Origin of the sequence: Bradyrhizobium hereditatis (assembly GCF_020329435.1) — a bacterium.
GTDB lineage: Bacteria > Pseudomonadota > Alphaproteobacteria > Rhizobiales > Xanthobacteraceae > Bradyrhizobium > Bradyrhizobium hereditatis.
The window spans coordinates 457432-512319 of sequence record NZ_JAGKJK010000002.1; the positions used below are offsets into that span (position 1 = coordinate 457432).

The window sequence follows — 54888 nt, forward strand, 5'->3', positions numbered from 1 at the left end:
CAATCGCAAAATGTTGGGAGAAGAGGGGTACCGGTGTGTCGCGTGTTCAGTTCAGTAAAGGTTCAGGTAAATCAGCTCGATACCCCTCGAGAGGGTTCAGTCAGCAAAACCCACCTCCAGATTGTGTCCAATTGGAGCGCCGTGCCAGCGGTTTATTTTTCGATTTGTGTGAGCAGTTTCACTGACACAGCATGATCCGGAAAAGTGGGTGCCGGTTTTCCCTCGCGACAAACGCGGAACGCGTTTGCGCGGAGATCATGCTCAAATCAAAGAGATAGAGCGTGATGACCATTCGAAGAAAGTCATCACGCTCTAGGAGCGATGTCGAACTCTTTGCGCAGCTCTGCGTCGGTGTAGAAGCACACGCCGCCATCGAGATCGCGCACCAGCCACTCCTGCAAATACACGATCTGTGTCCCGCTTTGCCTTTCATGTCGGAGCTCGAGGTGCCCATCCTCGCTTCGCTGCAGCGAGCAACTGGATTGTACCCAGCTTGGCCATTCATGCAGCGGCTGTCCGGTGAACTGCCAGGCGATCAACGCCACATTAGCTGGGCGTGGCTTCAACTTCAGTGTGTCCACAATCGTCTCCGACGGAATGATTCCTGCAGTCTGACAACGCCCTCGCCCGGCAAAAGTTGGGCGTGATGCGGCGATTCTCGCCGCGATTCGCCGATATTGCCTATGCATTTTTGGGATGGATATCCGGGAATGCGCGTGAATCCCCAGCCTATCGCGCCGGAAAAGCGGACCAGGCAAGCCAGGTCCGCGTCTCCATGGGTGCCCTACCGCACCACCGCCGCGGTCTGGCCGAACAGGATCCTGCGCTCCTCCTCGGTGCGGTTGACCGGCTGGCCGAAGTTCGGATTGACCTCTTTCGCCTTGGCATAGGCGCGCTCGGTGGCGGGGCGAGCGCGGATGGTCTCCAGCCATCGCTTCAGATGCGGAAAATCCTCGATGTTCTGACTCTGGTTCTTCCACGGTACGACCCAGGGATAGCTCGCCATGTCGGCGATCGAATAATCACCGGCGATGAATTCGCGGTCGGAGAGACGCTTGTTGAGCACGCCATAGAGGCGGTTGGTCTCGTTCACATAGCGGTCGATCGCGTATTTGATCTTTTCCTGCGCATAGACATTGAAGTGGTGGTTCTGCCCGGCCATCGGCCCGAGATTGCCCATCTGCCAGAACGTCCACTGGATCGCGTCATAGCGGCCGTAGAGATCGGAAGGCAGAAACTTGCCTGTCTTCTCGGCGAGATACAAAAGCATCGCGCCGGATTCGAAGATCGAGATCGGCTTTCCACCGCCCTTCGGTTCGTGATCGACCATCGCGGGAATGCGGTTGTTCGGCGCAATCGCCAGGAACTCCGGCTTGAACTGCTCGCCCTTGCCGATGTTCACCGGGAAGATCTTGTACGGCAGCCCGGTCTCTTCGAGGAACATCGTGATCTTGTGGCCGTTCGGCGTGGTCCAGTAGTGAAGGTCGATCATGGGGCGATTCCTGCTGGTTGAAATCCGTGCATCACCAGAAAGATGCGATTGCATGAATTTGGTCGGAGGGATGCCCTAAGTCAATGCGGGCTGACGGCGTAGCGCGGAAATGTGATGACGACAGGAACTGAAGCTCAGCGGACCGGAGCGCCGATGCGACCGTGCTCGCGCAGCAATTTTTCGCCGGCTTCAGTGACAGTCACGATCAATCCGGTTCCTTCAATCGTTTCGCGCACGACATAGCCGCGGTCGGACGCGTCTTCCCAGATCGTCAGGCGCGGACAGGAAGTGCGCCAGGTCGCTACCACTTCGGCATAAAACCGCGGCTCACGGGCGATCCATTCGACAAAGTCGAGCACCAGTGGATCCGCTGCATCCGCCATCGCGCCTCTCCTTTCAGAAGGAAGCAACCGAGCCGCGAACCACCAGCAGCCAGCTTCCATAAAGGATGTAGTAGCCCGCGACCGTCGTGATCAGGCGGTTCGCCCAGGTACGAAACTGCGCATCGCTCATCGCTTCCAGAATCCGCCGCGCCAGCGTGGTGCCGAGCATCGACGCGATGACGGCGACTGCCGCCAGCACCGGGTCGAGCGTCGCCGCCTGATCGATGATGCCGCCGAAATAGACCAGCTTGGTGAGATGGCTGGCGACCTGGCAGGTCGCCTTGGTGGCAACCACCTCGCGGCGGCCGAAATTGCCGCCGAGAAAGAAGGTGTCCATCAAGGGACCGGAGACGCCGGTCATCAGCATCAGCCCCATGCAGATGAAGCCGTAGAATGAGCCCTGCCAGATGCTGTCCGGATTCGGCTTGAGATTCTTCGGCATCAGCCGCGCCATGAACGGCGTTACGCCAAGCAACAGCAATGCAATCGGCTTGTCCGGCACGTAGCGGGTCAGCGACCATAGACCGAGCGCCAGCGCGCAGCCGATCAGATAGACGAAGACCGGCCGCCAGCGGATATGCGCCCGCCACAGAAAGGCGCGCCAGCCGTTCGAGGCCATCTGCGTGATCGCGTGCAGCACCATCGCGGTCGGCAGCGGCATCAGCATCAAGAGCACGCCGATCAGGATCATGCCGCCGGCCATGCCGAACAGGCCCGACAGGAAAGCCGTCGCGATCATGAGGGCACCTAGCGCTGCGATCATCAACGGCGTCACGAAACGTCTCCTGCGTAAGCGCTCAGTTGAAAGAGGGCGCGCCCTACTCCCTCTCCCCGTCCTTTACGGGGAGAGGGTCGGGGTGAGGGGCTGCTTCCGCGAATTCGCTGGTAGTCGGACTCGCGGAAGCTCCCCTCACCCGGCGCCGCACCGACCTCTCCCCGCGAAGAGCGGGGCGAGATTGAAAAGCGGCCGCACCGATTCAACCAACGGGTATCACGCTAATGTTGTGCCTCGCTTGGATGCCGTGTGCAAACTGAGTTATCTTGTCGTGGCACAAGTTTTCCTGATGGTAAGGTGATCCTTGGCGGCGACTCCTTGACGCATGAAGGATGTGCGGTGACGACGGCGGCGCCCAATTGCCTCAAGCGATTCAAATATTAGGTGAGCAGAATGGAATCGCCGACAGTGAGATCCGCACTCGAAGCTCACGCTCGTCGCGGGTTGTTCGCGTCGACCTTCTGAAGCCGATGCCCGCAATACAAACCTAGGCGCGAGGAAAACCATGACCATTGGAGAAAATAAGAACGAAGCCGCAATCCGAAAGTTGATAGAGGAGTTTGCAAAAGCGTTAGGCGCCAAAGACGTCGACGGATGCATGTCGGTGTTTGCCCCGGAAATCGTTTCGTTCGATATCCTTCCTCCGCTGCAAGCGGTGGGCGCCGACGCATTTGTTAGACACTGGCACGAGTTTTTCGAGTCCTATCAAGGACCACTCCACGTCGAGTTTCCCAATGTGAGCGTTAGTGCAGACGACAACGTGGCATTCAGCTATTGCCTGCACCGGATCGCTGGGACGTTGAAGAATGGTCATAAGACCGATTTTTGGCTGCGCTGGACCGCTGGTTGGCACAAAACCAATGGTCGATGGCTGATCGTCCACGAACAGGTTTCAGTTCCTGCCGACCTGGCAAGCGGCCGGGCCCTTTTGGATCTGAAGCCGTAACGCTCGATCACGCAGCGCGATGACGGGCGCGCCACCAGTGAACGGTCGTGGCGAGGCTTGCTTGTGAATGCCCCGCAAATCGAGCTATCTTGCATGACATCAGTTTTCCTGAGGGTCACGTGCGGCGGCTGCTCTTTCTCAATGGCATCAAGGCGTTCGAAGCGGCGGCGCGGACCGGCAGCTTCGCCGCCGCCGGGTCGGAGCTCAACGTCTCCGCCGCCGCGGTCAGCCGGATGGTCCACCTTCTGGAGGAGCGGCTCGGGGTGGCGCTGTTCGAGCGCAAGGCCAACCGCCTCGTCACCACGTCTGCGGGGCGCGCCTATCAGAGCGGGCTGACCCCGATCTTCGACGCGCTGGCGAGCCTGACCGCGCAGGTCACCGCGCCCGCCAGCGTGCGCGTGCTGACCATCGGCGTAGGTCCCACCTTTGCGATGAAATGGCTGATCCCGCGGCTGGCCGATTTTCGCAAGGAAGAACCGGACATCGACGTCCGCATCACCACCGGCGGCGCGGCGGTGCCGTTCGGCGAGGACTGGAGCTGCGGCATCAAGCTCGGCGGCGGTGAATGGCCCGGCCTGATCGCCGAGCCGCTGTTCGCCGCTGATCTGCTTCCTGTCTGCGCGCCGCGCCTCGCCAACCAGCTCAAGCGACCGTCCGACCTGAAAGGACCGACCTTGCTCCGGGTGGCGCATTCGCCCGATGACTGGCCGTTATGGCTCGAGGCCGCCGGCGCGGCCCGCATCACCGCCCGCGGGCCGGAATTCGAATTTTACGGCCAGGCACTGCAGGCTGCGATCGACGGCCTCGGCATCGCCATGGGCATCCGCCCCTATATCGACGACGATGTCGCCGCCGGCCGATTGATCGCCCCCTTCGCGTTAAGCGTTCCGAAGGGCATGCGCTGGTACTTGGTGTATCGCGGCTTCAGCACCGCCCAGCGCGACTTCACCGCCTTCCGGCGCTGGATCATCCGCGCTGCGGCGGAGCCTGCCCTCCGTCGCAAGAGTCAACGCCATGCCGGATGAAAAAATCGAAACGCTCGTGATCGGCGGCGGCCAGGCCGGCCTCACGATGAGCCACCGGCTGAAGCAGCACGGCCTGCCGCATCTGGTGTTGGAGCGCCACCGCATCGGCGAACGCTGGCGCAGCGAGCGCTGGGACGGGCTGAGATTCCAGTTTCCGAACTGGTCGGTGCGGCTGCCGGACTTTCCGTTTCCGCACAGCGATCCCGACGCGTTTTCGGACACCGACACCATCATCAGATACATCGAGGCCTATGCCGAATTCGTCGCGCCGCCGATCCGCTGCGGCGTCGAGGTCTCAAGGCTCTCGCAGCGCGACGGCGGCTTTATCGCCGAAACGACCAATGGCACGATCACAGCCAAAAACGTCGTCGTCGCCACCGGCCCCTATCAACGCAACATCGTTCCCGACGTGCTGCACGAACATCCCGTGTTTCAGGTTCATGCCGCCGACTACAAGAACCCCGCGCAGCTTCCGCCGGGCGCAGTGCTGGTCGCTGGCGCCGGCGCGTCCGGTACGCAGATTGCCGAGGAATTGCAGCACGCCGGCCGCCGCGTTTACCTCTCGATCGGGCGGCACCGCCGCCTGCCGCGCCGCTACCGCGGCCGCGACCTGATCTGGTGGCTTGCCGAAATGCGGCTCGACCAGATGACTCCGGAGGAGCGCGGATCGGCGCGATTGGGCCCGGTCATTTCCGGGGCCTATGGCGGCCGCACCATCGACTTCCGCAATTTCGCCGCCGACGGCATGGTCCTCGTCGGTCGCATCGAAGCGGCGCAGAACGGCGTCATCGAGCTTGCACCGGGTCTTGCCGAAAGCCTTGTCGACGGCGACCTCGTCTACAGCACCTTCCTCGATACGGTGGACGCTTATGTGAAACGGCGCGGCCTGGAGATGCCCGAGGATCCCGACGCCCGCACGACGGTGGTCGACCCGCCTTGCGTCACCGCGCCACTGACGCGCCTCGACCTCGCCACTGAGGGCATCTCATCGGTGATCTGGGCTACCGGCTATGGCGTCGATTTCGGCTGGATCGATCTTCCCGTGATCGACGAACGCGGCGACGCCGTCCACCGCAACGGCATCTCGGCCGTGCCCGGGCTCTATTTCCTCGGCCTGCAATGGCTGTCGAAAATGAACTCCTCGTTCCTGTCAGGCGTCGGCGACGACGCCGCGGTGCTCGCGGACCATATTCGCGCGCGGCGCTGATCCTAGGCCGTTCTCCGCTCGCGAGATCGTCATACCCCGCGCAGGCGGGGTATCCAGTACGCCGAGGCTTCTCGATTCGGTCAGCGCTGCCTCTGGGACACTGGATCGCCCGCCTTCGCGGGGCGATGGCGGCCTTTGGCTTAAAAAATCCGCAACATGTGAAGCCGTTCACATCTCTCCTCGCCGCGCCGTGCTGTTGTCGCCGCATGGGTAAACCCGGGGGATGCGCCATGATCTATGGCGGCTTTGAAATTCAGTCGTTCGAAGCAGGGAGAGGGCTGTGGCACGCGAGGATTCAACGGACCGATCAGGCCCCGGTGATGATCGACGGCATGGCGTTCCCGACGCTCGAAGTCGGTTTCGCGTGGTCGAATCCGGAAGCAGCGATCGCGGACGCGAAAGCCCATATCGACCGCTTCAGCCCGCGGTTCACCACCCCCTAGCCGGCGCGCGGCCTGGCCGCCTGTCGCTGGCGCAGCCCGAACAGACTGTGCAGGCAACGCCGGTGCTCTCGGCCTGCCCGGATTGCAGCGCCGCGCTCTCGGTGCTCCGAATCATCCCCGGCCGCGCCGGCGCCGAATACTGGACCATGCGCTGCACGCGCTGCGGCGGTATTCATCTGGATATCATCAAGCCTTCGTGCGTCGGAGCGGACGACCTCCACGCCTAGGAGCGCGCTGGTTCCAAAACACTCTTGCTGACACCTGCTGACATGATAGCTGCGGGCATCGCGCGTGAAGGCATTTGCCCTTTTCTCGCTGGCTGACTCGTCCCATATTCGCCGCATGGCGAAGAAACCCGACACTCCCAAGAAATCAGGCAAAGCCCCGAAATCAAAAGCGCATCGGCCAGACGTTCAGCCGATCGGGCCTGCGCTTGCGGAACTGCTCAATCCCGCGATCAACCGCGGCGATGCCGGCACGGGCTCGGGCACCGGCCTGCAGCCGCCGCCGGACAATTCCTGGGACCGCCGCGCCGGCGGCGAGGCCGCAGCGCATCGTGCGCGCGCGTCGACGAAGGGAACGAGCGCAACTGTCGCGAAGCGCGATACGTCTGGCAGCGCCGAAAATGAATCCGAGAACGGGCCACCTGCGCCCCCTCTCCCGCTTGCGGGGGAGGGTCAGGGTGGGGGTCTGTCCACACGGCATGAACTAGACGAAGCCCCCCAAGCCCACTATGGCACCTCGGCCACCGTCCCGACGCTCGACCCCGAGCTCGCGCGCCAGCTTGGCCTGCCGACGGCGGAAGACGACGAGGAAGCCCTCGCGCGCCCGCCGCGCAGCAAGATGGAATCGCTCGGCGTCAAGGCGACCGCCGAGGCACTGGAGAACCTGATCCGCGAGGGCCGTCCCGAATTCCGCAAAGAGGACGGCTCGATGAAGGTGTGGACGCCACACCGGCCGCCGCGCCCGGAAAAATCCGAAGGCGGCGTGCGCTTCGAGATCAAATCGGACTACGAACCCAAGGGCGACCAGCCGACCGCGATCGCCGAACTGGTCGAGGGCATCAACCGCAACGATCGCACGCAGGTGCTGCTCGGCGTCACCGGCTCCGGCAAAACCTACACCATGGCCAAGGTGATCGAGGCGACGCAGCGCCCTGCCCTGATCCTCGCGCCGAACAAGACGCTGGCCGCTCAGCTCTATGGCGAGTTCAAGAATTTCTTCCCCGACAACGCGGTGGAGTATTTCGTCTCCTACTACGACTACTACCAACCGGAAGCCTATGTGCCGCGCACCGACACCTACATAGAAAAGGACTCGTCCATCAACGAGCAGATCGACCGCATGCGCCATGCGGCGACGCGCGCGCTGCTCGAACGCGACGACGTCATCATCGTGGCGTCGGTGTCCTGCATCTATGGTATCGGATCGGTCGAGACCTACACGGCGATGACCTTTGCGCTGAAGAAGGGCGAGCGCATTGACCAGCGTCAGTTGATCGCCGATCTCGTGGCGCTGCAGTACAAGCGCACCCAGGCCGATTTCACCCGCGGCACCTTCCGCGTCCGCGGCGACGTCATCGACATCTTCCCGGCGCACTATGAGGACCGCGCCTGGCGCGTGAACCTGTTCGGCGACACCGTGGAAAATATCGAGGAGTTCGATCCGCTCACCGGTCACAAGCAGGACGATCTCGAATTCATCAAGATCTACGCCAACTCGCACTATGTGACGCCGCGTCCGACGCTGGTGCAGGCGATCAAGTCGATTAAATCGGAACTGAAGCTGCGGCTCGATGAACTCAACAATCAGGGCCGTCTCCTGGAAGCGCAGCGGCTGGAGCAGCGCACCACCTTCGATCTCGAAATGATGGAGGCGACGGGAAGCTGCGCCGGCATCGAAAACTATTCGCGCTATCTCACGGGCCGCCGCCCCGGCGAGCCGCCGCCGACGCTGTTCGAATATGTGCCCGACAACGCGCTGGTGTTTTGCGACGAAAGCCACGTCAGCATTCCGCAGATCGGCGCCATGTTCCGCGGCGACTTCCGCCGCAAGGCGACGCTCGCCGAATACGGCTTCCGCCTGCCCTCCTGCATGGACAACCGGCCGCTGCGGTTCGAGGAATGGGACATGATGCGGCCGCAGACGGTTGCGGTGTCGGCGACGCCGAGCGGCTGGGAGCTGAACGAAAGCGGCGGCGTGTTCGTCGAGCAGGTCATCCGCCCGACCGGGCTGATCGATCCGCCGGTCGATATCCGCCCCGCCCGCACGCAGGTCGACGATCTCGTCGGCGAAGTCCGCGCCACCGCCGCGGCCGGCTACCGCTCGCTGATCACTGTGCTCACAAAACGGATGGCGGAGGACCTCACCGAATATCTGCACGAGCAGGGTATTCGTGTCCGCTACATGCACTCTGATATCGACACCATCGAGCGCATCGAGATCATCCGCGACCTCCGCCTCGGCGCGTTCGACGCGCTGGTCGGCATCAACCTGCTCCGCGAAGGCCTCGACATTCCCGAATGCGCGCTGGTCGCTATCCTCGACGCCGACAAGGAAGGTTTTCTGCGCAGCGAGACGTCGCTGATCCAGACCATCGGCCGCGCCGCGCGCAACGTCGACGGCAAGGTAATCCTCTACGCCGACAGCATGACCGGCTCGATGGAGCGCGCCATCGCCGAGACCAACCGCCGCCGCGAGAAGCAGGTCGAATACAACAACGCCAACGGCATCACGCCGGAGAGCGTGAAGAAATCGATCGGCGATATCCTCAACTCCGTTTACGAGCGCGACCACGTCTTGGTCGAGATCGGCGATGGCGGCATGGCGGACGATGTGATCTCGATCGGCCACAATTTCGAGGCCGTGCTGAACGACCTCGAAACCAGAATGCGCGAAGCCGCCGCCGATCTGAATTTCGAGGAAGCGGCAAGGCTGCGCGACGAGGTGAAACGTCTCCGCGCCACGGAGATGGCCGTCGTCGACGATCCCACTGCGAAACAGCGCGCCGTGCAGAAGCAGGCCGGCGCCTACGCCGGCACCAAGAAATACGGTGAGTCCGCCAACCTGCCGGTCAGCGCGATGAAAAAACGCGCAGCCGCTTTATCCTCCCCTGGGGCAGGATCGACCGCCGCAGGTGGTCGAGGCGGGGTGAGCCGCAGCGGCAGTCCCTCCAAAGTCCACAAACCCCACCTCGACGAAATGCACGGCCCGGAATCCCTGCCCTACCGGCCCGGCGGCGCCAAACCGCGCAAGCCCGAGTTCGGCAGCGGCAGCAAAATCTTCCAGCCGACAAACTCGCGCGAGTCGGGACCGGAGTTCGGGCCGGCGCCGCGATCGAGCGGAGGATTGCCGGGGCGACGGGGCGGGTGGAAGAAGAGGTAATCCATCAGCGATCGTGGTTCGTGATGGACAGGGTCCTCGCGATTTAAACTGCGCGGATAAGCTGAGGTTGGCACATCCCGGATTCAGCCCCAAACGCTCACTCAGCGCCAGCGGTCTACGATCGTCTCCATTCTGAATTAAAAGCCGACGCGGGCCGTTGAACAACGGCACGCCGCGAAGACTCGGCAGTTGTTACCAGCAGCATCCTATGACACCATTTAAATACCGAGTTGTCATAACTTCTGGATGCCTATGCCACGCCGGAAATATGCTTGGGAGAAGCTGTCGGATGAGCAGTTGCTCAAACTACGCCTCAGTAGTTTGAGGGTCGCGGTCGAGGACACTTGGCTCGAGGATTGTCTCAGCACTCTCTATGAGGAGCTCGAAGAGCGGAACATCCGGCTGCGGCCACACGCATGGATATCGAGCGAATGGTTCAGTCCGGCACATGTGCCCGGCATTGCGATTCCATTCTATCTCGCCCATCCCCGTCTGATGAAGATCGAGAAGAAAATGATGCTCGATGTCGAAGGCGGCACCTGGTCCGAGTGCATGGCCATTCTTCGTCATGAGGCAGGCCATGCCGTGCAGCACGCCTACCAGCTGCAACGTCGCCGGCGTTGGCAGCAGCTGTTCGGCCCGTCCTCGAAGCACTATCCGCGCTACTACCGGCCCAATCCGGCCAGCCGGCGTTATGTCCAGCATCTTCGGCTCTGGTATGCGCAGAGCCATCCGGACGAGGATTTCGCCGAAACGTTTGCGGTGTGGCTGCGGCCGCGTTCGAACTGGCGGACGCGTTATGCCGGTTGGCCAGCGCTGAAGAAGCTCGAATATGTCGACGAGCTGATGAGTGAAATCGCCGGCAAGCGGCCGCTGATCACGACGCGGGAGCGTGTCGATCCGCTGCATGAGCTCAGCCAAACCCTTGGCGAACACTACCAGAAAAAGCAGGCGTTCTACGCCTTCAAGCCACCGAAGACTTACGACCGCGATCTCTCCCGGCTCTTTTCCGCCGATCCACGGCACCGCCGGGAGCAACCGGCTTCGGTCTTCATCAGGCGGCACCGCGCTCAAATCAGGCAGCTGGTTGCACGGTGGACGGGCGAGAACCAGCTCACGCTTGATGCTGTGCTTGACGACATGATCTCGCGCTGCCGCGAGCTCAATCTGCGCGCGCCCGGCTCTGAACGGAAGCTTGTGCTGAACTTCACCATCCTGTTGACCGCCAAAACCATGCACGCGCTGTTCGGCCCTTCGCAGCGCAAATGGATCGCGCTATGAGACGGCTGCGCATTCTGGCGCTGATGCATCCGGACTTCGTGCCTCCGGACTCTACCGACGGCTATACGGCGCGGCAAATCAATGAATGGAAAACAGAATTCGACGTCGTGAGCACCTTGCGTGGGGCCGGTCATGAAGTTCGCCCGCTCGGCGTGCAGGAGGAAATCAAGCCGGTGCGCGACGAGATCGAACGCTTCAAGCCGCATGTGGTATTCAACTTGCTCGAGCAGTTTCACCATGAGCCCGTGTATGACCAGCACATTCCAAGCTATCTCGAGCTGATGCAGGTCCCATACACCGGGTGCAATCCGCGTGGACTGATCCTGGCGCGCGGCAAGGATCTATCCAAGATGCTGGTGCACCATCGCCGGATCGCGGTGCCGGTCTTCGCTGTGTTTCCAATGCGCCGCAAGGTCATGCGGCCAGCTCGGCTTGCGCTGCCGCTGATCGTCAAGAGCCTGAGCGAGGATGGATCGCGGGGTATTTCGCAAGCGTCCATCGTCGATACGGACGAGAAGCTCGCAGAGCGCGTCGCCTTCATTCACGAGCGGGTCGGAACAGCAGCCATCGCCGAGCAATATATCGAGGGACGTGAGCTCTATGTCGGCGTGCTCGGCAACAATCGGCTGCGAGTTCTGCCGGTTTGGGAACTGAAATTCGGCAGCATGGGCGGTCACGGAGCTCGGCTTATAGCCACCGAGAAGGTCAAACACGATCCCAGCTATCAGGAACGGGTCGGAATTGAAGATGGGCCGGCCAACAACCTTGCGCCTGAGCTACACGCCCGCATTCAGCGAATAGCGAAACGCATCTACCGAACGCTGGGCCTCGATGGATACGCGCGCATAGACTTTCGCCTCTCTGCCGACGGCACTCCGTATTTCATTGAAGCAAACCCCAATCCCGAAATCGCAAAGAGCCAAGAGTTCGCTACGGCGGCTCGGCATGACGGGCTCGATTACCCGGACCTGCTGCAACGCATTCTCGCTCTCGGAATGAGCCGGGCAAAGGCGGGCGTATCCGTGGGCTGAAAGACAACGCGAGACGGGGATGCATATCGCCGCTCGCCCACAACAGCCGTGGCTGGCGGTGCCGTGCGCTCGCTCCGGCTCGACGGATCACCCGATGACAGCTGTTGGTTTGCTGGTGACGGTTGGTGGCTATCGACAGCGGATGCCTGACAGCAAACGCAGAGCAGCGTCTGCCAGTGACCCCGACATGGCAGTGCCGGTGTATGCCCCTTAGCGGAATAGCGACGGTTTTGGCCGACCTTTCGCAAACGGCCCAACACACACCAGCTCCGGAATGCTCCGATAGAACCTTCCTAGCTTTGTCGTTTAGGAGACTGCAGTCGTTAGCCCGACTTTTCTCCGGCGCGCCAAGGGCATGGATCAGAGGCCCTTGGCGCCGCGTGTCTGATCAGCACGATCGATACATCCCCTGCAGTGGCTTTCCGCTCAGAAAGATAGTGTGAGGTGTCAGACCGCCCCTGCGAGCAATCCAGCGGCGCACCGGCGTCGGATAGGTCGAGTACAGCATGAAGGTTGCTTCAGGATCAGTGAAGGCTCGACCGTTGGGGCCGTAATTCCAGGCCGCATGAAAGCCGAGCGTCGCGCGCGAAGTTACACAGATTCTGTCGCGCGGGAGCGCGCTGAGAACCATGGTGCACGCCGAGGCACACAGTCCATCGATGATCACGGTTTCGCCCGATGAGGCCAGGCGCTGATATTTAACGATGTAAGCTCCGATCAGACCGCCTCGATCGTTCGTGATGCGTACCGCAGAACTTGCCTCTGATACATTTAGGATTAGCAGGATTGCCACGAGGAATCCCGTCACATACTTCATGTCCCACCCCTGGGTTCGAGCAAATCGATTTGGATCGCTTTGCGTGATGCGCGAAGTTGCGACAGGCTTGTGGAGATTCGTGGCATTGTCTGGGCGCAGACAACAGCGGCGACCGGTTCCCTGGCTGCAACTCGTGAAAACAGCCGGAGGTGAAACAAAAGGCCTAGATTGTCCTCGCGACCGAAGGGATCGGATGTGGCTATAGTCACTCTGCAGGGAATAGGAGCCCCGAGAGCCGCATGCGCGAATCGCGTCGTTCAGGACAAACGCATGGCCGGCCAGCTGCGCGATATTGGCCTCTGCTCGGTGATTTAGCGGCGTTGGCCGTGGCAGTCAGCGCGATCTCAACTTGCGCTTCATCTCGGGCGATGCAGCCTTCGCTGGGTCGTGGGTGGCCGTAGCCTTCTCGGCTGGGGACTTGATGGTGTGGACCGGATTGTTAACGGCGCTCGCAGCCGCTGCACTAGTAGGCGATAGAGCGGTCGTGAAGGCAACCGGTTTGGCCACGGGGGCCCGCGGCTGCGCGACCGCCGCGACTGGCGCATTAACGGGATTGCTGTGGCGGCCTATCGTGTAAGCCCCTAGCGCAGTGGTACCCAGCAGAACGAGTAGCGCTTTCGCCCGCATACTCGCACCCGCTACCTTTAGCCGGTCTTTCGAGCATTCATGGCAGCTCAACCTCGTCGGCTAGTTGATCCAGATGCCGCGCAAGCCGTCGAACATTTCGCGCTTCGCTTTGTCGGTAGCCAAGCCCCTGACAGGCGCGCATTCGGCCGCGTCTTTGCGCAGCTTCTCCAGATGGGTTTGATAATCCTTTATCGTCCCCTGCCCGTCTTAATTTTCCGTGACGGTGGCAGCAAGGACAGGGAGCAGAACTAACAATATTAAGTCGGAACTAAAGATCGGAAATACTGCTGTTACCCGCCCCCAAAACGCCGAGTGGGATAAGCGCGATTTTCAGCTTCTCGATTTATCCGAACCCAAAGGCGCGTCTAACTTGCGCGCATATCCACGGGAGCATCGATCGGCGGCATCTGCGAGCGTGTGTAGAAGCCTTCCCGCATAACCGCGCGGCTTATCTCGGCACTAACAGTGCGCGCCGCCCGCTTTTTCCTCCAGCCGCCTGCTAGTCCCGCGGGCAGTGGCGCTCCTCGTCGGACCACGAGAAGCTGGCCGTTTCCACGAACGTATATGTCGAACATGCCGATTGCCCCCCAACGTTCGTTATAGGCACAGCGTGCTGAAATGAGGTGGCAAAAACGCAACAGCTCGGCGTCAAACCTTTGATTAGAAATACCGCTGCAGTGCGGGGTGTCGTGCGTTGGAGAGTTAAAGTCATGGCTCCGAAACGGACTTTGGCCGATCAAACGCAGTGTCCACTGCCGCCGCTGACGGATGATCTGAGTTAGCCGTCATTCCGGAACGACCGCATCGCGGTGCGCGGAATGACGGCTTGTCACCACTTATCGGCGGCTACTCCCTAAAAGTAATAATGCCGGTTCGATCCGTCATAGCCGCCAGATTTCATGCAGCAGGCTTTGAAACGTGCGCCCTGAACCGCACGGACATAGATCGTTGCGGCCGAGCTTTTCAATCAGCTCGACATCGCCATGGACGACACGCCGTCCTCGCTTGACATGGGTCTCCGAAGGGAAGGACTTCCGCCGCTTACGCGTGATGCTGAAAGCTGGGGAGGTTTTCGAGATCGCGATGCTTGCGCATGACACACCTCCATAGGTTTGAAGAGCGGCTCATTGCCGCGCGGCGTAGCTAGCATGGACCGGCGCGATTGCAAGGGTTCGTCGTCGGAAGCCGTCTTCTTTGCGAGCTTGATCACGCTGACCCGAGACATCGGAGCGCGTGGCGAGAGCCCCTCACCCGGCGCTATCCCAAGCCAAGCTTTGGTCGAACAGCGCTAATGAAAATCCGCGGTTGGATCAGAGCCAGTTTCGGCCAGTCCGCCAGTGGACTTGTCTCGGAAGAGCAGGATACAGCCTTATACAAGGGACCCTCGTAACCTTCAATCAGTCGGAACGAACGCGGTTGCTTGCACGATCGCTTTCCATCGTTCCGATTGCGATACGATCAGCCGGGCAAAGTCTCCCATCGAGATTGCGTCAAGTTCGACTGCTAATTTTGCCATGCCGGACTTTACCTCGTCAGTGCGCAGGGCTCCTTGGATGGCAGCATTTAGCTTTTCGACGATATTCGCAGGCGTCTTCGCTGGAACGAAAATACCGTACCAAGTGAGGTCCTCAAGCAACGAATATCCAGCTTCTCCCACCGTTGGCACAGCGGGAAGGAAGGGACTGCGGTGCGGTCCGGTAGTTGCCAGCGCACGAAGATCTCCTGATCGGACGAGTCCCAGAGAGCTGCCGACTGGCATGATGGCTGATGCAATCTCTCCTTTGAGTAAATCCTGGATCGAGCCATTGCCTTGATACGGCACGTGAAGGAAATCGAAGCCCGCGGTGCGACCCAACATCGCACCGAGGAAGTGCAGCGTGGTGCCGGCACCCGCCGTGCCGTAGGTGGCCTGCTTTAGGTTGGCCCGGCACCAAGCGACGAAATCTGCAAGCGTCCCTACGTCACCCGGCACCTTCGGCCCCACCGTCAGCAAGGTCGGGGTTGAGGCAACAGTCGACACCGCGGTGAAATCCCGCGGCTCGTATCTGAGTGTCTTGTAGACATGTGGAAAGAGCATCATGAATCCAAGCGGCGCGAGCAGCATAACCGTTCCGTCAGCGTCAGCAGTCTTCACGGCCTCGACCGCAATACGGCCGGCTGCACCGGGCCGGGTCTCGACCACGATCGTCTCAGCATAGTCTTTCATCTGACCGGCAATGAGCCTTGCCAGGGCATCCTGCAATCCGGGCGTGAAGCCCGTCAGTATATGGGCAGTTCTTGTGAGCGGTTGTGCGATAGATCTCTGCACAAGATCCGTGGCGGAGAACACGACACCGGCCGCCGACACGGCCAATAAGTCACGACGTGTGATCATCAACTGTCTCCCCGACTCGTCTCATTTTCTCAGCGCAGCTCTACCTTCGGATGTACCATGGCAAGTATGGACATACTTACTCACCAGCTTACTTTTTCCTTACCGACAGCTTATTATTGCGCTCAGACACCGGGACCTTCGACGGTTGGACCGCCGTGCAGGGAAGTGCCTTGCGCTATTTCTTTGATGATTTTTCATTCGATACCGCCCGGCGCGAGCTGCGTCGAGGGACGGATGTCGTCGCCGTCGCGCCGCGAGTGTTCGACTTACTGAATTATCTGATCGGCAACCGGGAACGCGTCGTCAGCAAGGACGAACTCATAAGAGCCATTTGGGAAGGTCGCGTTGTCTCGGATGCAGCTCTCGATACCCGCCTAAATGCGGCGCGGAAGGCAATCGGTGATTCCGGAGATGAGCAACGCCTCATCAAGACCTTTCGGCGCAAGGGCGTCCGTTTTATCGGCGCGGTGCACGAAACGCGGGTGCCAACGGCAGTGACCGTCACGACCGACTCGCCGCCCCCCGCTTTTGCCGCTCCAGGTAAACCCTCGCTCGTCGTTTTGCCGTTCGCCAATCTTAGCCCTGATCCCGAACAGGAATATTTCGTCGACGGCGTGACCGAGAGCCTTACCACAGATTTGTCGCGCATGGTTGGCATCTTCGTGATCGGCCGAAACACCGCTTTCACTTACAAGAGAAAGCATGTCGATTCGAAGCAAATCGGTCGAGAACTCGGCGTTCGCTATATCCTTGAGGGATCCGTGCAGCGTGGGCAAGGCCGCATACGCGTCAACGTCCAGCTCATCGATGCCGAAAGCGGCAATCATCTGTGGGCCGAGCGATTCGACAAGCCAATCGCGGATTTCCTCGATATGCAGGATGAAATTGGCGCGCGTCTTGCCAATCAGCTCGGAACGGAGTTGGTCACTGCCGAGGCGCGACGCGCGGCGCAAGCACCACATCCGGACTCGATGGATCTATATTTCCAGGGCATGGCGAGTGTGCATCGGGGATCGGACCCCGCAAACCTATTGCAGGCGCGTAAGTTCTTCGAGCAGGCCATCTGCCTTGACGCGGGCAACGCTGAAGCAATGGTTGGCATGGCGTTCGTCGATGCCGTGCGAGGAACTTCCATGCAGACCGGTGATCGGACTGCGCGCCTCCTGGCGGCCGAAATATCTCTGGCCAAGGTCCTTGCTCACCTGCCGAACCATGCCTTGGCGCATTGCCTCCTTGGCGTCGTCCAGATCTTTACCAAACGTGCCGCTCAAGGTATCGCCGAATGTGGGCGTGCATTGGCGCTAGATCGAAATCTAGCCACCGCTTACGCGTGGATTGGGCTCGGCAAATGCTACCTGGGTCGAGCCGAGGAAACCGAAGCTTGCGTCATGCAGGCGTTTCAACTTTCACCCCGCGACAACAGGGCGTTCACCTGGATGATTAACGTCGGCGTCGCGCAGTCGTATCTTGCGGTTGATGAAGCTGCCGTCTACTGGTTCAAGCGGGCCATCGAGACCAATCCGAATGTCGCCGCATTCGTTCACATCTACCTTGCCGCTGCGTTGGCTCATCTCGGGCGGATCGATGAAGCGCGGGCGTCGATACAGACAGGACTGGCCTGGCCATCGACCCCAATTTCACTCTCACCCACTTCCACGCCAGTTCGCCAACGGACAACCCGACCTGTCTCGCACAGAGGGTGCGGATTGCCGAGGGCATGCGCAATGCAGGCCTACCGGAAAAGTGATTGGTGAGCCAGCATGGACCAGGTTCGTGAGCCCCTCGCTCGGCGCTTGGCACCGACCTCTCCCGCAAGGGTGGCGCGAGGTGACTTTTGGTGTGCTTCGCGCCCGCCAAACCTGACGCGTCGGGGACGGCGTCGCGATATGACTACTCGGCGATATGACCACTAGAGATTGCGTCGCCTGCGAGGCAAATCAGGCATGGCTTGGTCCAGTGCTGCCGCGAAAAATAAACCGCTTCGCGATTAGCCCAAATCACTCGTAAAACTCCGGCCATCCCGCACCCACAGGAGGGGCGTATCGCGATCGTCACGGACGTTGGGCGCGGGAAGCGGTGGACGCGGCAGCGTCGGGCGCGTGCGTGGTTGCAGGGCGGGTCTTGGCTCGTGAGCGATCGAACGGCGCGCAGACGACCGGCGCTTAAACGCCTCTACCGGAATTTGGGCGTGACAGCACATGGGTCTGCTGAAACATTCCGGTCGAGGAAGCCGCGGACGGCCAAGCCGCGTGGTCCTGGCACCCGTTGCTGGTGTCAAGCTGGCGGAGATTGATCCGGCCCGACCGGGCCGCGATCGATCGTCAATCCGCCCGCGACGGAGGCCAGAGGAATTCGGCTCCGGGGAGATCGCGGTATACGCGTTAAAACCATCGTGCAGGGAAAGCCGGGTGTTCCGGCGCACCTGCGGTCCGCCGTGTGCACCAATGTGCGCACGACTGCGGGTGCTTAGGGCACCCGGCTTTCCCTGCGCCCTCTTCTCTGGGCGAAAGATGGATGCAATCCTCGGGCGCACGGCGTCGCGGGGCCGCGAAGGCATGTCTTGTAGGATCGGTAGAGCGAAGCGAAACTCATCGAGCGTCGCGTCCATCACGATTGATGGGTATCGCTTCGCTCCACCCGTCCTACGGTTCAGAAGGCTGTTTGACATTCGAATCCGAAAGCATCCGCGCCGCCCTCCCCGCGCATTGTCGCCGGCGCCAAGCAATAGGCCATGCGGCCGGCGGCTTTGAACCTTTCTGGCGCTGGCGGTGTCAGAGTAGTTTCAGAAAACTTTAAGTCCTTTTGCTGATTGATAGTGCTGCCGTCCCGTTCTCAATGGATCCGGCCGCCGGCCGGCTCGAACATAAAGGTGGGCGAATGACCGAGGGATCAAATCGCGAGCGCGTGCTGGATTTCCTCAACGTCCTTTATTCCGGCGATGTCGAGGGCGCGCTGGAGCGCTGCACCGACGACGTCGAGTCGCTTGCCAACGCGCCGATCGACATCCTGCCGCATATGGGCCATCGGCGCGGCAAGGCCGAGCTGCGCGAGATGTGGAATGCGGTGCGCGCCCGCTATTCCGAGCTGCGCTGCGAGGTGCCGATTCTGGTTACCGAGGACGACAAGGCCGCCGCCTTCATCCGCGTGTTCTTCCGCAAGAGCATCAATCAGCGCATGGTGCAGTTCGACATCGCCGGCTTCTACACGCTGCGCGACGGCAAGATCAGCCATATCAGGGAAATCATCGATACCTTCGATCTGGTCCAGCAACTGCTTGAACGCGACGTCGCCGCGATCCTGACCGGAAGAAGGCCCGACCCGATCTAGCGTTCGTGTTGGGTCGTCATTTTCTGGGCCACGTCATTGCACATCCGATCAGCAAGCCTGCACACTGCCTATTTTTCCCGCGGCCATTGAACCTGATCGCGCCGGCCGTGACACACCACAAGGCTGTTTGCGGACAAGACGAACGTATGAAGATCGCATTGCTGGCTTTGCTTGGTCTGGCATTGGGGGCGCTGGGCGGCGCGGCGCTTGGCATCGGGGCCGGCATCGCCTGGGTAGAAATCTTCAAAACCACGAGTTTTGAAGGCTATAACGGGATGCTGGTGTTCTTCACCTTCATGCCGATGGGAGCCGCGATCGGCGGGATCGGCGGCGCTTTGCTGTTCGGCATCCTCGCCATTCGCGACGCCGAAATCGCCATCGAGCGCCAGCCGGTACGGCGCCAAGACCGTTGATTTCGGCAGTGTCAGCTGCATTTGTGCAATGCAAATGCGACTGTTGTGTTTTGTCCGAACTGCTCTATTTCTGGCTGCAACAGTGAATGTCGGCATGGCCTCCCGGCGTCGATGATGACGCCCGGTTTGGCGCGATCGCCGTTTTTGAAATCCAGTTTTCCAAGGACCACGTCAAAATGACAGAGCATAGTCTCTGGCGTTTTTCGCGCGCATTGCATCGCGCGGTCAACGAACGCCAGCCCGCCGACGTCGAAGCCCTGATCGACGAGGACGTCGACTGGGCAATCTATGGACCGATCGACCTCTGCCCGTTTTTCGGTTCGCGCCGCGGCAAGGCGGCCGTGATGGATGTGATCAGGCAGATCGCAGACAATTTCCGCGTCCACCGTTTCGACCGGGAATCGATCATGCTGGGCGTGGATTCGGCTTCCTCGATGATGCGCTATTCGCTGACGGCGCTCGATTCGAACAAGCCGATCAGTCTGCGCATCGCCCATTTCGCGCAGTTCAAGGCCGGCCGCCTGACTAATCTGCGCGTGCTGGTCGACACCTTCGATCTCGTCGAGCAGACTGTCGGCTATCCGATCCACCTGCCGCGGATAGCGGTGTAACGCTCCAATCGAGCTTCGCGTCTTCGTCATGCCCAGGCTTGATCCCGGGCATCCACGTCCGTTGTTCGCCAGCCCCAACAACGTGGATGGCCGGTTAAAGCCCGGCCATGACGGCCACCTCGAATGAAGAATGCGCACGGTCATAATTTCGCACTAAAACAAACGCAATCTAGGCGCGACTTGGAATTCGGGCGGGGCAATGATTCCGAAAATGCGACGTGGCTGGGCGCGGCTGCCAATGCTGGCGGCCGGCGTGAGTTTGGCTTCGATACTGGCGGCAGCGGCGCAAACGCCGCCGGCGAGCGAAGAGCCGGAGATGCAAGAAGCTCCGGAGATGCTGCAGGCCGAGGACGCAGAGGCGGCTCCCAGCGTCAACGACGCAGACGTCATGAAGGACATCGACGTCAGCAAGCTCGACTGGAGCCTGCTCAACGTCGACGCGTCGACCCTCGGCGAATTGGCGGCGAAGGGCGGCGCCGGGTCGAAAGGCCCTGCCAGCGCGGAAGCCTCCTGGTCCGCCAATGAACGGGCGAACGGCACCGCCGCGGTGTCGGTTAAGCAATCGATCTCGCCGTTCTGGGATGCGCGCATCGGCGCCGACATGACGGTGGCAAGGCAAGGCACCGCGACAACATCCGAGCAGCTCTCGGAAAAGCTCGCCAATGGCGGCAGCCTGCCGCAATCATCAGGCACTGCCTGGGCGGCAATCACCGCGCCCGGCGTCGCCTCGATCTGGGACCAAACCGCGGTCGAGGCCCGTGTCGATCCCGGGTCCGAGCAGAGCAAGCTCGGCACCTCCTTGAGCAAGTCGCTGCCGATCAGCGAGCAATATTCGCTGACGCTGAAGAACGACTACAATCTGATCCAGCAGGGCATCGTCCCGGTGCCCGGCATCGTCGGCCATCCGGCGCGCAGCTACGAGACTGACCAGACGGCGCGGCTCAGCATTGCCGATACCGGTACCAGCTTCATCGCCGGCCAGACCCTGTCGACATCAGACGACAAATGGCTGCGCAAGGTTGGCGCCGAGCAGAAGCTGTTCGACGGCGTCATCATCTCCGGCTCGATCGGCGAGACGCCCTCGGGGGCCGCCAACAAGAGCCTCAGCGCGGGTTTCAAGCGGAGCTGGTAGGGCAAAATGTCTTGATTTGGCACGTTTTTCCGGCGCCAAAGCGTCGGCACGCGATAATGAACGACCATTGCCGCAGATTGGCCCAGATGCGGTCAAAATCGGCAGGACAGATGGGAACGCTCCACGTCGTCGTGCGGGGGACGTCCACGATCGCCAGAAAAGCGAAACAGAGGAATAGCCGATGAACGCCATCAATCGTTCCGAACAGGAATCAAACACAGAGGTCGACAACGATCTGGCCGCCGTATCCGAAGTCGAGGCTGGCATCCGCGATTTCGTTCGCAACGACATCGCCTATCTGCGCCGGCCCGCAGTGGCTCCGGACAGCGTGCCGCTCGACGCCAACGCAGAAGCGACCGTCAATAATGTCAATTCGCTGATCCAGCGCGTTGCCGGCACTTCGCTGGCGGAAATCGAGAAGCTGATTTCCGAACTCGAGAGCCTCCGCGATCTCCTGCATGCCGAAGGCCAGCGCGTTCAGCGCGAGATCTCGGGCTATGCGCAGCTCAGCCAGGCGGCGATGAAGTCGACGCGCATGATCGCCGACAACGTCACGCAGTGGAAGCGCGCTGCCGACGGCCTCCGCAACGGCTAATTCGATCGTTGCAAAAATCTAACACTCCGCCGCGTTCCGCATGGGAGCGCGGCGGTTTTGTTTGGCTGTGCTCTGTCTGAATTCTATAAGCACGATGCGTCCAAGGACGGATGTCGTCACGTGGCGCCAGTCACCTTTCTCAAGACACACCGGCGATGCAAAACGTTCAGAACGTTCAGCCAGACAATCTGGATTCAATGCCGCTGCGGCAATCGTCGCGCAGCGTTGGCACCATCGCGATCCGCTTCGTCGGACTTTTGACGCTTGCGGTCGTGGCCATGACGCTGATCTGGAGCCGCTGACTCTTATTTGGATTCAGCGCCTGTGTTTTACGCGATCCAGAACTACTGGCGGACGAACGCGGTGTCTTCGATCGTGTAGACACCATCCGCGTAGGATTTCACCACCATGCCGGCGGTCAGCATCACCGCAAGCGTGACGGTTGCGAAGACAAAGCCGACGAATTTCAGGCCACTGCGATCTGCCATGTTCATCCCCTCGGTACTTCCCCTGAGACGCTTATGGCAGGCAGAAAGTTCAAAATGCGTTAGCAAATATTCGGTTTCGCGGAGGCATGGATTACGAAACACTAACGAAACAATTCGGTAACCATCTCATTCCGCTTTCCGTCGCGGCACGAAGGCGGTGGCGAGAAACGAGAACACCACCTCGCCGCGCTGGTTGGTGCCGGTATTGCGGGCCTGCAGAATGCCCCACTGGGGACGCTTCTCCGACGTCCGCTTGGTTTCGACCCGGTTGGTAAAGCTGATGGTATCGCCGGCCAGCACCGGCCTGATCCAGCGCAGTTCGCGAAAGCCTGGCGAGGGCCCCCAAACCGCAACCTCCTCGCCGCGCGCGAGCGCCTCGGCCGTCAAACGCTTGCCGTCGGCGACCAGAAGCTTCATGCAGACCGCCGCGACATGCCAGCCCGATGCAGCCAGTCCCCCGAACAGGGATTTGCGTCCCTCCTCCTCATCGAGGTGAAAGCGCTGCGGATCGAACTGCGCCGCAAACCTCTTGATGTCGTCGGCCGTGAAGGTGAACGAGCCAAACTCACGCTGGCTGCCGATCTCGATGTCCTCGAAGAAACGCATTGCTAGTCCACCCCCGCCCCGGCGCGCCGGCGCACGATGATCGGCGATTCCATCTCGCACAGCACCACGCCGGCCGCATTGCGGATCGTACCCTTGAAGGTCACGATGCCGGTCTCGGGACGACTCTTCGAAATCCTGGCCTCCGCCACCTCGACATCCAGCGTCAGATCGTCGCCCGGTCGCAGCGGCGACAGCCACCGCATCTCATTGACTCCGGGCGAGCCGAGCGAGGCGGTGCGGCCGATAAAGCCGTCGAACAGCATTCGCATCATGATCGAGCCGAGGTGCCAGCCTGAACCGGACAGCCCCTTGAGCATCGATGCGTTGGCGGCGGCGTCATCCAGATGCATCGGCTGCGGATCGTATTCGGCGGCAAACGCCAGAATCTCCTCGCGAGTGACGTGGCGCGGTCCGAACGTGCCGAAATGGCCGGGCGTGAAGTCTTCGAAGGTCAGCGTTGTCATGGATTGAGGATTGTGGTGGGGAAGCCCGATTGTGGCCGTTATTTGCGGCAATCTCAACCCGCCCACCCGCATGGCTCGTTCGCCACGGGCGAGTACCGCCCGAGGGCGCTCGCCCCCGGCTTGCCCGAAGCAGTTTTCGGAGCTAGCGGTGTGCCGTCTGGAATCAGGTTTGTGACTCGCCGGAGAACCATCGATGTTCGATTTTCAGGATCTGTTTCAGTGGGACCGATTTATCACTCCCACGATCATCAAGACATTCTACTGGCTTGTCATCGGCTTGATCGTGCTGTTTGGGCTTTCTGGAATCTTTTCGGCGCTTGCCGCGATGGCCATCAGCCCGTTCGGCGGATTCATCCTGCTGTTGGCCTCGATCGCCAGCGTCGTGGTCGGCGTGGTGTTTTCGCGCATTGCCGCGGAATTCATCCTGATCGTCTTCCGCATCAACGAGCATCTCGGCGCGATCCGCGACCAGGGCGGGATGCGGTAGGTTTTTCCACCTCATTGCGAGCCAACGGGTCGCGCGAATGCGCGCCCGATGACAGGCTCCGCGAAGCAATCCATCTATCCCCGCGCTGCGGCATGGATGGCTTCGTCGCTTTGCTCCTCGCACTGACGGCGGCAAGCGTCAGGTATTAAACCTGAAATGCATCACGTCGCCGTCGGCGACGACATATTCCTTGCCTTCGAGCCGGAGCTTACCGGCATCGCGGGCGCCGGCTTCGCCATTCAGCGCGACGTAATCGGCATAGGCGATGGTCTCGGCCCGGATGAAGCCCTTTTCGAAGTCGGTATGGATGACGCCGGCGGCGGCAGGCGCCTTGGTGCCGCGGTGGATGGTCCAGGCGCGGGCTTCCTTCGGCCCGACGGTGAAATAGGTGATGAGGTCGAGCAGCTGATAGCCGGCGCGGATCAGGCGGTCGAGGCCGGCCTCTTCCAAACCGAGGGTTTCGAGAAATTCGGCGCGCTCCTCGCGTGACAGGGTCGCGATCTCGGATTCGATCTTGGCCGAGATGACAACCGCGACCGCGCCTTCCTTCTTGGCGTGCTCGAATACCTGCTTCGAAAAGCTGTTGCCTTCCTTGGCCGAGCCCTCTTCCACGTTGCAGACATAGAGCACCGGCTTCGACGTCAGGAGGCCGAGCATGTCGAAGGCGCGCTCTTCCTCCACCTTGCGCTCAAGCATCCGCGCCGGTTTGCCCTCGCGCAGCAGCACCAGCGTGCGGTTGACAAGGTCGAGCTGCTCCTTGGCGTCCTTGTCGTTACCCTTGGCCTTCTTGGTGAGGTTGTCGACCCGCTTCTCGAGGCTGTCGAGGTCGGCGAGCATCAGTTCGGTTTCGATGGTCTCGATGTCGGCGAGCGGCGCGATCTTGCCTTCGACATGGGTGATGTCGGAATCCTCAAAGCACCGCACGACATGCGCGACCGCGTCGACTTCGCGGATGGTGGCGAGAAACTGGTTGCCGAGGCCTTCGCCCTTCGACGCGCCGCGCACCAGGCCTGCGATATCGACGAAGGTCAGTCGCGTCGGGATGATCTGCGCGGACTTTGCGATAGCCGCCAGCTTGTCTAGGCGCGGATCGGGCACCGCCACTTCGCCGACATTCGGCTCGATCGTGCAGAACGGATAATTCGCCGCCTGCGCCGCCGCCGTCTCGGTCAGCGCGTTGAACAGCGTCGACTTGCCGACATTGGGCAGGCCGACGATACCGCATTTGAATCCCATTTCGTCCTCAACGATTTCTCTTCGTCATGGCCGGGCTGCTGCCGGCATGGCGGCGGAGAGCCAGCACGAGAAGTCAGCTCTGCTTCCCGTCGTCTCCCTTGTCGAAAATTCCCTTGGCCTGCAGTGCCAGATGCACCTTGTTCTGGAACGAGGAATCGTGCCCCGCCGCCAGCAAGCCGGCATTGTCAGCCACCGCCGCGCACAAGGCCTCCACCCAAGGGCGGTCGCTCTTGGCGAAATCCGACAGCACGTGGCCGTGCACCAGCTCCTTGACCCCCGGATGACCGATGCCGAGCCGCACCCGGCGATAATCGTTGCCGATATGCGAGGAGATCGAGCGCAGCCCGTTGTGGCCGGCGATACCGCCACCGATCTTCACCCGTACTTTCGCCGGGGGCAGTTCGAGTTCGTCCTGGAACACGGTGACGTCGGATGCGCTGAGCTTGAAGAAGTTCGCGGCTTCCTGAACCGCGCGCCCGGATTCGTTCATGTAGGTGGTCGGCCGCAGCAGAACGACCCTTTCGCGATCGAGCGTGCCTTCGGATGTCTCGCCCTGAAAACGGCGACGCCACGGTGCGAAACCGTGGCGTCGCGCAATCTCATCGACGGCCATGAACCCGATGTTGTGCCGGTTGTTCGCGTATCTCGAACCGGGGTTACCGAGGCCAACAAACAGGCGCATGACGCGGCATCCTGCCGCTGGTTACTTCTTCTTGTCGCCGCCCGCCGGCGCCTTTGCGGCAGCCGCCGGAGCAGCGGCACCCGCCGCAGGCGCGGCAGCAGCAGCCGGAGCCGCAGCACCCGCCGCCGGAGCAGGCGCGCCGGCAGCCGCAGCAGCTGCAGCAGCCTTCTGCTCTTCGGCGTAGCCGGACGGCGGCACGATGGTCACGAGGGTTGCGTCCTCTCGCGACAGCGCCTTCACGCCCTTCGGCAACTTGATGTCGGACAGATGCAGCGAGTAGCTGATTTCCAGCGCGCCAGCGTCGGCCTCGATGTACTGCGGAATGTTATCGACCGAGCATTCGAGCTCGATGGTGTGGGTGACGATGTTGATGGTGCCGCCGCGCTTGACGCCAGGCGAGGTTTCGCCATTCACGACGTGCAGCGGCACGCTGACGCGGATGGTCGCGCCTTCGCCCAGCCGCAGGAAGTCGACATGGAGCGGGAAATCCTTCACCGGATCGAGCTGGAAGTCGCGCGGAATCACGCGATGCTTTTTGCCATCGAGCTCGATGTCGAACAGCGTGGTCAGGAAGCGGCCGGCCAGGATGCGCTGGCGCAGTTCCCGATCGTCGACCGAAATGGTCACGGGGGGCTGGTTGTTGCCGTAGATCACTCCGGGCACTCTCCCGGCGCGACGCTCTGCCCGGGCGGCCCCCTTGCCGCCGTTCGGACGCGCGGTCGCCTTCAATTCCTTGACGGTCGCCATCGTGCTAAGTCCTTGTTTTCTAAAAAGTTAAAGGCCGCATCGCGGCCCGTCGGCGTCGCACAGCAAGCCTCCAGGGGTGCGGGGGCTGCGGACGTGGCGGGCTTTTAGCCCCAAAGGGGCGAAATGACAAGGAAATGAAGGGATTTTTCTGCGATTTTGCGCCCGTCACCTCCGAGCCGTCATGCCCGGTCTTGGACCGGGCGTCCACGTCCTTGCCGCCGCGACGAAGAACATGAACGGCCGGGGGATGTGCGAAGCTAGCTTCGCGCCTTAGCCCGGCCATGACGATTGGTGATCAAAACCCCTATCCATCCGCCAGCGGGCTGGCGGCATCCGGCACAGCCGGTGCAATCCCGAGCTTGGCCTCCAGAACGGCGATCCGGTTCTTGAGCGCCTCGTTTTCTTCGCGCGCCAGACGGGCCATGTCCTTGACCGCGTCGAACTCCTCGCGCTGGACGACGTCGAGATCGCGCAGGATCCGTTCGGCTTGGTTGCGCATGACGGTGTCGACCTCGCGCTTGACGCCTTGGGCGGCACCGGCGGCGTCGTTCATCAAACGGCCGATCTCGTCGAAAAACCGATTGCTGGTCTGGGTCATCTGGAACGCTCCGGTCGCCAATTGTTCGTCACGACAACACAATGGCAATCCCAAGAGAAACGTTCAAGTGTGAGGTTCAAGGCCGCCGTAACAGCCCTTTGCCTTGTCATACTCCCCTTTCCTTGCAATCGTATCGAGTATCCAGCCCGACTGCAGAATCACAAACAACAAGAAGCGCCCATGATCGACCAGCAGATCGACATTCCGACCAAGGACGGCAAGACCACGACCTTCATCACCCATCCCGAGCGCGGCGGCCCCTTCCCCGTCATCATTTTTTACATGGACGCACCCGCCATTCGCGAGGAACTGCGCGATATGGCGCGGCGGCTCGGCACGTCAGGCTATTACGTGATGCTGCCAAATATGTATTACCGCTCCGGCGTCATGGAGCTGGGCCCGATCCCGCCGGATCCCGAGGCGCCCGAGCGCAAGCGGATGTTCGGCTTCATGAACTCCATCAACATTCCCATGGTGATGGAGGACACCAAGGCGCTCCTCGCTTATGCAGAGACGCAAGCCGCCGCGAATACAAGGATCGTCGGCACCGTCGGCTATTGCATGAGCGGCCGTTACGCGGTCAACGCAGCAACGCATTTTCCGGATCGCGTGAAGGCGGCGGCCTCCATTTACGGGACACATCTCGCAACCGACGAGCCAGACAGCCCGCATCTTGCTGCAGGCAAGACCAAGGCCGAACTCTATTTCGCTTGCGCCGAGACCGACATCTATGCGCCGCAGGAGATCATCGACAAAGTCATCGCCGGCATGCAGGGATCGAACAACGAGGTCGAGATCTATCCCGGCACCCATCACGGCTTCGCCTTCCCGAAGCGCCCGGTTTACAACCGCGACGCTGCCGAGCGGCACTGGGAGCGGCTATTGGCGCTCTATCGCCGCAACCTCGCGTCCTAGCTGTCGCCCCGATGCCCTTTCTCACCATCGCCTTTCCGGAAATCGATCCGGTCGCCATCTCGATCGGACCGTTCGCGATCCGATGGTATGCACTGGCCTATATCGCCGGCATCGTGCTCGGATGGTTATATGCGCGCGCGCTGATCAAGCGTGAGAAATTATGGGGCGGTCCGGCACCGATCTCGACACCGCAACTCGACGACTTCATTCTCTGGGTCACCCTCGGCATCATCGTCGGCGGCCGCACCGGCTACGTGCTCTTCTACAACGCCGCCTTTTTCATCCAGAACCCGACCGCCATTTTCAAACTCTGGGAAGGCGGCATGTCCTTCCATGGCGGCTTTCTCGGCTGCGTCGCCGCGGTGATGCTGTTTGCGCGCACGAACAATATCTCCATCCTGTCGCTCGGCGACATCACGACCGCGGTCGCTCCGATCGGAATATTCCTCGGGCGGCTTGCCAATTTCATCAAGGGCGAATTGTGGGGGCGCGAGGCGGACGCCAGCGTACCCTGGAGAATGGTCTTTCCCGATGACCCGCTTCAACTTTTCCGCCACCCTAGCCAGCTCTACGAAGCGGCGCTCGAGGGCATCCTGCTGTTCGTTGTCCTGGCGGTGATGGTCCGGATGGGCGCCCTCAAACGGCCCGGCCTGATCCTAGGCAGCTTCATTGCAATCTACGCCCTTGCGCGCATCACCAGCGAATTCTTCCGTGAACCGGACCCCCAGCTCGGATTTTTGTGGGATCCCCAGCTCGGGCTGACCATGGGAATGCTGCTGTCGGTACCGATGATCATTGCCGGAGCTATACTGATCGTGATGGCATGGCGCCGCAAGGTGCCGGATCATAGAGAGAAGTCGATTTAAGGCAGGCCGTGACCGAATACTCGCCGTTGCTGTCGGAGATCCACAAGCTGATCAAATCGTCAGGACCGATGCCGGTCTGGCGGTACATGGAGCTGTGCCTGATGCATCCGCAGCACGGCTACTACGTCTCGCGCGATCCATTGGGCCGCGAGGGCGATTTCACCACCGCGCCCGAGGTCAGCCAGATGTTCGGCGAACTGCTCGGCCTGTGGACTGCGTCGGTATGGAAGTCGATCGGCTCACCGCCGATGCTGAGGCTGGTCGAACTCGGCCCCGGCCGCGGGACCATGATGGCTGACGCGCTCCGCGCTGTCAGGGTGTTGCCGCCGCTCTATCAAACGCTCCACATCCATCTCGTCGAGATCAATCCAGTGCTGCGCGAGAAGCAGCAGGCGACGCTGTCAGGCGCCCGCAACATCACCTGGCATGATAACATCGACGACGTGCCCGACGGCCCCGCGGTCATTCTCGCCAATGAATATTTCGACGTGCTGCCGATCCATCAGGTCGTCAAGCGCGAGACCGGCTGGCACGAGCGTGTCGTCAATCTCGACGCCGATGGCAAGCTGGTGTTCGCCGCCGCGGACGAGCCGCTGCCGCGGTTTGAGGTGCTGCTGCCGCCGCTGGTGCGCGCGGCCCCTATCGGCGCCGTGTTCGAATGGCGGCCGGACACCGAAATGATGAAGATTGCGGCAAGGGTGCGCGACCAGGATGGCGCGGCGCTGATCATCGATTACGGCCATCTGCGCAGCGACGCCGGCGACACTTTCCAGGCGATCGCCCGCCACAGCTTTGCTGATCCCCTGAAAAATCCTGGACAGGCCGACGTCACCGCCCATGTCGATTTCCAGGCGCTGGCGCGCGCGGCGGAAGATGTCGGCACGCGCGTTCACGGCCCGGTGACGCAGGGCGAATTCCTCAAGCGGCTCGGCATCGAAACGCGGGCCGCCACACTGATGGCCAAAACCACGCCGGAAGTGTCCGCCGATATTTCCGCCGCGCTGAAGCGGCTGACCGACAGCGGCCGCGGCGGCATGGGTTCGATGTTCAAGGTGCTCGCGATCACCAGACCAGATCTCACCATGGTCGCAGGCCTCAGCGACGAACCGCCGGAGCCGGAAGAGGAAACAGCATGACGTTCGGATCGTCGCTGCTCGCAGCCATTCCCGGGCTGCGTCACGCCTTCTTCTCCCGAGAGGGCGGGGTGTCCTGTGGAATCTATGAAGGCCTCAATGGCGGACTTGGATCCAACGACGATCCGGCCAATGTCGCAGAGAACCGCCGCCGGATGGCCGAAGAGATGGGCGTCGCGCCCGAACATCTTCTCAGCGTGCACCAGATCCATTCACCCGATGCCGTGGTGGCGACCGGACCATGGCAAGGCGACAAACCGTGCGCCGACGCGCTGGTCACCCGCACCGAAGGCATCGCGATCGGCGTCACTGCCGCCGATTGCGGCCCGATCCTGTTCGCTGACCCCGCCGCGCGCGTGATAGGCGCCGCCCATGCCGGCTGGAAGGGCGCACTGACCGGCGTGCTGGAATCTACCATCGATGTAATGGAGAAGCTGGGCGCCGACCGCACCCGTATCGTCACCGCAATTGGGCCCTTAATCCGCCAACACTCCTACGAAGTGGGCGGCGAATTCGTCGAGCGCTTCATGGATGCCGATGCGGAGAATGGCGTGTTCTTCATTCCCTCGGTACGAGCCGGCCATGCCATGTTCGATCTTGCCGGCTTCATTCGCATGCGGCTGGAGAATGCCGGCATCCTGATGATCGACGACATCGGGGTCGACACCTATTCCGACGAGCGCTTCTACAGCTACCGTCGCTCGGTGCACCGGAAAGAACCGGACTATGGCCGTCATGTGCACGCCATCGCGCTGGCGAGCGAGTAAGCGTCTTATTTCACCTTCGCCAGCTTGCCCCGCGCCCGGCCGGTCCCGAGGTGGCTGAGCGTCGCTGGCAACTGCTGGCGCGCTCACCCGCCGACAGCACCACGCCGTTCGCGTCGAAGCCAAACAAAGGCTCGCATAGCTCAATCCTGCGGAGCTTAAGAATTCTGGCGACAACAAGGTACGGCGACACAATTTTTTTGGTGAGCCGGCGTACTCCCTGCCCTAGACCTTAACACGTTTTAACGATATCGCACGGAACCATGACGAACACCCTGTTTGCTTCGTGCCTGCGAGCTTACCGCGCCACAATTGCCGCTGCGCTGCTTGCCGTTTTTTCCTGTGCGCTCGCCGGCTGCGCGAGCAATGGCGCAACGGGCAGCGGATCGTACGCCATGGCTACGAGCGCTGGCGGCCCGACCGTGGCGTTCGAATCGATCGACGGTCCGCCGCCGCAGGTGTTCGACCGCATGGTCGGCGTGCTCGACAGCGAATCCAAGCTGCGCAACCTGTCGATCGTCTCCCGCGAGGGCGGCGCATCCTACCGCGTGCGCAGCTACCTCTCGGCGCAGGTGGTTCGTGGCAAGACGGTGATCGCGTGGGTCTGGGACGTCTACGACAACAACCAGCAGCGTGCGCTGCGGCTTTCCGGCGAGGAGCCCGCTGGCAAAGCTGGACGTGACGCCTGGGCAGCGGCCGACGACCTCGTTTTGAGGAAAATTGCGCAAGCCGGCCTCAGCGGTCTTTCAGGCATGATTAACGGAACGCCGGATACCGCGCCTGCGCCGACACCGGAGCGCCGCGGGCCCGCGGTCGCGAGTGCGGAAGAAATGGTACCCGCGCAGGATGCGGCCGGCATCACCGCACTGAGTTTCGGCGCCCAATAAACCGCCCTGTTAAAGTCCCGTAATGGCCGATTTTTAACCGGGAAAACGACGTGAACGGGTTGCCAGCCGAGCCACCCGCCTGATATCTCCTCGCTCATCAAAAAGCGCCGGTTCCCGAGGATTTCTCGACATGCTGAACGTCGTATCCAAGGCGCGAGGAGAAGGATTGATGGCGGCCAAGAACGGCTCGATCAAGCTGGTCGCCGGCAATTCCAACCCCGCGCTGGCCCAGGAAATCGCGAACTGGCTGCACCTGCCGCTCACGAAGGCTGTGGTCCGGCGCTTCGCCGACATGGAAATCTTCGTCGAAGTTCAGGAAAACGTCCGCGGTTCCGACGTCTTCATCATCCAGTCGACGTCGTTTCCGGCCAACGACCACCTGATGGAACTCCTGATCATCACGGACGCGCTGCGCCGGGCCTCCGCGCGCCGCATCACGGCGGTGATCCCCTATTTCGGCTATGCCCGGCAGGACCGCAAAGTCGGCTCGCGCTCGCCGATTTCGGCCAAGCTCGTCGCCAACCTGATCACCCATGCCGGCGTCGACCGCGTGATGACGCTCGACCTGCACGCCGGGCAGATCCAGGGCTTCTTCGACATCCCAACCGACAATCTCTACGCCTCGCCGCTGATGGTGCGCGACATCAGGGAACGCTTTGACCTGACCAACGTCATGGTGGTCTCGCCCGACGTCGGCGGCGTGGTGCGCGCCCGCGGCCTCTCCAAGCGGATCAACGCGCCGCTCGCAATCATCGACAAGCGTCGCGAACGTGCCGGCGAGTCCGAAGTGATGAACGTGATCGGCGATCCCGCCGGCTATACCTGTATCCTGATCGACGACATCGTCGATTCCGGCGGCACACTGGTGAACGCGGCCGACGCCCTGATCGCCAACGGTGCCAAGGAAGTCTACGCCTATATCAGCCACGGCGTGCTCTCGGGCGGTGCAGCCGCGCGCATCGCTTCGTCGAAGCTGAAAGAGCTCGTCATCACCGATTCGATCCTGCCGACGGAAGCAGTCAACAAGGCTGCGAACATCCGCACGCTATCGATCGCCGCACTGATCGGCGAAGCCATCGGCCGCACCGCGGCGGAAGAGTCGGTGTCGAGCCTGTTCGACTGACGTTGAACTGTAGCTTCGTAGCACCTCACTCAAATCCCGGCCGCGGCACCAGGTTCATCAGCATATTGGCATAGCCGCCATCGACCATGATCTCCTCGCCATTGATGTAGGACGCGCGGTCGCTGGCAAGGAACAGGATTGCATCAGCCATATCGTTGGGCATGCCGACCCGGCGCAGCGGCACCACGGCGGAGCGCCGCTCGGTGACCCCAGGCGTATCGTAAAAGGCTTGGCTCATCGGCGTGATCACCATGCCGGGACTGACGACGTTGCTGCGGATGCCGTGCGGTCCCCACTCGTTCGCCAGCTGCCGCGACAGCATGATCACGCCGGCCTTGCTGACGCTGTAGGCCCCGCTCTGCCCCTGCGCGTTGCTGCCGGCGATCGAAGCCACGTGAACCAGGCTGCCGCGGCCAAGCGCGCGCATCTGCCGGCCGAAAACCTGTGCACAGACGAAATAGCCCGTCAGGTTCACAGAGAGAACGGCGTTCCATTCGGCGAGCGTCAGGGTATCGAGCGCACCCGGGCGCAGCACGGCCGCGGTGTTGACCAGCACGTCGCATGTCCCAAGCGACTTCTCGATGGTCTCGGATGCAGCGGTGACGCTCGCGACATCAGAGGTGTCGCAGCGGGCGATGACATGATCAGCGCCGAGTTTGTCGAGTTCAGCGCGCGTCGCCTCAAGGCCACGTTCATCAAGATCGATGGCGGCGACGCGGGCGCCGACTTGAGCGAAGCTGAGAGCCGTGGCACGGCCGATCCCGCCTCCTCCACCCGTTACCACGCAGACGCGGCCTGACAGGCCAAGCCAGTCGGAAGAGTCCTGTTCGGTTTTTGCCATCGATGACTCCCATCCTGCATCAGTCATTGCGAGGAGCGAAGCGACGAAGCAATCCATCTTTCCCCGAATCGAGGCATGGATTGCTTCGCTTCGCTCGCAATGACGTTACCCCACAATCCCGGCTGCCACCTGGCCGCGCAGTCTTTCAAGACTGTGCAGCGTGTTGGCGCAGGCTTCCGCGACCTCGATGCCCTTGATGACGAAATGTTTGCGGAAGAATTCGTGATGCACCGCGCTGTCGTGGAATTGCTGCGGCGTCAGCACCGCCGAGAATACTGGCACTTCGGTTCGCAGTTGCACGTCCATCAACGCCTTGATCACGGTATCGGCGACGAATTCGTGGCGGTAGATGCCGCCGTCGACCACGAGGCCTGCGGCCACGATCGCGGTATAGCGCCGCGTCTTGGCGAGCAGTTGCGCATGCAGCGGTATCTCGAACGAGCCCGGCACCTCGAACAGATCGAGCTGTGCGCGCGTGATATGGCGCGCCTCAATCTCGGCGAGGAAGGCGATGCGGCATTCCTCGACGACGTCACGGTGCCAGGATGACTGCACGAAGGCGACGCGCTGCGGCTTGACGAAGCGAGGATGCACCGGCGCCGGTGGACGCTCGGGCACGTCAGGAGCGACAATCGTTTCGGCTGTCTGGGGTTGGGATTGGACTTGGGGTTCTAGCAAGGTCTGATTCATGGCTTTCCTCTTTCAGGACCAGAATCAGGGCATACGGAACGACGTCAGCCCACGCGCAAATCTGCGAGGCCGCCGCAAACCGTTCTCTTTCATCCGGACTGTAACCGTCGGCTTCGGATTCACACCGAATCTGCTGACCCTTCTTCTCGGGAGAGAAGAAAGCGCTCGCGGGCTTGGGCTACGTCACCCTTACCGCCGGTGGGGATTTTCACCCCGCCCTGAGAACATCGGCCGCCCGGAATGGACGACCTGCCTCAAGGATATGACCAAGGCCGGGCCGTCAGCAAGCGCCTTTGGCATGGGGAATCGGCATGTCCCCATGCCGCCGAAACAGGGCGCGTGAAAGTGGAGCGCGGGCGTTTTACGTAAGCCGCGGCAATTAGGATGGTTCTCCGCAAACAGCGGGACGCTCAACATGAAACTTCTTCGCCGGGACTTTCTCGGGATTGCCGGTGCGAGAAAGCTGCGCGACGCCAGCGAATGGCGTTAACGCGCGATTTGCGAACGGTCTTTCGGCTATCGATGCCGGCCGAAACATTCACGAATCCTTAAAGCCGGCGCTCTACAGGTGACTATTACCCAACTCCAGATCGCCCGGGCGACGCACATGGAGCAAGCGTGACAAACGCCGCTGACGTTGCCGGCATGGATGCGGGAAAGCCCACGGATCGGGCTTGGCCGATGCCCATTCTTCGAACCAGCGTCCTGGCGCCGATCGCGATCGCGCTCGGATCGTTGCTGGCCGGCGCGATCTACACCTGGTTTGTCGGCGAAGACGTCAACTGGGACTGGCAGAACTATCACGAGTACAATGTCTGGGCCGTCATCACCGGCCGCTATGGCCTCGATGCCCTGCCCGCCGGCTTCCAGACCTATTTCAATCCAATCGTCTATTTTCCGGTTTACTACCTGCGCCACCTGCTGCCGCTGCCCTACGGGCTGATGATCATCGGCGCGGTGCACGGTCTCAATCTGCTGCTGATCTATTTCCTGATCCGCGTGCTGCTGCGGGAAGCGGCGACGGCGACCGCAATCGGGGCATCGATCCTGATCGCCGCGGTCGGGCCGATGACGCTTTCGGAAGTAGGCACTAGCTTCTCCGATATTCTCACCGCGCTTCCCATCGTTGCTGGCTGCATCCTGATCCTGTCGGCGGATGGATCGCGTTCTGGACGCTACGTTCTCGCCGGGCTCTTGATCGGGGCCGCCGTCGGGCTGAAGCTGACCAATGTCGTCTATGCGCTCGGCGCCGCGGCCGCCGTGCTCGCCGCAGGCCGGCCATTGGCGGCCACGCTGTGCCTCGGGGTCGGCGGCGCCGCGGGCGCGCTCGCAATGGGCGGCGCGTGGAGCCTGATGCTCTGGCGCGAGATGGGCAATCCGATCTTCCCGCTCTTTAACGGCGTGTTCCAGTCCCGGGAATTGGTCCCGATGAACATCATGGACTGGCAATTTCTGCCGAAGAGTTTCCTCGACGCGCTCGCCTATCCGTTCTATTGGCTCGTCGGCGACAACAGAAGCTCCGAGCATCCATTCCGCGATGCACGATTTGCAGTGGCGACGCTGCTGCTTCTGTTCGGCGTCGGCAGATCGCTCGTCGCCCGCGCTACGATCTTCACGCAACGCGATGTCCAGTTCCTGTTGTTCTTCATCGTCTCCTATGCGGCTTGGCTCGCGGTGTTTTCAATTCACCGCTACGCCATCGTGTTGGAGCTACTCTGCGCGCCGCTGGTGGTTCTGTTAATCGTCCGCTGTCTGGCCGGCCAGCCGGGATCGTCCTTCGCGGGTGCAACGTCACTGCGTTTGAATGCCCTGATGGCGGCGACGGCCCTGCTGATCGCATTGTGGTCGCAACCGGGCGACTGGTTCCGCCGCCCCTGGTCCAACCCATTCAATCCCGTCATCCCCCTGCAGCTTCAGCAGCCGGCGGTCTACCTTCTTGTCGACAAGCCGGTCGCCTACATCGCCCCGCGGCTCGCGCCACAGTCGCGGTTCTACCAGATCGCCGACATTGCCCTGCCGATCATGCCTGATGGCACGTTCGACCGCCGCATTCGCGCCGGACTGAACTCGCCGCTACCGGGCGGCGTATGGGAATTGCACATGCGCGGCAAACCGGTCCGCGAACAGTTGCTCGAGCGATACGGTTTGCGCGTCGATCCTTCCAGGCCGTGCGTTGATATCGAGGGCGCGCAGCTCGGAACCTCGATCGAGGCGTGTCCATTGGCTGCGCGCGAGAAGTAGGCGGCGGGTTTTGAACCGCCATCCGGCAAGAAGCTACCTCGCTCTCGAAGGCTGGGCGTTCCAAGCGCCGGCGAACGCGAAAAGGCCTTAACCATCCGTTAACCATTATGGCGGCAGGATTCGTTTGTTCCAGAATCCGATTCCGGTTTGTTCTCGTGTGACCCCGAACAGCTGTGGACGACGTCGCTTTGGCCTGTGGACGGACTCAGGGGTGAGTTGCGCGGATTCCGCAAATCACATCACTTGAGTTCGGCAGGCCCCGAGGACGAGCAGCGATCGGGGATTGCAGTCGGCGGCGCCCCTTGAGTTCGACGCGCGCCGTGCTCCGCGTGCGTATCAAAAGAATTCAAGAACAGGGTCGAGACGGCATGTCCCTCCTCGAAGGCATTATTGATTCCCAGAACAATCCGCTGGCGGTGGTCGAAGACATTGCCGCCAGCAACAACTGGGCGTTCGAGCGTTCCGGCGAAGACGAAGTCACCATCGTCTCCAAGGGCAACTGGACCGACTATCAGCTCTCCTTCACCTGGATGGCGGAGATCGAGGCGCTGCATCTGGCCTCAGCCTTCGACATGAAGATTCCGCCGGCGCGGCGCGCGGAAGTGCGGCGGCTGATCGCTGCGATAAACGAGCAATTATGGGTCGGCCATTTCGATATCTGGAACCACACCGGCATGATCATGTACCGGCAGGCGCTGGTGCTGCCGGGCGGGCTCACCGCCTCGACCGCGCAATGCGAGGTCATGCTGGCCGGCGCCATCCATGCCTGCGAGCGCTATTTCCCCGCATTCCAGTTCGTGGTCTGGGCCGGCAAAAGCGCGACCGAGGCCATGGCCGCGGCGATGTTCGATACCGAGGGCGAGGCCTGACTTCTCGGCTTGCTAAACTGTCATGCCCGGGCTTGACCCGGGCATCCATCACGAAAAAAGCACTTCTCTTGAGTCCGATGGATTGCCGGGTCTAGCCCGGCAATGACGGCTTTGTGCTTGTAGCGCTTCCCTGGCTTCACTAGAACCGGCTGCGGTTATGGGTCTCCGCGTCGGCGGGGACGACGCCTATACTTAGTGATGACGCCCATGAATACCACCAACGCACTTCAGAACCTTCACGGCACCATCGCGCTCGCCGGCGCCGGCAAGATGGGCGGCGCCATGCTGACGGGATGGCTGGCCGGCGGCCTCGACGCCAAACGCGTGATCGTGGTCGAACCCTCTCCGTCCGACGAAATCAAGGCGCTCGCTGCCAAGGGCATCCACCTCAATCCGAAGGACGCCGGCACTGCGGATACGCTGGTGGTGGCGGTCAAGCCGCAGACGTTCCGCGAAGCGGGCCCGGCGCTCAAGCGCCTCGTGGGACCGTCGACGCTCGTCGTCTCGATCATGGCGGGCACGACCATTGCGGCGCTGGAAGAAGTCTGCGGCGGCATGGTGGTGCGCGCCATGCCGAATACGCCGGCCGCGATCGGCCGCGGCATCACGGTCGCGGTGCCTGCGAAGAATGTCAGCGCGGCGCAACGCGCCACGGCCGACGCACTGCTGCGCGCCACTGGTTCGGTCGAATGGGTCGATGACGAAGCTCTGATGGATGCGGTGACCGCGGTGTCCGGCTCCGGCCCGGCCTACGTTTTCCTGCTCGCCGAGGAGCTCGCCCGCGCCGGCGTCGAGGCCGGCCTGCCAGCGGAGCTTGCGACCAGGCTCGCGCGCGAAACCGTCGCCGGCTCCGGCGAGTTGCTGCATCGCTCGGACCTCCCCTCGTCCACGCTGCGCCAGAATGTCACCTCGCCCGGCGGCACCACCGCGGCGGCGCTGGATGTGCTGATGGCCAAGGATGGACTGCAGCCGCTGATGATTCGCGCCATCGCTGCGGCGACGAAGCGCTCGAAGGAATTGGCGAAGTAGGCTTGTCGTTATCCTCATGGTGAGGAGGCGCACCGCGCCGTCTCAAACCATGAGGCCCGCGGCCCATCCTTCGAGACGCGCTACGCGCTCCTCAAGATGAGGTTGAGTGCGCGGGCGCGCGCCCCGTTATCCGGCCTTGAGCCGCTTCGTAAAACTCTCGCTGTTGACGAGGCCGCGGGCGTGGCGGCCGTCGCCGATCTTGCGCGCGCCTTCGAAAGCTTCGACCTCGAAGCGGATGACGCGGCGCTCAACTGCGACGACTTTTCCCGTGACGCGCACCGTGGCGCCGACCAGCGACGCGCCGAGGTGGCGGATATCGACTTCGGTTCCGACTGTGATCCAGCCCGGCTGAAGATGGCTTCTGATGGCATCGCTGGACGCCATCTCCATTTCCAGGATCATCATCGGCGTCGCATAGACCATCGGCATGCCAGGCACGAAATGCCCGACCGTGCGCTCGGGCGGCACGACCAGCGTGCGTTCGGCACTCATGCCGACCTTGATGAAGTCGCGTGCGTCCATGGATTGCTTCCGCAAAGCCGGTGTCGTCCCGGCCTTGAGCCGGGACCCATAACCCCAAATGTCCGGTTTTCAGCAAGCTGGGGCCGCAGTTCGGCACAGCATCAACATCGGTGGTTATGGGTCCCTGCTTTCGCAGGGACGACATCGGAGAGAGGCCGCGCTATTTCTGCATCGCCTTGCGCTCGACGAAGGTCTTGCCGCCCTTCATCTTGTGGGTGAGCGGCGCCTCGTTGATCTGGATCACGACGGCTTCCGCGTCGACGCCGAGATTCTTCACCAGCGCCTGGGTGATGTCGCGCATCATACCGACTTTCTGCTCCTCGGTGCGGCCGGCGGCCATGCTGATGGTGATCTCAGGCATCGGTATTGCTCCCTTTTGCTCTTGCTTATTCAGTAAACTGTCATTGCCGGCTTTAGCCGGCAATCCATCATTTTGGAGATGGATACGCGGGTCAAGCCCGCGCATGACGAAATCAGCTAACCCACTTCACGTCATGTCGCGCGAGTACCTCGCGCACCTTTGTGACGATCTCTCTCTCGGCGCAGGAAAACTGCGCGGGTCGCGTCTCGCGCCATTCTTGATTGGAAGCGATGGCGGCCGCGGCTTTCGCACCTTCGATCAGGTCCTTGATCTGAATCTCGCCGCGCGCTTTTTCATCCGACCCCTGGATGATCACGCAAGGTGAATTACGACGGTCGGCATATTTGAGCTGGTTGCCCATGCTCTTGGGGTTGCCGAGATAGAGCTCGGCGCGGATGTTCGCGTTGCGGAGCTCCGCAACCATCTTCTGGTAGTCGGAGATGCGATCGCGATCGAACACGGTGACCACAACGGGACCGAAATCGGGGCGCGTGTCAATTTTGCCGAGCATCGTCAGCGCCGCCTGCAAACGCGACACGCCGATCGAAAATCCTGTCGCCGGCACCGGCTCGCCGCGGAAACGCGAGACGAGGCCGTCGTAACGGCCACCGCCGCCGACCGAACCGAAGCGCACGGGGCGGCCCTTTTCGTCCTTGGTGTCGAGCAGGAGTTCGACCTCGTAGACGGGGCCGGTGTAGTATTCGAGGCCGCGCACGACGGAGGGGTCGATGCGAATGCGTCTGCTGCCGTAACCTGCAGCCGCGCATATCTCCATTATGCTCCTTAGCTCGTTGAGTCCCTCGCGGCCTGCATCGCTTGCGGCGGTCGTTTCGAGGCTATCCAGAACGGACGCGTTGTTGAAATAGCGCCCAGGATAACGGTCGTCAGTGAGTTCGTCTGACAAACGCCCGCCCTTGAGTGCGCGACGAGAAGCCGTCTGATCGGTATCGAAATTCTTGGCATCCCTAAGGTCTGCTAGGGACCAAGCTTCACCAGTAGCAACATAGTCCTTGATGCAGCTAAGTACGGCGTCGATCTGTGGTTCATTCAAACCAGCACCGCGGGTGAAATCGCCGCTTTCATCTTTGCGTCCCGGACCCAATAGGTCACGGACGCCAGCTTCGCCGAGGCGGTCCAACTTATCGATGGCTCGCAAGACCGTCAGGCGACGGACCGCATGCTCGGCTCCTTTGAGACCGCAGTCCTCCAAGACGCCATCAAGGATTTTACGGTTATTCACCTTCACGACATAGCTGCCGCGGGGAATGCCGAGCGCTTCCATCGTGTCGGCGGCCATCATGCACATCTCCGCATCCGCCGCTGGCGAAGCCGAGCCTACGGTATCCGCATCAAACTGCATGAACTGGCGGAAGCGGCCGGGGCCCGGCTTTTCGTTACGGTAGACGTAGCCCGCTCGGTAGCTGCGATACGGCTTCGGCAGCGCGTCGAAATTTTCCGCGACATAGCGCGCGAGCGGCGCGGTCAGGTCGTAGCGCAGCGAGATCCACTGCTCGTCATCGTCCTGGAACGAGAATACGCCCTCGTTCGGCCGGTCTTGATCGGGCAGGAATTTGCCGAGCGCGTCGGTGAACTCCATCGCCGGGGTTTCCACCGGCTCGAAGCCGTAGCGCTCATAGACTTCGCGGATTTTCTCGACCATCTGGCGCGTGGCCGCGATCGCGGCGGGCCCGCGATCTTCCAGCCCGCGCGGCAGCCGGGCTTTGAGTTTCTGGGGTTTTTTGGGTTTTTCAGCCATGGGCGGCGTTGGTAGCAGCAAGTGCCGCGTCGGGAAAGCCGGTTTTAGCTCCGAGGCGGCTAGCCAAACCGGGCGGCCGACCAGCCAGATTCCCTTATGGGGTCTCCAGCCGCGCGCGAAGTGCATCAGCGTCGGGCTTCGGCAACAATTTGAGCATCGGCCGGATGGTCTCGCCGCCGACGATCTTGCCGTTGCGTAAGAACATCCAGTCCGAGATGTCGGCCTCCTTGAACTCGGCCACTTCGCCCGCCTTCTTGTCAGGGAGATCACGCGGCGTATTGGCGAACTTTCCCGAATAGCGGCCGTCCGCGATCTTTTTCACATCGGCCATCCAGATGTGCTCGCCACTATTCCGTGGCGTCGGAAAGCGCACCTTGAGGGAGTGACCGGTCTCCGACGATTTCGGCGCTTCGTAGGACGCCCAGAACGTGGGCGTGGCCCGCGCCTTGGCGATCGCGGCATTCATTTCCGGATTGCCGGAGTTGATGTCGACGATCGGGGAGCGATCTTGCGCCCTGAGCTCCGACTTGGGCACGCCGAGCATCGCGAAGATCGTCGCGGCCGCGGCCAGGACGATGCTTTTGGAAACCTTTGAGCGGGTCGAGGTCATTGTCATCACTTCACCAGGCAGGGGCTATTCACGATCTGCGGATTGGTCGCGGTGAGTTGGTAGTGAGTTCATAGGTCCTGCAGTTGCACGCGCGGCGCGCAATGGCTCGATCTCTTCGTTCGAGTGCGCGGCTTACCCCTCTCCCCAACCCTCCCCGCAAGGGGGGAGGGAGCCTTATCAGTGTGCTCACCTCACATTTGCTCACAGTTGCCTCTCAACACCGGGTTAGGGACGCATTAGCGAGAGGGCTCCCTCCCCCCTTGCGGGGACCTTGCGGGGGAGGGTTGGGGGAGAGGGGTGCCGCTTGCTCCGCCGTCAGACGAACGCACGATAACCTTTTCAATCGCGCGGAAATGAGAGAGCGTGCCTGTCTTACGCCGCAGCCGCTTTCCCCTTCGGCTGCACCTCCGCGGTGTAATCGGCCATCAACTGCTCGGAAATCACACCGGGCGTGAACTTCCACTCCGCGATCTCGGAGACCGGCGTCACTTCCGCCGCGGTGCCGGTGATGAAGCACTCGGTGAATCCGGGAAGCTCCTCCGGCATGATGCGGCGCTCGATCACCTCGATGCCGCGGCGCTGCGCGAGATCGATCGCGGTGGCGCGGGTGATGCCGGCGAGGAAGCAGTCGGCGATCGGGGTGTGGATCTTGCCGTCCTTGATGAAAAAGATGTTGGCGCCAGTGCATTCGGCGACACGGCCCTGCCAGTCCAGCATCAACGCGTCAGCATAGCCCTGGCGCTCCGACTTGTGCTTGGAGATGGTGCAGATCATGTAGAGGCCTGACGCCTTCGCCAACGCTGGAATTGTCGCCGGATCAGGCCGCCGGTATTCGGCCATGCACATGCGGATGCCCTTCAGCTTCTCGGCCGGATCAAAGTAGCTCGGCCAGTTCCACGCGGCGATGGCGAGATGGATGGTGTTACTCGGCGCCGAGACGCCCATCATCTCCGAACCGCGCCAGGCGATCGGACGCAGATAGGCGTCGGGCAGATTGTTCTTGTCGATCACGAGCTGCTTGGCAGCATCGATCTCGGCCACGGAATAGGGAATCTCGAAATCGAGAATGTTGGCGGATATCTTTAACCGCTCGGAATGCTCCGTGCTCTTGAACACCTTGCCGCCATAGGCGCGCTCGCCTTCGAACACGCAGCTCGCATAGTGCAGGCCATGGGTGAGAACGTGGACGTTAGCGTCGGCCCACGGCACTAGCCTGCCGTCGTACCAGATGACGCCATCGATCTTGTCGAACGAAATTCCCATGGCTTCTCTCCCGATTGGGCGCATCAAATTCGCGCCTGAAACTCCCTGATCAATCTGCAGCCCATAGGCGCGCGCGTCGGCGCGACGCGCGGCAACAGCCCCGCGTTCGGGTTTAAGCAATGTGCTTGTTATGGAGCGGCGGAATGCATCCGCCGCCGGTCACATGACCTTTCGGATCCAGCCGTGCGGGTCCTCCGCGCGACCGTACTGGATGTCGACCAACTTCTTGCGCAGCCCCATGGCGACAGGGCCGGCCACGCCGCCGCTGATCTGGAAGTCACCGCTCGCGGAGCACACTTTGCCGATCGGCGAGATGACGGCCGCGGTGCCGCAGGCAAACGCCTCTTTCAGCTTTCCACTGGCGGCATCCTTGCGCCACTGATCGATCGTGTAGGGCTCCTCGCGCACGACCGTGCCGGCATCCCTGGCCAGCGCAATGATCGAATCGCGGGTGATACCCGGCAGGATTGTTCCGAGCGGCGGCGTCAGCAGAGAGCCGTCGTCGAACACGAAGAAGACGTTCATGCCGCCGAGCTCCTCGATATACCGGCGCTCGATTGCATCGAGGAAGACAACCTGATCGCAGCCGTGCTCGATAGCCTCGGCCTGCGCGCGCAGGCTCGCCGCGTAATTGCCGCCGCACTTGACCGCGCCGGTGCCGCCGATCGCGGCGCGCGTATAATTCTCCGACACCCAGATTGTCACTGGCGCCGGGCCGCCCTTGAAATAGGAGCCGACCGGAGAAGCGATCACGGCAAAAATGTATTCGGCTGACGGTTTGACGCCGAGAAATACCTCGTTCGCGATCATGAAGGGCCGCATGTAAAGGCTGCCCTCGCCGCCCGGTATCCAGGCGCTGTCGATGCGCACGACTTGCTCGACCGCTTCGATGAACAGCGCCTCGGGCAAGGGCGCCATGGCCATGCGCTCGGCCGAAGCGCGGAAACGGCGGGCATTGGCGTCGGGACGGAACAGGTTGACGCCGTTGTCGCGCTTGTAGGCCTTGAGACCCTCGAAAATCTCCTGCGCGTAGTGCAGCACGGCGGTGGCCGGATCGAGCGCGAAGTTCGCACGGGATTCGACGCGCGCGTCATGCCAGCCCTTGGCCTGGTTGTAGCGGATGATCGCCATGTGATCGGTGAAAATCCGGCCGAAGCCCGGGTCCACGAGCTTTGCCGCGCGCTCTTTCTCAGGAGTTGGACTAGCCGTCGGCTGGATGTCGAAATTCAAACTCATTCCCCTGCTTCCCGCTGCCGCACCAAGCGCGATTTCTGGCGCCGGCCCTCCCCCGAGGGCGTGCCGGCTGGTTAGGCCTGGACTTCACCACCACCGGCCCTGCGGCCGGTTTCCATCGCCGTCATGTCGGGTGAGGACATGCTTTTGCGGAATGCCGAAGTCCAGTATGTTTGCCGAAATGCCGCTCGACAATCGCACGGTAGTTCAATTTGGGGCCGTTGCCGCCATCGATGGCTTTTCCGGCTGCCTGACACGTGGCCCGGTTCGAAGCGACTTAAAGTTTCGTCGTGGCCGGCAGTTTTGTAACATTGAACCCAAGATATGTCAACATGACTGACATAAATTTCTCAAGGAGCGCCGCCCACCCTGATTCGCAGGGGGCCGCAGGCACCTACCCCGCCCCGCGCGCCGGCGAGATGCGCTGGGACATTATCGAGCTCCTGTTTTTCGCCTATCGCGACTTCGTCGGCGATGCGGACCAAGAGCTCGAGGCTTTCGGCTTCGGCCGAGCGCATCACCGAGTGATGCATTTCGTCTACCGCTACCCCGGCCTGAAGGTCGCCGACCTTCTGGACGTCCTGCGGATCACCAAGCAGTCGCTCGGGCGGGTGCTGAAGCAGTTGCTCGATGAGGGCTACATCATCCAGAAGACTGGCAATAACGACCGCCGGCAGCGCCTTCTTTACGCCACCGCGAAGGGCGAAGCGTTGGTGGCAAAGCTCGCAGGGTTGCAGACCGACCGCATCACCCGTGCGCTGCGGGACATCAATCCCGAAGGCGTCGCGGCGATCAGCCAGTTCCTGCGCGCGATGATCGATCGCGACGATCCTGACAAGGTCTTAGAGGCGATCTTCGGGACCGGCAGCAAGAAGCCGAGGGAGTGACCGTGGCGCAAGGAGCAACCATCGCGACAGCCACTGCGCGCGCGACGCGGCAACTGGCCGACGACGCCCCGCATCTGCTCCTGGTCGACGACGATCGCCGCATCCGCGATCTGTTGTCGCGGTTTCTGTCCGGCGAGGGCTATCGCGTCACGACAGCGTCCAGCGCGACCGACGCGCGGGCAAAGCTGCTCGGCCTGCATTTCGATCTCCTGATCCTCGACGTCATGATGCCCGGCGAAACCGGCTTCGATCTGGCGCGGTTCATCCGCACCTCATCCTCTGTGCCGATCATCATGCTGACGGCGCGCCATGAGGCGGAGGCGCGGATCGAAGGCCTGCAGATCGGCGCCGACGACTACGTCGCAAAACCGTTTGAGCCGCGCGAACTGGTCCTGCGCATCGGCAATATCCTCAAGCGGTCCGCTCCGCCGCCGATCGAGGCACTGGAGCAGATCGCGTTCGGCCCCTACATCTTTCATCTCGATCGCGGCGAGCTGCGTCAGGGCGAAGAGATCATTCACCTGACCGATCGCGAGCGCGAAATGCTGCGCATTCTCTCCGCCTGCCCCGGCGAGACCGTGCCGCGCGCGGCGCTGACCGGCGGCGGCACGGTCAACGAGCGCGCCGTCGACGTGCAGATCAACCGCCTGCGCCGCAAGATCGAACAGGATCCCGCCAATCCGCTGTTCCTGCAGGCGGTGCGCGGCATCGGCTACCGCCTGGTCGCGTCGCCCTGAGCAACTGATGAGCACGCTCGATACCGGTCTGACATTCATCCGCAATGCATCGCAACGCGTCTCCAAAGCCAATGGCTGGATGGGCAACGCGTTCAAAGGCTGGATGCCGACCGGCCTCTATGCCCGGGCGCTGCTGATCATGATCGTGCCGATGGTGATCCTGCAGACGGTGGTCGCGTTCGTGTTCATGGAGCGGCACTGGAATACGGTGACGCGGCGCCTGTCGGCGGCCGTGGTGCAGGACATCGCCAGCCTGATCGATGTCTACAAGGCTTTTCCGCAGGACAAGGATCGCGCGCAGCTCCGCCGCATCGGACAGCGGCTACAGCTCGTGGTCGATTTCCTTCCCGTCGGCGACATGCCGCAGCCCGGGCCAAAGCCGTTCTTCTCGCTGCTCGATCAGACCTTGTCGGTGCAACTCGGCCGTCAGATCGGCCGCCCGTTCTGGATCGACACCGTCGGCAAGTCCAATCTGGTTGAAATACGCATCCAGCTCGACGATGCCGTGATGCGCGTGTTCGCGCAGCGCAGCGCAGCCTACGCCTCCAATTCGGAAATTTTCATCTTCTGGATGCTCGGTACCTCCTCGATCCTGCTGATCGTCGCGGTGTTGTTCCTGCGCAACCAGATCAGGCCGATCCTGCGGCTGGCGGAAGCCGCCGAAAGTTTTGGCAAGGGCCGCGAGGTGCCGAACTTCCGGCCGCGCGGCGCGCGCGAGGTGCGGCAGGCGGCACAGGCGTTTCTGGAGATGAAAGCGCGCGTCGAGCGCTCGATCGATCAGCGCACCGCGATGCTGGCTGGCGTCAGCCACGATCTGCGCACAATCCTGACCCGCTTCAAGCTCGAGCTCGCGCTAATCGGCGACAGTCCTGAAGTCGACGGCATGCGCAAGGATGTCGACGAAATGTCTGGCATGTTGGAGGCCTATCTCGCCTTCGCGCGCGGCGACAGCGGCGAGGTGGCGCAACCGACCGACATGGCGCTGGCGCTGGAGGAGTTGCGCAGCGATGCCGAACGCCACGGCCATACTGCAACGGTGACGTTCCACGGCCTGCCGGTGGTGACGGTGAAGCCAGCCTCGTTCAAGCGCTGCATCGCCAACCTCGTCTCCAATGCCGCGCGCTATGCCAAGACGGTCGCCATCACTGGCCACCGCGATCATCGCTACCTGACGGTAACGGTCGACGACGACGGGCCCGGCATTCCCGTCAACATGCGCGAGGAAGTGTTCAAGCCGTTCCTGCGGCTCGACGACGCCCGCAATCAGGACGAGGGTGGCACGGGCCTGGGGCTCGCCATCGCCCGCGACATCGCCCGCTCACATGGCGGCGACATCACGCTCAGCGACAGCCCGTTGGGCGGATTGCGGGCTGCGGTCAGGGTGCCGGTGTAGTAACTCCCTCGTCCCGCAGCGCGCGGCTTTAGCGCAGTAAAGCGAGTCACTTCCCCGATTTCGGGATCAGCGCTTTCAGCTTTTCCATATCCTTGATGTTCATCTTCATGCCGCCGGGCATCATGATGTCGCCGGGCTTCTGGTCGGCCTTGCAGGCGCCGATCCATTTGGCCTCGATCGTCGTCGTGGTATTGCGCGGAGCGCCGGCAATGCCGCCCTCGCTATTCGAGGTCGATTTCACGGTGTAGGCGGAATTGAAGTCGCCAGTGATTTCGGCACGCGACTTGACCGTGATGCCGGCCATGCCGCAGACGGAATCGGTGACGTAGCCGGTCGCGGTCTTCTGGATGTCCTGCTTCGAGCAAATCTGCTTGGCCATGGGCGACATGGCGGTGCTCATGTCCTTGTCGGTGGTCTCATCGGTGCATTGCTGCATCGTCATATCGGGCGATGCCGAATCGGTGCTTACCACCTTCATCTCCCACAGACCGGCCTTGCGAACCGGCAGCTCCACGGCCTCGGCGCCACTGACCGGCAACAGGGCAAGCAGGCCCATGGCAGACCAGGACAAAAAAAGCAGTCGTCTCATGCGTGTGCTCCCCTGAACTTTTCAACGCTATCGTGCGCGCGCGAAGTGAACACACGCTTGGCGTGGCAAAAACATGTCCAGCCGGGGGAAAGCTGGTGGGCCGCGCTCGGTCTGGCGGCCGACCTCAGTAGAGCGTGCGCAGCGGCCGCTCGGCGGCGCCATAGGGCACCCAACGGCAGGCAAAGGAAACATAGCCGCCGTAATTGGGCTGCACGCCGAGGAATTTCACCACCTTGCCGTATCGGGCGCAGTGATCGACGGCGAGCTGGCGGGCATCGGCCTGCATCGCGAGCGGATGGGCGATGATGCCACCGGTATCGTTGCCCTTGAACGCCGGCACGGTGTCGATGTCCCACCACTGTGCCTGCGCCGGCGCACCCGCCAGCATTCCGCCCATGGCAATCAGGCTCGCAGCCACAATTCTTCGCATCGCAGACTCCGTTTCGCTTGAAGTCCACCATAGTGTGCGCCGATGGCCGTGAAAAGAATGGTTGCGGCACAGGGCGGGAGTTGGCCGTCAGGTGTTGCCGCGCTGCACTTGACCTCGTCAGGGCTTCGCGGCACCGTCCCGTGTGTTGGCTTACCGGCGGATTCCCATGCGCAACCTGTTCACATCCTTGAGAGCTCTTGGTCCGATGACGGCGGCGCTCGCCCTGCTGGTCTCCAGCCATGCCGCCCAGGCCGCCAATCCGCTGGAATTGAATTTCTGGCTGTCCGGGCCGCGCTACGACGGCCGCGTCGCCGAATGCGAGCGGGCGCTATCGACTATCGCGTATCAATTCCAGGAGAAGGAAGGCAAGTTCTGGAATTCGACGCTCGTGATTACCGGCTTTGGCCGGATCCATGAAACCGCGTTTCGGCCATGGCAGTCCGACAACATCCCGCGCCGGTACTGCAGCGGCGATGTGATGCTGAGCGACGGCAAGATGCGCACCGTGCACTACTCGATCATCGAGGATGGCGGCTTTGCCGGCTTCGGCCAGGGCGTCGAATGGTGCGTGACCGGGCTCGACCGCAACTGGGCCTATGGCCCCGGCTGCCGGGCCGCACGGCCCTGATTCCACCTCTTGCCGGCTGAGATGCGCTCGCTCGCGGCGGAATAATTTTGTTCTTGAAATGTTCCGGTTCCCTGCTAGGCTCCCCGGTAGCTGAGTAGAGGGGCGTCCGATGCATCAATCCAATATCATTTCACGGCTTCTGATTTCGCTGGCGTTTGTCCTCGTTTCCGCCGGGATGGCGGAAGCGCAGGACCGCCGGCAGAACGCGCCAGGCGAGTTCGATTTTTACGTCCTTGCGCTGTCATGGTCGCCCTCGTTCTGCGAGGCTGCCGCCGAGCGCGGCAATAGCGGACGCTCGCAGGTCCAATGCAGCCGTCCGTACTCGTTCGTGGTCCATGGGCTGTGGCCGCAATATGAGCGTGGCTTTCCCGAATATTGCCAACGTCCGGCACCGCGGCTCGACCGCAACATCATGACCTCGATGCTGGACCTCATGCCGGCGCCCGGCCTGATCTTCAACGAGTGGGACAAGCACGGCACCTGTTCGGGCCTTGGCGCCCGAGCCTATTTCGAGAACATCCGCAAGGCGCGCGCGGCGGTGAAGATTCCCGAGGAATTCTTGCAATTATCGGAAGAGAAGACCATCGCGCCCGGCGATCTCGAAGCGGCTTTCATCAAGATCAACCCGGGCCTCAGCAGTTCAGCGATCTCAGTGACCTGCTCGAGCCGGCGCCTGAGCGAGGTGCGGATCTGCATGAGCAAGGACATGCAATTCCGTGCCTGCGACGAAGTCGACCGCCGCGCCTGCCGGCGTGACGAGGTGGTGATGCCGCCGGTGCGCGGCAGCTGACGAACTATTCCGCCATGCCGAGCATGGCGCCCCCTTGCGCAGACGGCCTTGTCTGCGTTCCCGGCCATCCACGTCTTTATCGTCATCTGCAAGACACGTGGATGGCCGGATCCCACCTCCGCGCGAAGGATTCTTCGGCATATCGGCCTTGTATCCGAAGCGTTTGCGGGCAGGACAAGCCCGGCCCTGACGAGTAGAAGACAGTACGTCTTCTCCGATTGGTCAGCCGACTGCCATGAATTACCGACACGCCTTTCACGCCGGCGGTTTTGCCGACGTCATCAAGCACATCGTACTGGTGCGCATGCTGACCTATCTACAGGAAAAGCAGGCTGCATTTCGCGTCATCGATACCCATGCCGGCGCCGGGCGCTATGACCTCACCGCCGAGGAGGCACGCCGCGGCGGCGAATGGCTGACCGGCATTGCACGGGTGATGCAGTCGCGGTTTTCGGAAAAAGCGCTGCCGCTGCTGACCCCTTATCTCGATATCATCAGGGCCTTCAACGCACCGGGCAAGCTTGAGGCCTATCCCGGCTCGCCGCTGATTGCCCGTGCGCTGCTGCGGCCGCAGGACCGTCTCACGGCCTGCGAAATCGAGCCGGGTGCACGCCGCCAACTGATCGATGCGCTGCGCCGGGACAGCCAGGCGCGGGTGGTCGATCTCGACGGCTGGACGGCGCTGCCGGCCTTCGTGCCGCCCAAGGAGCGGCGTGGACTGGTGCTGATCGATCCCTCGTTTGAGCAGAAGGACGAATTCGAAAGGCTGGCGGGCGCATTTGCCGAGGCCTATGCGAAATGGCCGACCGGCAGCTATCTGATCTGGTATCCGGTGAAGAGCCGGCGCGCCACCGACACGCTGGCGCGCCTTGTCGCGGGCTCTGTCGCCGCCAGCCGGCCGGCCGGGAAATGCCTGCGGCTCGAATTCAGCGTCGCGCCGCAGGAGGCCGGCGGTCCCCTCGCCTCCACGGGCCTCTTGATCGTCAACCCGCCGTGGACGCTGGCGGGTGAACTGAAGATAATTCTACCCGAACTGGAAAAACCCCTCGGCCAAGGCGGGGCCGGCCGGTTCAGGCTGGAGACGCCCAAGCCCTGACGAGCCGGTGAATCGAGCCGGTGAATATTGCGAATCGCCGTAGGCAATTGGCGCAAAACCGTATTATGCTCAGGCCATTGGGACTGGCTTTACGTTCCGCTTCCGCGAATGGTTGCGGCGGAGTGATCAAGGCCGAATAAAAATCCAGGCTGATCGGCGACGTGACCCGACGGCTGAGGTGGCCAAGCTTCCGGCAGCGAATGTCCGGTCAGCCGATATGCGAGATGTATAGCGGCGGAGCAATACGGGGGAGGAGTTTCCCGATGGCCATGACTGGAACAGTCAAGTTCTTCAATGGAGAACGCGGCTACGGCTTCATCAAGCCCGATGATGGCGGCCGCGATGTGTTCGTGCACATCACCGCCGTCGAGCGGGCTGGATTGAAGGATTTGACAGAAGGACAGCGCATCACGTTCGAGGTTGAACCGGACAAGAAGGGCAAGGGTCCGAAGGCGGTCAACCTGGTTATTTCATCGTGAGCCAACGCTCGCGCTGAACGCGGACTGATTTTTGCCTGTAGAAAATTGACTGGCGCGGCGATGCCGCTCAGATCGTAGAAGCGTGCATGAGATGCCGCCCCCGTGCCGGAGCGTTCTGGAAAGAAACGCGTCGCGATCTCGGAGGGGCTGATAGCATCAACGCGGCTAGTATCCGTCTCCCTCGTCTTGGCGCATAACGGGCGCGGTGTCGAAATAGCTTTGCATGCGCTCCCAGCAGACGGAGAAGTTCGGCATCTGATGCGCGGCGCCGAGCGCGGCAAGCTCGGGCTGTCCGGTGTGCTTGATACCGTTCTGTCGCGGGCGCCGGTCCACAAAAAAATCCCGGCGGCTTGCTGCCGCCGGGAGGTGATAGCCCGCAGTTTCTTTGTTCTCAGAAGCGATAGTTCAAGCCGGCCCGGATCAGGCCGAACCGGTAACCGTTCGACGCCCCTGTAATGACGAAGTTGCTGTTGGCGAGATCAACATAGAGATATTCGATCTTGGCGCTCCAATTCCGATCAAGGCCCATTTCGGCGCCGGCGCCAAGTGTCCAGCCTGCATTGGTGTGCGATTCGGATAGGCCGAAGGTGGTGGCACGCAGCTCGCCGAATGCGATACCGCCGGTGCCAAAGAACATGACATTGTTGAACGCATAGCCGGCCCGGCCGCGTACCGTGCCAAACCACGGGTTGGAGAATTTCCACGGCGCGAAGGTCTCTTCGACGCCGGTGGCCTGGATATCACCTTCAAGACCGAACACAAACGATCCGTTCTGCCAATTGTAGCCGGCCTGAACGCCGCCAACGAAACCGGATGGCTTGGTTGGATTGTTGGCGACCGAGCCCCAGGCATAGCCGAGATTGACGCCGAGATAGGGACGGGCCCAGCTATCGGCACGGAACAGCGTGTTGTTGCCGGTTAAAGGTGCGCCCGATCCATAGAAGTCAGCCGCCCGTGCCGCCGTGGCCAAGCCTGCAGCGCTCAGGGCCAGCGCGGCCACCACGAACCTGCTCATCACGCAACTCCACGCAACTACCGCGACCATGCCGGGCAAGGCTGGCTGGTCACGGAACTCCACCGTTTTCGGTAAGATTTATCGAGAGTTTTAGGTTAAAGGGTTGCTAAGCCCGGTTGCTGCCCGCTCATCAGTCTTAACAATACGTTTACCCCGGGGGCCCTTCTCCCCGGCCAATGAGCGCGTCGCGGACGCTGGCGATGCTGCCGCGCACCGCTTAATTTAGGCCCATGGATCACGATTCTGCCGACCACCCAAAGCCCCCGCGCAAGGCGCGGCGGGGTTCCCAGCCGGATTTGCCGCCACAGGACCTCCCCGTCGCCGCCGACGTCGATCCTGCGACATCAGTCGCCGAGGAGGACGAGGAGGCACGCCTGCCGGAAGCGCCCGAGGAGCCAGCCGAGGCGATTGCCGAGGGACCGCTGGCGGTGGGCCACGCGGCGATCGAAAACGCGGTGCGGCTCGCGCCGACCTCGGCCGGCGTCTACCGCATGCTCAACGCCGCAGGCGACGTGCTGTATGTCGGCAAGGCGAAAAGCGTCCGCAAGCGGCTTGCGTCCTACGCCCGCGCCAACGCTCCGCTTCCGGCGCGCATCCTGCGGATGATCGCGGCAACGGTGACCGTCGAGATCGTCTCCACCACGACCGAGACCGAAGCGCTGCTGCTCGAAGCCAACCTGATCAAGCAGCTGCGGCCGCGCTTCAACGTGCAACTGCGCGACGACAAGTCGTTTCCCTACATCCTGATCACCGGCGACCACTGGGCGCCGCAAATCCTCAAACATCGCGGCGCGCAAACCAGGCCCGGTCGGTATTTCGGGCCGTTCGCATCCGCCGGCGCGGTCAACCGCACGATCACGGCGCTCCAGCGCGCCTTCCTGATTCGCTCCTGCACCGACGGCTTCTTCGAAAGCCGCACGCGGCCATGCCTGCTCTATCAGATCCGCCGCTGCTCGGGCCCCTGCACCCGCGAGATCGACTTTCCCGGCTATTCCGAACTGGTGCGCGAAGCGACCGACTTTCTGTCCGGCCGCAGCCACGCCGTGAAGGAATTGCTCGCGGCCGAAATGGAAAAGGCGTCGAACCAACTCGAGTTCGAGACCGCGGCGCTGTATCGCGACCGCCTCGCGGCGCTGTCGGCAATCCAGTCGCAACAGGGCATCAACCCGCGCACCGTGGAGGAGGCTGACGTGTTCGCCATCCATCAGGAAGGCGGCTATTCCTGCGTGGAGGTGTTCTTCTTCCGCACTGGCCAGAACTGGGGCAACCGCGCCTACTTCCCGCGCGCGGAGAAGTCGTTCACGCCGGAGGAAGTGCTGGCCTCGTTCCTTGCGCAATTCTATGACGACAAGCCGCCGCCGAGACTCATCCTGCTGTCGCATGAGATCGAGGAATCGGCGCTGCTTGCCGACGCGCTGTGCGTGAAGGCTGGTTACAAGGTCGAAGTGTCCGTGCCGAAGCGCGGCGAGAAAAAAGAATTGGTCGCGCACGCGCTGACCAATGCGCGCGAGGCGCTCGGCCGCAAGCTCGCCGACACCGCGACGCAGAGCCGGCTACTGGAATCGATGGCCGCTACGCTCGGGTTGCCGCAGGTGCCCAAGCGCATCGAGGTCTACGACAACAGCCACATCCAGGGCACCAACGCCGTGGGCGCGATGATCGTGGCGGGGCCGGATGGTTTCATCAAGAACCAGTACCGCAAGTTCAACATCAAGTCCGAGGGACTGACGCCCGGCGACGACTACGCGATGATGCGCGAGGTGCTGGAGCGGCGCTTCAAGCGCCTTCTGAAGCCGCCGGAGGGCGACATCGCCAAGTCGAAGGCCGACGATGATTCGTTTCCGCAATGGCCCGACCTCGTCATCATCGATGGCGGCCGCGGCCAGCTCAACGCGGTCAAGGAAATTTTTAAAGGGCTCGGACTTGACCAGGTCTCCCTTATGGCCGTGGCAAAGGGCCCGGACCGCGACGCCGGACGGGAGACCCTGTTCATGCCGGACCGCGAAGCCATCAAGCTCGAACCGCGCGATCCCGTGCTGTATTTCATCCAGCGGCTGCGCGACGAGGCGCATCGCTTCGTGATCGGCTCGCACCGCAAACTGCGCAAAAAGGACATCAGGGAAGCCGGTCTGCAGGAAATTCCAGGCATCGGACCGTCACGCAAACGTGCCTTGCTGCATCACTTCGGAACGTTGAAGGAGATCGAGCGGGCTTCGATTGCGGACCTTGGCAAGGTTCCGGGCGTTAGCGCGGAAAGCGCCCGCAAGATCTTCGAATTTTTCCATGCGCAGCCGGGTTAAGGGGACTTCGGGCCGGAAAGCATGTCATTTGGGCGTCGCCTGCGACAGATGATCTAAGTCCGCATGGTTGACCTTCACGCTCCAGCGGTATTGGTAAGACGGATGAACATCGCAACAACCAGGGGACAGGCCAAAACCCTGTCCATACCGAATATCCTGACCTACGCCCGCATTGCCGCCATTCCGGTGGTAGTCGGCTGCGTTTATGCCCAATCCATCCTGGACGGTCCGCTTTGGCTGCGCTGGGTGGCTTTGGCCGTTTTCATTGCC

The 54888-nt window shown here is 62.1% G+C and carries 59 protein-coding genes and 1 riboswitch (1 of these 60 only partly in view); of the genes, 33 read left to right on the plus strand and 26 right to left on the minus strand.

Annotated elements, in window-relative coordinates; all coding sequences use genetic code 11:
- Window positions 1–305 precede the first annotated feature (305 nt).
- The 4 genes from J6524_RS07490 to J6524_RS07505 form a co-directional block, all read right to left on the minus strand.
- Entirely contained in the window at window positions 306–581 is a 276-nt protein-coding gene (locus J6524_RS07490; protein ID WP_225669734.1) for a hypothetical protein, read from the minus strand.
- Between the two features lie 203 nt (window positions 582–784).
- The gene (locus J6524_RS07495; RefSeq protein ID WP_225669735.1) at window positions 785–1492 is read right to left on the minus strand and encodes a glutathione binding-like protein; all 708 of its coding nucleotides are present in this window, start codon (window positions 1490–1492) and stop codon (window positions 785–787) included.
- A gap of 134 nt (window positions 1493–1626) precedes the next feature.
- Window positions 1627–1875 carry a hypothetical protein gene (locus tag J6524_RS07500; protein WP_225669736.1) on the minus strand — a complete coding sequence of 83 codons (249 nt, stop codon included), beginning with the start codon at window positions 1873–1875 and terminating at the stop codon, window positions 1627–1629.
- A gap of 13 nt (window positions 1876–1888) precedes the next feature.
- Complete coding sequence (locus J6524_RS07505) at window positions 1889–2650, minus strand: sulfite exporter TauE/SafE family protein (RefSeq protein ID WP_225669737.1); 762 nt, start codon at window positions 2648–2650, stop codon at window positions 1889–1891.
- A 505-nt stretch (window positions 2651–3155) separates the two neighbouring features.
- Here J6524_RS07505 and J6524_RS07510 point away from each other — a divergent pair.
- The 7 genes from J6524_RS07510 to J6524_RS07545 all read left to right on the plus strand — a co-directional run bounded on the left by J6524_RS07510 (window position 3156) and on the right by J6524_RS07545 (window position 11967).
- Window positions 3156–3596 (plus strand): YybH family protein, encoded by a 441-nt coding sequence (locus J6524_RS07510; protein WP_225669738.1) that lies wholly within the window; start codon window positions 3156–3158, stop codon window positions 3594–3596.
- A 119-nt stretch (window positions 3597–3715) separates the two neighbouring features.
- Entirely contained in the window at window positions 3716–4621 is a 906-nt protein-coding gene (locus J6524_RS07515; RefSeq protein ID WP_225669739.1) for a LysR substrate-binding domain-containing protein, read from the plus strand.
- A complete protein-coding gene (locus tag J6524_RS07520; protein WP_225669740.1) occupies window positions 4611–5828 on the plus strand; it encodes an NAD(P)-binding domain-containing protein in 1218 nt (405 codons plus the stop codon). Before J6524_RS07515 ends, J6524_RS07520 begins: the two co-directional genes overlap by 11 nt.
- Before the next feature lie 230 nt (window positions 5829–6058).
- Window positions 6059–6271 carry a hypothetical protein gene (locus tag J6524_RS07525; protein ID WP_225669741.1) on the plus strand — a complete coding sequence of 71 codons (213 nt, stop codon included), beginning with the start codon at window positions 6059–6061 and terminating at the stop codon, window positions 6269–6271.
- A 342-nt stretch (window positions 6272–6613) separates the two neighbouring features.
- Complete coding sequence (uvrB, locus tag J6524_RS07535) at window positions 6614–9655, plus strand: excinuclease ABC subunit UvrB (protein WP_225669850.1); 3042 nt, start codon at window positions 6614–6616, stop codon at window positions 9653–9655.
- A gap of 297 nt (window positions 9656–9952) precedes the next feature.
- Window positions 9953–10936 (plus strand): putative zinc-binding metallopeptidase, encoded by a 984-nt coding sequence (locus J6524_RS07540; RefSeq protein ID WP_225669742.1) that lies wholly within the window; start codon window positions 9953–9955, stop codon window positions 10934–10936.
- Window positions 10933–11967 carry a D-alanine--D-alanine ligase family protein gene (locus tag J6524_RS07545; RefSeq protein ID WP_225669743.1) on the plus strand — a complete coding sequence of 345 codons (1035 nt, stop codon included), beginning with the start codon at window positions 10933–10935 and terminating at the stop codon, window positions 11965–11967. Before J6524_RS07540 ends, J6524_RS07545 begins: the two co-directional genes overlap by 4 nt.
- Window positions 11968–12355: 388 nt before the next feature.
- On the opposite strand, the gene J6524_RS07550 is transcribed toward J6524_RS07545, so the two are convergent.
- The 3 genes from J6524_RS07550 to J6524_RS07560 all read right to left on the minus strand — a co-directional run bounded on the left by J6524_RS07550 (window position 12356) and on the right by J6524_RS07560 (window position 15785).
- Window positions 12356–12784: a hypothetical protein gene (locus tag J6524_RS07550; protein WP_225669744.1), complete on the minus strand. Its 429-nt coding sequence runs from the start codon at window positions 12782–12784 to the stop codon at window positions 12356–12358.
- Window positions 12785–14292: 1508 nt separating this feature from the next.
- Window positions 14293–14511: an SEC-C metal-binding domain-containing protein gene (locus J6524_RS37605; protein ID WP_225669745.1), complete on the minus strand. Its 219-nt coding sequence runs from the start codon at window positions 14509–14511 to the stop codon at window positions 14293–14295.
- A 293-nt stretch (window positions 14512–14804) separates the two neighbouring features.
- On the minus strand, window positions 14805–15785 hold the full coding sequence (locus J6524_RS07560) for a tripartite tricarboxylate transporter substrate-binding protein (RefSeq protein ID WP_225669746.1): 981 nt from the start codon (window positions 15783–15785) through the stop codon (window positions 14805–14807).
- Window positions 15786–15955: 170 nt separating this feature from the next.
- Here J6524_RS07560 and J6524_RS07565 point away from each other — a divergent pair, with 170 nt between their 5' ends.
- The 7 genes from J6524_RS07565 (at window position 15956) to J6524_RS07595 (ending at window position 22165) form a co-directional block, all read left to right on the plus strand.
- A complete protein-coding gene (locus J6524_RS07565) occupies window positions 15956–17539 on the plus strand; it encodes a winged helix-turn-helix domain-containing tetratricopeptide repeat protein (RefSeq protein WP_225669747.1) in 1584 nt (527 codons plus the stop codon).
- 1123 nt (window positions 17540–18662) lie between these two features.
- Entirely contained in the window at window positions 18663–19112 is a 450-nt protein-coding gene (locus J6524_RS07570) for a nuclear transport factor 2 family protein (protein ID WP_225669748.1), read from the plus strand.
- A gap of 146 nt (window positions 19113–19258) precedes the next feature.
- Window positions 19259–19525: a hypothetical protein gene (locus J6524_RS07575; RefSeq protein WP_225669749.1), complete on the plus strand. Its 267-nt coding sequence runs from the start codon at window positions 19259–19261 to the stop codon at window positions 19523–19525.
- A 176-nt stretch (window positions 19526–19701) separates the two neighbouring features.
- Complete coding sequence (locus J6524_RS07580; RefSeq protein WP_225669851.1) at window positions 19702–20136, plus strand: nuclear transport factor 2 family protein; 435 nt, start codon at window positions 19702–19704, stop codon at window positions 20134–20136.
- Window positions 20137–20347: 211 nt separating this feature from the next.
- The gene (locus tag J6524_RS07585; protein ID WP_225669750.1) at window positions 20348–21268 is read left to right on the plus strand and encodes a hypothetical protein; all 921 of its coding nucleotides are present in this window, start codon (window positions 20348–20350) and stop codon (window positions 21266–21268) included.
- Window positions 21269–21449: 181 nt separating this feature from the next.
- Entirely contained in the window at window positions 21450–21863 is a 414-nt protein-coding gene (locus tag J6524_RS07590) for a hypothetical protein (protein WP_225669751.1), read from the plus strand.
- Between the two features lie 155 nt (window positions 21864–22018).
- On the plus strand, window positions 22019–22165 hold the full coding sequence (locus J6524_RS07595) for a hypothetical protein (protein ID WP_225669752.1): 147 nt from the start codon (window positions 22019–22021) through the stop codon (window positions 22163–22165).
- A 42-nt stretch (window positions 22166–22207) separates the two neighbouring features.
- Here J6524_RS07595 and J6524_RS07600 read toward each other — a convergent pair whose 3' ends face one another.
- The 3 genes from J6524_RS07600 to J6524_RS07610 all read right to left on the minus strand — a co-directional run bounded on the left by J6524_RS07600 (window position 22208) and on the right by J6524_RS07610 (window position 23421).
- Complete coding sequence (locus tag J6524_RS07600) at window positions 22208–22351, minus strand: hypothetical protein (protein WP_225669753.1); 144 nt, start codon at window positions 22349–22351, stop codon at window positions 22208–22210.
- Window positions 22352–22477: 126 nt separating this feature from the next.
- On the minus strand, window positions 22478–22957 hold the full coding sequence (locus J6524_RS07605; RefSeq protein ID WP_225669754.1) for a MaoC family dehydratase: 480 nt from the start codon (window positions 22955–22957) through the stop codon (window positions 22478–22480).
- 2 nt (window positions 22958–22959) lie between these two features.
- Window positions 22960–23421 (minus strand): MaoC family dehydratase, encoded by a 462-nt coding sequence (locus tag J6524_RS07610; protein WP_225669755.1) that lies wholly within the window; start codon window positions 23419–23421, stop codon window positions 22960–22962.
- Window positions 23422–23614: 193 nt separating this feature from the next.
- Here J6524_RS07610 and J6524_RS07615 point away from each other — a divergent pair, with 193 nt between their 5' ends.
- Entirely contained in the window at window positions 23615–23908 is a 294-nt protein-coding gene (locus J6524_RS07615; RefSeq protein ID WP_225669756.1) for a DUF4282 domain-containing protein, read from the plus strand.
- Window positions 23909–24046: 138 nt separating this feature from the next.
- Here J6524_RS07615 and ychF read toward each other — a convergent pair whose 3' ends face one another.
- From ychF to J6524_RS07635, 4 genes are all read right to left on the minus strand, one after another.
- Entirely contained in the window at window positions 24047–25144 is a 1098-nt protein-coding gene (ychF, locus tag J6524_RS07620) for a redox-regulated ATPase YchF (RefSeq protein ID WP_225669757.1), read from the minus strand.
- Window positions 25145–25217: 73 nt separating this feature from the next.
- The gene (pth, locus tag J6524_RS07625) at window positions 25218–25826 is read right to left on the minus strand and encodes an aminoacyl-tRNA hydrolase (protein ID WP_225669758.1); all 609 of its coding nucleotides are present in this window, start codon (window positions 25824–25826) and stop codon (window positions 25218–25220) included.
- Window positions 25827–25847: 21 nt separating this feature from the next.
- Entirely contained in the window at window positions 25848–26573 is a 726-nt protein-coding gene (locus tag J6524_RS07630; RefSeq protein WP_225669759.1) for a 50S ribosomal protein L25/general stress protein Ctc, read from the minus strand.
- Between the two features lie 304 nt (window positions 26574–26877).
- Window positions 26878–27171, minus strand: a complete 294-nt coding sequence (locus J6524_RS07635) for an accessory factor UbiK family protein (protein WP_225669760.1) — start codon at window positions 27169–27171, stop codon at window positions 26878–26880.
- Window positions 27172–27351: 180 nt separating this feature from the next.
- Between J6524_RS07635 and J6524_RS07640 the strand changes: the two genes are divergently transcribed.
- The 6 genes from J6524_RS07640 (at window position 27352) to J6524_RS07665 (ending at window position 32859) form a co-directional block, all read left to right on the plus strand.
- Window positions 27352–28086 carry a dienelactone hydrolase family protein gene (locus tag J6524_RS07640; protein ID WP_225669761.1) on the plus strand — a complete coding sequence of 245 codons (735 nt, stop codon included), beginning with the start codon at window positions 27352–27354 and terminating at the stop codon, window positions 28084–28086.
- 11 nt (window positions 28087–28097) lie between these two features.
- Window positions 28098–28952, plus strand: a complete 855-nt coding sequence (lgt, locus tag J6524_RS07645; RefSeq protein ID WP_225669762.1) for a prolipoprotein diacylglyceryl transferase — start codon at window positions 28098–28100, stop codon at window positions 28950–28952.
- Between the two features lie 8 nt (window positions 28953–28960).
- Window positions 28961–30088 carry a class I SAM-dependent methyltransferase gene (locus J6524_RS07650; protein ID WP_225669763.1) on the plus strand — a complete coding sequence of 376 codons (1128 nt, stop codon included), beginning with the start codon at window positions 28961–28963 and terminating at the stop codon, window positions 30086–30088.
- On the plus strand, window positions 30085–30852 hold the full coding sequence (gene pgeF, locus J6524_RS07655; RefSeq protein ID WP_225669764.1) for a peptidoglycan editing factor PgeF: 768 nt from the start codon (window positions 30085–30087) through the stop codon (window positions 30850–30852). Before J6524_RS07650 ends, pgeF begins: the two co-directional genes overlap by 4 nt.
- A gap of 260 nt (window positions 30853–31112) precedes the next feature.
- On the plus strand, window positions 31113–31736 hold the full coding sequence (locus tag J6524_RS07660) for a YgdI/YgdR family lipoprotein (RefSeq protein WP_225669765.1): 624 nt from the start codon (window positions 31113–31115) through the stop codon (window positions 31734–31736).
- A gap of 169 nt (window positions 31737–31905) precedes the next feature.
- Window positions 31906–32859 carry a ribose-phosphate pyrophosphokinase gene (locus J6524_RS07665; RefSeq protein WP_225669852.1) on the plus strand — a complete coding sequence of 318 codons (954 nt, stop codon included), beginning with the start codon at window positions 31906–31908 and terminating at the stop codon, window positions 32857–32859.
- A gap of 25 nt (window positions 32860–32884) precedes the next feature.
- Here the strand turns inward: J6524_RS07665 and J6524_RS07670 are convergent, their stop codons facing one another.
- Both J6524_RS07670 and J6524_RS07675 read right to left on the minus strand, forming a co-directional pair.
- Window positions 32885–33700, minus strand: coding sequence for an SDR family NAD(P)-dependent oxidoreductase (locus J6524_RS07670; protein ID WP_225669766.1), 816 nt, complete (start codon window positions 33698–33700; stop codon window positions 32885–32887).
- A 105-nt stretch (window positions 33701–33805) separates the two neighbouring features.
- A complete protein-coding gene (locus tag J6524_RS07675; RefSeq protein ID WP_225669767.1) occupies window positions 33806–34390 on the minus strand; it encodes a 6,7-dimethyl-8-ribityllumazine synthase in 585 nt (194 codons plus the stop codon).
- Window positions 34391–34467: 77 nt separating this feature from the next.
- Window positions 34468–34620, minus strand: a riboswitch (FMN riboswitch).
- A 451-nt stretch (window positions 34621–35071) separates the two neighbouring features.
- On the opposite strand from J6524_RS07675, the gene J6524_RS07680 reads away from it, so the two are divergent.
- The 3 genes from J6524_RS07680 to proC all read left to right on the plus strand — a co-directional run bounded on the left by J6524_RS07680 (window position 35072) and on the right by proC (window position 38529).
- A complete protein-coding gene (locus J6524_RS07680; protein ID WP_225669768.1) occupies window positions 35072–36631 on the plus strand; it encodes a glycosyltransferase family 87 protein in 1560 nt (519 codons plus the stop codon).
- A 368-nt stretch (window positions 36632–36999) separates the two neighbouring features.
- Window positions 37000–37500, plus strand: a complete 501-nt coding sequence (locus J6524_RS07685) for a type III secretion system chaperone family protein (RefSeq protein WP_225669769.1) — start codon at window positions 37000–37002, stop codon at window positions 37498–37500.
- A gap of 207 nt (window positions 37501–37707) precedes the next feature.
- A complete protein-coding gene (proC, locus tag J6524_RS07690) occupies window positions 37708–38529 on the plus strand; it encodes a pyrroline-5-carboxylate reductase (protein WP_225669770.1) in 822 nt (273 codons plus the stop codon).
- Window positions 38530–38655: 126 nt separating this feature from the next.
- On the opposite strand, the gene J6524_RS07695 is transcribed toward proC, so the two are convergent.
- The 6 genes from J6524_RS07695 to J6524_RS07720 form a co-directional block, all read right to left on the minus strand.
- Window positions 38656–39051: a thioesterase family protein gene (locus J6524_RS07695; protein WP_225669771.1), complete on the minus strand. Its 396-nt coding sequence runs from the start codon at window positions 39049–39051 to the stop codon at window positions 38656–38658.
- Between the two features lie 160 nt (window positions 39052–39211).
- Window positions 39212–39412: a tautomerase family protein gene (locus J6524_RS07700; RefSeq protein WP_057842245.1), complete on the minus strand. Its 201-nt coding sequence runs from the start codon at window positions 39410–39412 to the stop codon at window positions 39212–39214.
- 112 nt (window positions 39413–39524) lie between these two features.
- A complete protein-coding gene (gene hisS, locus J6524_RS07705; protein WP_376711985.1) occupies window positions 39525–41294 on the minus strand; it encodes a histidine--tRNA ligase in 1770 nt (589 codons plus the stop codon).
- Window positions 41263–41778 (minus strand): YegJ family protein, encoded by a 516-nt coding sequence (locus J6524_RS07710; protein WP_225669773.1) that lies wholly within the window; start codon window positions 41776–41778, stop codon window positions 41263–41265. The genes hisS and J6524_RS07710 overlap by 32 nt, the downstream gene beginning before the upstream one ends.
- A gap of 372 nt (window positions 41779–42150) precedes the next feature.
- Window positions 42151–43041 carry a branched-chain amino acid aminotransferase gene (locus J6524_RS07715; protein WP_225669774.1) on the minus strand — a complete coding sequence of 297 codons (891 nt, stop codon included), beginning with the start codon at window positions 43039–43041 and terminating at the stop codon, window positions 42151–42153.
- Between the two features lie 159 nt (window positions 43042–43200).
- Window positions 43201–44277: a branched-chain amino acid aminotransferase gene (locus tag J6524_RS07720; protein ID WP_225669775.1), complete on the minus strand. Its 1077-nt coding sequence runs from the start codon at window positions 44275–44277 to the stop codon at window positions 43201–43203.
- A gap of 329 nt (window positions 44278–44606) precedes the next feature.
- Here J6524_RS07720 and J6524_RS07725 point away from each other — a divergent pair, with 329 nt between their 5' ends.
- Genes J6524_RS07725 through J6524_RS07735 form a run of 3 tightly spaced genes read left to right on the plus strand, consistent with a single transcriptional unit; the run spans window position 44607 to window position 47291 of the window.
- A complete protein-coding gene (locus J6524_RS07725) occupies window positions 44607–45161 on the plus strand; it encodes a MarR family winged helix-turn-helix transcriptional regulator (protein WP_225669776.1) in 555 nt (184 codons plus the stop codon).
- Window positions 45162–45163: 2 nt separating this feature from the next.
- Window positions 45164–45898, plus strand: a complete 735-nt coding sequence (locus J6524_RS07730) for a response regulator (RefSeq protein ID WP_225669777.1) — start codon at window positions 45164–45166, stop codon at window positions 45896–45898.
- 7 nt (window positions 45899–45905) lie between these two features.
- A complete protein-coding gene (locus J6524_RS07735; protein WP_225669778.1) occupies window positions 45906–47291 on the plus strand; it encodes an ATP-binding protein in 1386 nt (461 codons plus the stop codon).
- Window positions 47292–47337: 46 nt separating this feature from the next.
- Here the strand turns inward: J6524_RS07735 and J6524_RS07740 are convergent, their stop codons facing one another.
- On the minus strand, window positions 47338–47880 hold the full coding sequence (locus tag J6524_RS07740) for a DUF3617 domain-containing protein (protein WP_225669779.1): 543 nt from the start codon (window positions 47878–47880) through the stop codon (window positions 47338–47340).
- Window positions 47881–48004: 124 nt separating this feature from the next.
- The gene (locus tag J6524_RS07745; protein WP_225669780.1) at window positions 48005–48310 is read right to left on the minus strand and encodes a hypothetical protein; all 306 of its coding nucleotides are present in this window, start codon (window positions 48308–48310) and stop codon (window positions 48005–48007) included.
- Window positions 48311–48476: 166 nt separating this feature from the next.
- Here J6524_RS07745 and J6524_RS07750 point away from each other — a divergent pair, with 166 nt between their 5' ends.
- From J6524_RS07750 to J6524_RS07765, 4 genes are all read left to right on the plus strand, one after another.
- Window positions 48477–48938, plus strand: coding sequence for a hypothetical protein (locus J6524_RS07750; protein ID WP_225669781.1), 462 nt, complete (start codon window positions 48477–48479; stop codon window positions 48936–48938).
- Between the two features lie 109 nt (window positions 48939–49047).
- Window positions 49048–49728 (plus strand): ribonuclease T2 family protein, encoded by a 681-nt coding sequence (locus J6524_RS07755; RefSeq protein WP_225669782.1) that lies wholly within the window; start codon window positions 49048–49050, stop codon window positions 49726–49728.
- Window positions 49729–49963: 235 nt separating this feature from the next.
- Window positions 49964–50824, plus strand: a complete 861-nt coding sequence (locus J6524_RS07760; protein WP_225669783.1) for a 23S rRNA (adenine(2030)-N(6))-methyltransferase RlmJ — start codon at window positions 49964–49966, stop codon at window positions 50822–50824.
- Window positions 50825–51087: 263 nt separating this feature from the next.
- A complete protein-coding gene (locus J6524_RS07765; RefSeq protein WP_028350729.1) occupies window positions 51088–51303 on the plus strand; it encodes a cold-shock protein in 216 nt (71 codons plus the stop codon).
- Window positions 51304–51468: 165 nt separating this feature from the next.
- On the opposite strand, the gene J6524_RS07770 is transcribed toward J6524_RS07765, so the two are convergent.
- Both J6524_RS07770 and J6524_RS07775 read right to left on the minus strand, forming a co-directional pair.
- A complete protein-coding gene (locus J6524_RS07770) occupies window positions 51469–51636 on the minus strand; it encodes a hypothetical protein (RefSeq protein WP_225669784.1) in 168 nt (55 codons plus the stop codon).
- 58 nt (window positions 51637–51694) lie between these two features.
- A complete protein-coding gene (locus J6524_RS07775; RefSeq protein ID WP_225669785.1) occupies window positions 51695–52318 on the minus strand; it encodes an outer membrane protein in 624 nt (207 codons plus the stop codon).
- Between the two features lie 230 nt (window positions 52319–52548).
- Here J6524_RS07775 and uvrC point away from each other — a divergent pair, with 230 nt between their 5' ends.
- Entirely contained in the window at window positions 52549–54618 is a 2070-nt protein-coding gene (gene uvrC / locus J6524_RS07780; RefSeq protein ID WP_225669786.1) for an excinuclease ABC subunit UvrC, read from the plus strand.
- A 102-nt stretch (window positions 54619–54720) separates the two neighbouring features.
- Window positions 54721–54888 carry the beginning of a CDP-diacylglycerol--glycerol-3-phosphate 3-phosphatidyltransferase gene (pgsA, locus tag J6524_RS07785; protein ID WP_225669787.1) on the plus strand. The gene runs 447 nt beyond the window's last position, so only the first 168 of its 615 coding nucleotides appear in the window; the start codon lies at window positions 54721–54723; the stop codon falls past the right edge of the window.

What these genes read in the sequence shown, in the direction of transcription:
- J6524_RS07495 (WP_225669735.1), bottom strand. Translation starts at nt 1,492, where the DNA reads ATGATCGACCTTCACTACTGGACCACGCCGAACGGCCACAAGATCACG.
- J6524_RS07500 (WP_225669736.1), bottom strand. Translation starts at nt 1,875, where the DNA reads ATGGCGGATGCAGCGGATCCACTGGTGCTCGACTTTGTCGAATGGATC.
- J6524_RS07510 (WP_225669738.1), top strand. Translation starts at nt 3,156, where the DNA reads ATGACCATTGGAGAAAATAAGAACGAAGCCGCAATCCGAAAGTTGATA.
- J6524_RS07520 (WP_225669740.1), top strand. Translation starts at nt 4,611, where the DNA reads ATGCCGGATGAAAAAATCGAAACGCTCGTGATCGGCGGCGGCCAGGCC.
- J6524_RS07525 (WP_225669741.1), top strand. Translation starts at nt 6,059, where the DNA reads ATGATCTATGGCGGCTTTGAAATTCAGTCGTTCGAAGCAGGGAGAGGG.
- uvrB (WP_225669850.1), top strand. Translation starts at nt 6,614, where the DNA reads ATGGCGAAGAAACCCGACACTCCCAAGAAATCAGGCAAAGCCCCGAAA.
- J6524_RS07545 (WP_225669743.1), top strand. Translation starts at nt 10,933, where the DNA reads ATGAGACGGCTGCGCATTCTGGCGCTGATGCATCCGGACTTCGTGCCT.
- J6524_RS07550 (WP_225669744.1), bottom strand. Translation starts at nt 12,784, where the DNA reads ATGAAGTATGTGACGGGATTCCTCGTGGCAATCCTGCTAATCCTAAAT.
- J6524_RS07560 (WP_225669746.1), bottom strand. Translation starts at nt 15,785, where the DNA reads ATGATCACACGTCGTGACTTATTGGCCGTGTCGGCGGCCGGTGTCGTG.
- J6524_RS07570 (WP_225669748.1), top strand. Translation starts at nt 18,663, where the DNA reads ATGACCGAGGGATCAAATCGCGAGCGCGTGCTGGATTTCCTCAACGTC.
- J6524_RS07575 (WP_225669749.1), top strand. Translation starts at nt 19,259, where the DNA reads ATGAAGATCGCATTGCTGGCTTTGCTTGGTCTGGCATTGGGGGCGCTG.
- J6524_RS07580 (WP_225669851.1), top strand. Translation starts at nt 19,702, where the DNA reads ATGACAGAGCATAGTCTCTGGCGTTTTTCGCGCGCATTGCATCGCGCG.
- J6524_RS07585 (WP_225669750.1), top strand. Translation starts at nt 20,348, where the DNA reads ATGCGACGTGGCTGGGCGCGGCTGCCAATGCTGGCGGCCGGCGTGAGT.
- J6524_RS07590 (WP_225669751.1), top strand. Translation starts at nt 21,450, where the DNA reads ATGAACGCCATCAATCGTTCCGAACAGGAATCAAACACAGAGGTCGAC.
- J6524_RS07595 (WP_225669752.1), top strand. Translation starts at nt 22,019, where the DNA reads ATGCAAAACGTTCAGAACGTTCAGCCAGACAATCTGGATTCAATGCCG.
- J6524_RS07600 (WP_225669753.1), bottom strand. Translation starts at nt 22,351, where the DNA reads ATGGCAGATCGCAGTGGCCTGAAATTCGTCGGCTTTGTCTTCGCAACC.
- J6524_RS07605 (WP_225669754.1), bottom strand. Translation starts at nt 22,957, where the DNA reads ATGCGTTTCTTCGAGGACATCGAGATCGGCAGCCAGCGTGAGTTTGGC.
- J6524_RS07610 (WP_225669755.1), bottom strand. Translation starts at nt 23,421, where the DNA reads ATGACAACGCTGACCTTCGAAGACTTCACGCCCGGCCATTTCGGCACG.
- J6524_RS07615 (WP_225669756.1), top strand. Translation starts at nt 23,615, where the DNA reads ATGTTCGATTTTCAGGATCTGTTTCAGTGGGACCGATTTATCACTCCC.
- ychF (WP_225669757.1), bottom strand. Translation starts at nt 25,144, where the DNA reads ATGGGATTCAAATGCGGTATCGTCGGCCTGCCCAATGTCGGCAAGTCG.
- pth (WP_225669758.1), bottom strand. Translation starts at nt 25,826, where the DNA reads ATGCGCCTGTTTGTTGGCCTCGGTAACCCCGGTTCGAGATACGCGAAC.
- J6524_RS07630 (WP_225669759.1), bottom strand. Translation starts at nt 26,573, where the DNA reads ATGGCGACCGTCAAGGAATTGAAGGCGACCGCGCGTCCGAACGGCGGC.
- J6524_RS07635 (WP_225669760.1), bottom strand. Translation starts at nt 27,171, where the DNA reads ATGACCCAGACCAGCAATCGGTTTTTCGACGAGATCGGCCGTTTGATG.
- J6524_RS07640 (WP_225669761.1), top strand. Translation starts at nt 27,352, where the DNA reads ATGATCGACCAGCAGATCGACATTCCGACCAAGGACGGCAAGACCACG.
- lgt (WP_225669762.1), top strand. Translation starts at nt 28,098, where the DNA reads ATGCCCTTTCTCACCATCGCCTTTCCGGAAATCGATCCGGTCGCCATC.
- pgeF (WP_225669764.1), top strand. Translation starts at nt 30,085, where the DNA reads ATGACGTTCGGATCGTCGCTGCTCGCAGCCATTCCCGGGCTGCGTCAC.
- J6524_RS07660 (WP_225669765.1), top strand. Translation starts at nt 31,113, where the DNA reads ATGACGAACACCCTGTTTGCTTCGTGCCTGCGAGCTTACCGCGCCACA.
- J6524_RS07665 (WP_225669852.1), top strand. Translation starts at nt 31,906, where the DNA reads ATGGCGGCCAAGAACGGCTCGATCAAGCTGGTCGCCGGCAATTCCAAC.
- J6524_RS07670 (WP_225669766.1), bottom strand. Translation starts at nt 33,700, where the DNA reads ATGGCAAAAACCGAACAGGACTCTTCCGACTGGCTTGGCCTGTCAGGC.
- J6524_RS07675 (WP_225669767.1), bottom strand. Translation starts at nt 34,390, where the DNA reads ATGAATCAGACCTTGCTAGAACCCCAAGTCCAATCCCAACCCCAGACA.
- J6524_RS07680 (WP_225669768.1), top strand. Translation starts at nt 35,072, where the DNA reads ATGCCCATTCTTCGAACCAGCGTCCTGGCGCCGATCGCGATCGCGCTC.
- J6524_RS07685 (WP_225669769.1), top strand. Translation starts at nt 37,000, where the DNA reads ATGTCCCTCCTCGAAGGCATTATTGATTCCCAGAACAATCCGCTGGCG.
- proC (WP_225669770.1), top strand. Translation starts at nt 37,708, where the DNA reads ATGAATACCACCAACGCACTTCAGAACCTTCACGGCACCATCGCGCTC.
- J6524_RS07695 (WP_225669771.1), bottom strand. Translation starts at nt 39,051, where the DNA reads ATGGACGCACGCGACTTCATCAAGGTCGGCATGAGTGCCGAACGCACG.
- J6524_RS07700 (WP_057842245.1), bottom strand. Translation starts at nt 39,412, where the DNA reads ATGCCTGAGATCACCATCAGCATGGCCGCCGGCCGCACCGAGGAGCAG.
- hisS (WP_376711985.1), bottom strand. Translation starts at nt 41,294, where the DNA reads ATGCACTTCGCGCGCGGCTGGAGACCCCATAAGGGAATCTGGCTGGTC.
- J6524_RS07710 (WP_225669773.1), bottom strand. Translation starts at nt 41,778, where the DNA reads ATGACCTCGACCCGCTCAAAGGTTTCCAAAAGCATCGTCCTGGCCGCG.
- J6524_RS07715 (WP_225669774.1), bottom strand. Translation starts at nt 43,041, where the DNA reads ATGGGAATTTCGTTCGACAAGATCGATGGCGTCATCTGGTACGACGGC.
- J6524_RS07720 (WP_225669775.1), bottom strand. Translation starts at nt 44,277, where the DNA reads ATGAGTTTGAATTTCGACATCCAGCCGACGGCTAGTCCAACTCCTGAG.
- J6524_RS07725 (WP_225669776.1), top strand. Translation starts at nt 44,607, where the DNA reads ATGACTGACATAAATTTCTCAAGGAGCGCCGCCCACCCTGATTCGCAG.
- J6524_RS07735 (WP_225669778.1), top strand. Translation starts at nt 45,906, where the DNA reads ATGAGCACGCTCGATACCGGTCTGACATTCATCCGCAATGCATCGCAA.
- J6524_RS07740 (WP_225669779.1), bottom strand. Translation starts at nt 47,880, where the DNA reads ATGAGACGACTGCTTTTTTTGTCCTGGTCTGCCATGGGCCTGCTTGCC.
- J6524_RS07745 (WP_225669780.1), bottom strand. Translation starts at nt 48,310, where the DNA reads ATGCGAAGAATTGTGGCTGCGAGCCTGATTGCCATGGGCGGAATGCTG.
- J6524_RS07750 (WP_225669781.1), top strand. Translation starts at nt 48,477, where the DNA reads ATGCGCAACCTGTTCACATCCTTGAGAGCTCTTGGTCCGATGACGGCG.
- J6524_RS07755 (WP_225669782.1), top strand. Translation starts at nt 49,048, where the DNA reads ATGCATCAATCCAATATCATTTCACGGCTTCTGATTTCGCTGGCGTTT.
- J6524_RS07760 (WP_225669783.1), top strand. Translation starts at nt 49,964, where the DNA reads ATGAATTACCGACACGCCTTTCACGCCGGCGGTTTTGCCGACGTCATC.
- J6524_RS07765 (WP_028350729.1), top strand. Translation starts at nt 51,088, where the DNA reads ATGGCCATGACTGGAACAGTCAAGTTCTTCAATGGAGAACGCGGCTAC.
- J6524_RS07775 (WP_225669785.1), bottom strand. Translation starts at nt 52,318, where the DNA reads ATGAGCAGGTTCGTGGTGGCCGCGCTGGCCCTGAGCGCTGCAGGCTTG.
- uvrC (WP_225669786.1), top strand. Translation starts at nt 52,549, where the DNA reads ATGGATCACGATTCTGCCGACCACCCAAAGCCCCCGCGCAAGGCGCGG.